The 57,671-nt window shown below is 38.2% G+C and carries 47 protein-coding genes (2 of these 47 cut by a window edge); 18 read left to right on the forward strand and 29 right to left on the reverse strand.

The annotated features are described in order from the left end of the window. Both AAEZ22_RS02415 and AAEZ22_RS02420 read left to right on the forward strand, forming a co-directional pair. A protein-coding gene (locus AAEZ22_RS02415; protein ID WP_352296041.1) for an alpha/beta hydrolase family protein crosses the window boundary here: on the forward strand, positions 1-2,248 show its 3' portion. The gene continues 221 nt to the left of window position 1, outside the view; only the last 2,248 of its 2,469 coding nucleotides appear in the window; its start codon lies beyond the left edge, outside the window; it ends in the stop codon at positions 2,246-2,248. A gap of 443 nt (positions 2,249-2,691) precedes the next feature. After that, positions 2,692-3,309: a LysE family translocator gene (locus tag AAEZ22_RS02420; protein ID WP_011329872.1), complete on the forward strand. Its 618-nt coding sequence runs from the start codon at positions 2,692-2,694 to the stop codon at positions 3,307-3,309. Between the two features lie 53 nt (positions 3,310-3,362). Here the strand turns inward: AAEZ22_RS02420 and AAEZ22_RS02425 are convergent, their stop codons facing one another. The 5 genes from AAEZ22_RS02425 to AAEZ22_RS02445 are packed head-to-tail and all read right to left on the reverse strand — an operon-like array spanning position 3,363 to position 7,954. After that, positions 3,363-3,926, reverse strand: coding sequence for a hypothetical protein (locus AAEZ22_RS02425; protein WP_011329873.1), 564 nt, complete (start codon positions 3,924-3,926; stop codon positions 3,363-3,365). After that, positions 3,916-5,190, reverse strand: a complete 1,275-nt coding sequence (locus AAEZ22_RS02430; RefSeq protein WP_011329874.1) for a transglycosylase SLT domain-containing protein — start codon at positions 5,188-5,190, stop codon at positions 3,916-3,918. Before AAEZ22_RS02430 ends, AAEZ22_RS02425 begins: the two co-directional genes overlap by 11 nt. An 8-nt stretch (positions 5,191-5,198) precedes the next feature. Next, on the reverse strand, positions 5,199-5,987 hold the full coding sequence (locus AAEZ22_RS02435) for an ETEC_3214 domain-containing protein (protein WP_182678908.1): 789 nt from the start codon (positions 5,985-5,987) through the stop codon (positions 5,199-5,201). Positions 5,988-6,007: 20 nt separating this feature from the next. Continuing rightward, complete coding sequence (locus AAEZ22_RS02440; protein WP_352296045.1) at positions 6,008-6,841, reverse strand: TonB-dependent receptor; 834 nt, start codon at positions 6,839-6,841, stop codon at positions 6,008-6,010. A gap of 42 nt (positions 6,842-6,883) precedes the next feature. Then, a complete protein-coding gene (locus AAEZ22_RS02445; protein ID WP_011329877.1) occupies positions 6,884-7,954 on the reverse strand; it encodes a CsgG/HfaB family protein in 1,071 nt (356 codons plus the stop codon). A gap of 88 nt (positions 7,955-8,042) precedes the next feature. On the opposite strand from AAEZ22_RS02445, the gene AAEZ22_RS02450 reads away from it, so the two are divergent. Together AAEZ22_RS02450 and AAEZ22_RS02455 are read left to right on the forward strand one after the other, a co-directional pair. Further along, entirely contained in the window at positions 8,043-8,225 is a 183-nt protein-coding gene (locus AAEZ22_RS02450; RefSeq protein WP_011329878.1) for a hypothetical protein, read from the forward strand. Between the two features lie 160 nt (positions 8,226-8,385). Next, the gene (locus AAEZ22_RS02455) at positions 8,386-8,634 is read left to right on the forward strand and encodes a DUF4282 domain-containing protein (RefSeq protein ID WP_011329879.1); all 249 of its coding nucleotides are present in this window, start codon (positions 8,386-8,388) and stop codon (positions 8,632-8,634) included. 230 nt (positions 8,635-8,864) lie between these two features. Here the strand turns inward: AAEZ22_RS02455 and AAEZ22_RS02460 are convergent, their stop codons facing one another. After that, the gene (locus AAEZ22_RS02460; protein ID WP_352296068.1) at positions 8,865-11,129 is read right to left on the reverse strand and encodes a bifunctional diguanylate cyclase/phosphodiesterase; all 2,265 of its coding nucleotides are present in this window, start codon (positions 11,127-11,129) and stop codon (positions 8,865-8,867) included. A gap of 186 nt (positions 11,130-11,315) precedes the next feature. Beyond that, a complete protein-coding gene (locus AAEZ22_RS02465) occupies positions 11,316-12,218 on the reverse strand; it encodes a LysR family transcriptional regulator (protein WP_182683693.1) in 903 nt (300 codons plus the stop codon). Positions 12,219-12,339: 121 nt separating this feature from the next. On the opposite strand from AAEZ22_RS02465, the gene AAEZ22_RS02470 reads away from it, so the two are divergent. Both AAEZ22_RS02470 and AAEZ22_RS02475 read left to right on the forward strand, forming a co-directional pair. Beyond that, positions 12,340-14,319 (forward strand): ligand-gated channel protein, encoded by a 1,980-nt coding sequence (locus AAEZ22_RS02470; RefSeq protein WP_306288324.1) that lies wholly within the window; start codon positions 12,340-12,342, stop codon positions 14,317-14,319. A 357-nt stretch (positions 14,320-14,676) separates the two neighbouring features. Beyond that, on the forward strand, positions 14,677-15,534 hold the full coding sequence (locus AAEZ22_RS02475) for a PA4780 family RIO1-like protein kinase (protein WP_041454909.1): 858 nt from the start codon (positions 14,677-14,679) through the stop codon (positions 15,532-15,534). 164 nt (positions 15,535-15,698) lie between these two features. On the opposite strand, the gene AAEZ22_RS02480 is transcribed toward AAEZ22_RS02475, so the two are convergent. From AAEZ22_RS02480 to AAEZ22_RS02505, 6 genes are all read right to left on the reverse strand, one after another. Next, positions 15,699-17,285, reverse strand: a complete 1,587-nt coding sequence (locus tag AAEZ22_RS02480; RefSeq protein WP_193038770.1) for a tetratricopeptide repeat-containing sulfotransferase family protein — start codon at positions 17,283-17,285, stop codon at positions 15,699-15,701. A gap of 82 nt (positions 17,286-17,367) precedes the next feature. Then, positions 17,368-19,785 carry a TonB-dependent receptor gene (locus tag AAEZ22_RS02485; protein WP_352296050.1) on the reverse strand — a complete coding sequence of 806 codons (2,418 nt, stop codon included), beginning with the start codon at positions 19,783-19,785 and terminating at the stop codon, positions 17,368-17,370. A gap of 688 nt (positions 19,786-20,473) precedes the next feature. Next, on the reverse strand, positions 20,474-21,334 hold the full coding sequence (locus AAEZ22_RS02490; RefSeq protein WP_089369173.1) for an EamA family transporter: 861 nt from the start codon (positions 21,332-21,334) through the stop codon (positions 20,474-20,476). Between the two features lie 244 nt (positions 21,335-21,578). Next, positions 21,579-22,583 carry a Gfo/Idh/MocA family protein gene (locus tag AAEZ22_RS02495; protein ID WP_089369174.1) on the reverse strand — a complete coding sequence of 335 codons (1,005 nt, stop codon included), beginning with the start codon at positions 22,581-22,583 and terminating at the stop codon, positions 21,579-21,581. A 477-nt stretch (positions 22,584-23,060) separates the two neighbouring features. Beyond that, entirely contained in the window at positions 23,061-23,384 is a 324-nt protein-coding gene (locus AAEZ22_RS02500; RefSeq protein ID WP_352296053.1) for a hypothetical protein, read from the reverse strand. Between the two features lie 323 nt (positions 23,385-23,707). After that, on the reverse strand, positions 23,708-24,706 hold the full coding sequence (locus AAEZ22_RS02505) for an AraC family transcriptional regulator (protein ID WP_089369176.1): 999 nt from the start codon (positions 24,704-24,706) through the stop codon (positions 23,708-23,710). A 104-nt stretch (positions 24,707-24,810) separates the two neighbouring features. Here AAEZ22_RS02505 and AAEZ22_RS02510 point away from each other — a divergent pair, with 104 nt between their 5' ends. After that, complete coding sequence (locus AAEZ22_RS02510; protein ID WP_089369177.1) at positions 24,811-26,412, forward strand: GMC family oxidoreductase; 1,602 nt, start codon at positions 24,811-24,813, stop codon at positions 26,410-26,412. 8 nt (positions 26,413-26,420) lie between these two features. On the opposite strand, the gene AAEZ22_RS02515 is transcribed toward AAEZ22_RS02510, so the two are convergent. The 3 genes from AAEZ22_RS02515 to AAEZ22_RS02525 all read right to left on the reverse strand — a co-directional run bounded on the left by AAEZ22_RS02515 (position 26,421) and on the right by AAEZ22_RS02525 (position 28,260). Further along, positions 26,421-27,224, reverse strand: coding sequence for a class I SAM-dependent methyltransferase (locus AAEZ22_RS02515; protein ID WP_089369178.1), 804 nt, complete (start codon positions 27,222-27,224; stop codon positions 26,421-26,423). A 183-nt stretch (positions 27,225-27,407) separates the two neighbouring features. Next, complete coding sequence (locus AAEZ22_RS02520; protein ID WP_011329893.1) at positions 27,408-27,812, reverse strand: hypothetical protein; 405 nt, start codon at positions 27,810-27,812, stop codon at positions 27,408-27,410. Between the two features lie 28 nt (positions 27,813-27,840). Continuing rightward, positions 27,841-28,260 carry a DUF3429 domain-containing protein gene (locus AAEZ22_RS02525; protein WP_011329894.1) on the reverse strand — a complete coding sequence of 140 codons (420 nt, stop codon included), beginning with the start codon at positions 28,258-28,260 and terminating at the stop codon, positions 27,841-27,843. Positions 28,261-28,516: 256 nt separating this feature from the next. On the opposite strand from AAEZ22_RS02525, the gene ahpC reads away from it, so the two are divergent. Then, positions 28,517-29,086, forward strand: coding sequence for an alkyl hydroperoxide reductase subunit C (gene ahpC / locus AAEZ22_RS02530; RefSeq protein ID WP_011329895.1), 570 nt, complete (start codon positions 28,517-28,519; stop codon positions 29,084-29,086). Between the two features lie 150 nt (positions 29,087-29,236). After that, a complete protein-coding gene (ahpF, locus tag AAEZ22_RS02535; RefSeq protein WP_089369179.1) occupies positions 29,237-30,808 on the forward strand; it encodes an alkyl hydroperoxide reductase subunit F in 1,572 nt (523 codons plus the stop codon). Positions 30,809-30,992: 184 nt separating this feature from the next. On the opposite strand, the gene AAEZ22_RS02540 is transcribed toward ahpF, so the two are convergent. The 6 genes from AAEZ22_RS02540 to AAEZ22_RS02565 form a co-directional block, all read right to left on the reverse strand. After that, positions 30,993-31,184: a DUF3185 family protein gene (locus tag AAEZ22_RS02540; RefSeq protein ID WP_011329897.1), complete on the reverse strand. Its 192-nt coding sequence runs from the start codon at positions 31,182-31,184 to the stop codon at positions 30,993-30,995. Positions 31,185-31,277: 93 nt separating this feature from the next. Further along, a complete protein-coding gene (locus AAEZ22_RS02545; protein ID WP_011329898.1) occupies positions 31,278-31,499 on the reverse strand; it encodes a hypothetical protein in 222 nt (73 codons plus the stop codon). Between the two features lie 22 nt (positions 31,500-31,521). Next, positions 31,522-32,292, reverse strand: coding sequence for an undecaprenyl-diphosphate phosphatase (locus AAEZ22_RS02550; protein WP_011329899.1), 771 nt, complete (start codon positions 32,290-32,292; stop codon positions 31,522-31,524). Between the two features lie 198 nt (positions 32,293-32,490). Next, the gene (locus AAEZ22_RS02555) at positions 32,491-33,324 is read right to left on the reverse strand and encodes a patatin-like phospholipase family protein (RefSeq protein ID WP_179807811.1); all 834 of its coding nucleotides are present in this window, start codon (positions 33,322-33,324) and stop codon (positions 32,491-32,493) included. A 171-nt stretch (positions 33,325-33,495) separates the two neighbouring features. Further along, positions 33,496-33,948, reverse strand: a complete 453-nt coding sequence (locus AAEZ22_RS02560) for an NfeD family protein (protein ID WP_011329901.1) — start codon at positions 33,946-33,948, stop codon at positions 33,496-33,498. A 21-nt stretch (positions 33,949-33,969) separates the two neighbouring features. Next, complete coding sequence (locus tag AAEZ22_RS02565; RefSeq protein ID WP_011329902.1) at positions 33,970-34,923, reverse strand: SPFH domain-containing protein; 954 nt, start codon at positions 34,921-34,923, stop codon at positions 33,970-33,972. A gap of 441 nt (positions 34,924-35,364) precedes the next feature. Here AAEZ22_RS02565 and AAEZ22_RS02570 point away from each other — a divergent pair, with 441 nt between their 5' ends. Continuing rightward, positions 35,365-36,402: an IS110 family RNA-guided transposase gene (locus tag AAEZ22_RS02570; RefSeq protein ID WP_096317089.1), complete on the forward strand. Its 1,038-nt coding sequence runs from the start codon at positions 35,365-35,367 to the stop codon at positions 36,400-36,402. 227 nt (positions 36,403-36,629) lie between these two features. On the opposite strand, the gene AAEZ22_RS02575 is transcribed toward AAEZ22_RS02570, so the two are convergent. Next, entirely contained in the window at positions 36,630-38,069 is a 1,440-nt protein-coding gene (locus AAEZ22_RS02575; protein ID WP_089369181.1) for a sensor domain-containing diguanylate cyclase, read from the reverse strand. Between the two features lie 219 nt (positions 38,070-38,288). Here AAEZ22_RS02575 and AAEZ22_RS02580 point away from each other — a divergent pair, with 219 nt between their 5' ends. The 6 genes from AAEZ22_RS02580 (at position 38,289) to AAEZ22_RS02605 (ending at position 47,171) form a co-directional block, all read left to right on the forward strand. Next, entirely contained in the window at positions 38,289-39,179 is an 891-nt protein-coding gene (locus tag AAEZ22_RS02580) for a cation diffusion facilitator family transporter (RefSeq protein WP_011329904.1), read from the forward strand. A gap of 99 nt (positions 39,180-39,278) precedes the next feature. Beyond that, entirely contained in the window at positions 39,279-42,062 is a 2,784-nt protein-coding gene (locus AAEZ22_RS02585) for a response regulator (protein ID WP_089369182.1), read from the forward strand. A 97-nt stretch (positions 42,063-42,159) separates the two neighbouring features. Next, the gene (locus AAEZ22_RS02590) at positions 42,160-42,714 is read left to right on the forward strand and encodes an isochorismatase family protein (protein ID WP_011329906.1); all 555 of its coding nucleotides are present in this window, start codon (positions 42,160-42,162) and stop codon (positions 42,712-42,714) included. Between the two features lie 217 nt (positions 42,715-42,931). Beyond that, a complete protein-coding gene (locus AAEZ22_RS02595) occupies positions 42,932-44,398 on the forward strand; it encodes a methyl-accepting chemotaxis protein (protein WP_089369183.1) in 1,467 nt (488 codons plus the stop codon). Then, positions 44,382-44,903 (forward strand): DUF6436 domain-containing protein, encoded by a 522-nt coding sequence (locus AAEZ22_RS02600; RefSeq protein ID WP_011329908.1) that lies wholly within the window; start codon positions 44,382-44,384, stop codon positions 44,901-44,903. Before AAEZ22_RS02595 ends, AAEZ22_RS02600 begins: the two co-directional genes overlap by 17 nt. A 90-nt stretch (positions 44,904-44,993) precedes the next feature. Further along, entirely contained in the window at positions 44,994-47,171 is a 2,178-nt protein-coding gene (locus AAEZ22_RS02605; RefSeq protein ID WP_089369184.1) for a TonB-dependent siderophore receptor, read from the forward strand. Positions 47,172-47,249: 78 nt separating this feature from the next. On the opposite strand, the gene AAEZ22_RS02610 is transcribed toward AAEZ22_RS02605, so the two are convergent. Continuing rightward, on the reverse strand, positions 47,250-47,807 hold the full coding sequence (locus AAEZ22_RS02610; RefSeq protein ID WP_086994541.1) for a TMEM165/GDT1 family protein: 558 nt from the start codon (positions 47,805-47,807) through the stop codon (positions 47,250-47,252). Between the two features lie 570 nt (positions 47,808-48,377). On the opposite strand from AAEZ22_RS02610, the gene AAEZ22_RS02615 reads away from it, so the two are divergent. Further along, positions 48,378-48,572 carry a (2Fe-2S)-binding protein gene (locus AAEZ22_RS02615; RefSeq protein WP_011329912.1) on the forward strand — a complete coding sequence of 65 codons (195 nt, stop codon included), beginning with the start codon at positions 48,378-48,380 and terminating at the stop codon, positions 48,570-48,572. Positions 48,573-48,652: 80 nt separating this feature from the next. On the opposite strand, the gene bfr (AAEZ22_RS02620) is transcribed toward AAEZ22_RS02615, so the two are convergent. The 5 genes from bfr (AAEZ22_RS02620) to AAEZ22_RS02640 form a co-directional block, all read right to left on the reverse strand. Beyond that, a complete protein-coding gene (bfr, locus tag AAEZ22_RS02620; RefSeq protein ID WP_011329913.1) occupies positions 48,653-49,117 on the reverse strand; it encodes a bacterioferritin in 465 nt (154 codons plus the stop codon). Between the two features lie 14 nt (positions 49,118-49,131). Next, complete coding sequence (gene bfr / locus AAEZ22_RS02625; RefSeq protein ID WP_011329914.1) at positions 49,132-49,602, reverse strand: bacterioferritin; 471 nt, start codon at positions 49,600-49,602, stop codon at positions 49,132-49,134. A 253-nt stretch (positions 49,603-49,855) separates the two neighbouring features. Next, positions 49,856-51,991 (reverse strand): TonB-dependent receptor, encoded by a 2,136-nt coding sequence (locus AAEZ22_RS02630; protein ID WP_089369185.1) that lies wholly within the window; start codon positions 51,989-51,991, stop codon positions 49,856-49,858. A 72-nt stretch (positions 51,992-52,063) separates the two neighbouring features. Next, positions 52,064-53,134 (reverse strand): PepSY-associated TM helix domain-containing protein, encoded by a 1,071-nt coding sequence (locus AAEZ22_RS02635; protein WP_089369330.1) that lies wholly within the window; start codon positions 53,132-53,134, stop codon positions 52,064-52,066. A gap of 92 nt (positions 53,135-53,226) precedes the next feature. Further along, positions 53,227-54,090: a cation diffusion facilitator family transporter gene (locus tag AAEZ22_RS02640; RefSeq protein ID WP_089369186.1), complete on the reverse strand. Its 864-nt coding sequence runs from the start codon at positions 54,088-54,090 to the stop codon at positions 53,227-53,229. Between the two features lie 253 nt (positions 54,091-54,343). Here AAEZ22_RS02640 and AAEZ22_RS02645 point away from each other — a divergent pair, with 253 nt between their 5' ends. Next, positions 54,344-57,671: the 5' portion of a PAS domain-containing protein gene (locus AAEZ22_RS02645; RefSeq protein ID WP_352296062.1), read on the forward strand. The gene runs 1,430 nt beyond the window's last position; only the first 3,328 of its 4,758 coding nucleotides appear in the window; the start codon lies at positions 54,344-54,346; the stop codon falls past the right edge of the window.

The following is a 57,671-nucleotide window of genomic DNA, read 5'->3' on the forward strand; positions in this document are numbered from 1 at the left end:
ACTGGCGGGTATTAAACTCAACCCGGCAAACTTTTCACGCTCACGCGTAAGTGCAAAATACAGTGCGGTGCAAATTAAACACGTACAAAGTGGTACGGTTATTAATATTAATAACTTGCCACAAGGTATTATTCGCGCGCCAAAGTGGTCATCAAATAGTGAGTACTTAGCCTTCGTGGTTGAGCAAAAAAATGATGCGCGTTTATGGTTATACAATGTAAAAACAAAACAAGCTAATGAGCTAAACTCAATTGCGCTAAACTCTGTCCTTACTGCATCCCCCTATGAATGGCTACCCGATAGCAGTGCCTTGGTTGCAAATTTAGCCGTTAATTTAGGAAAAACCAGGTTACAAAATGATAGTCAAAGTACTGTGCCTGTTATTCAGCAAAGTAGCGGCGAAAAAGCCCCTGCACGTACTTATCAAAACTTATTAACCGGTCCGTTTGATGAGGCGCAGTTTAAGTTTTATGGCCAAGGGCAACTCGCCTATATAACGCTTGATGGTCATGCGCAACCGATTGGCCGCCCTGCGTTGCTTAAGTCATTTTCAGTATCACCCGACTCAACCAATATATTAGTGGCAAGCATAAACGAGCCATTTTCGTATCAAGTTCCATACAACCGCTTTGCTACAACATGGCAAATATGGGGAATGCGTGGTTTTTCACTAGTTGAGCTGGCAAAACAACCATTAGCCGATAATATTCCACAAGGCTACGACAGTGTACGTACTGGCAGACGTGACTTTGAGTGGCGAGGCGATCAAGGTGCAGAGGTTATTTGGGCTGAAGCGCAAGATGGTGGTGATATGAAAACCGATGTTGAATATCACGACTTTATTTACAGCTTACGTGCACCGTTTAAGCGCGAGCCTAAACTGTTTGCTAAAGTAGAGCGTCGTTATTCGGGTATAGAATGGGGTAACGATAATATTGCTATGCTCAGCGATTGGCGCTTTAGTGACCGCCAAGTGCGTACTTATATTATTGCCCCACGTGATGCTGATAAAAACCGCATATTATTTTCAGAGCGTAGTTACAACGATGCCTACAAAGACCCTGGTAGAGCACTATATGAGCGCAATGATTTAGGCAGCAAGGTAATAAAAGTGGTTGGCGGACGCTATCTATTTTTACGCGGTAATGGCGCATCAGAGCAAGGTAATGTGCCGTTTTTAGACCAATACGATGTAAAAACTAATAGCAGCAAACGTTTGTGGCAATCAGCGGCACCTTATTATGAGCGTGTTCGTGCGTTACTTGATGACGAAGGTAAGCGTTTTATTACTATTAGAGAGTCTAAAACAGAGCAACCTAACTTTTTTATTCGTGATTTAAATAAACAAAATTTAACTCAAATTACTAATTTTGAGCACCCTTACCCTGCATTTAAAGGCGTAACAAAAGAGCAATTACGTTATACCCGAGATGACGGTGTTGAGCTTTCAGGCACACTTTATTTACCACCAGGTTATGATAAGTCTCAAGGTCCATTACCTGTATTAATGTGGGCATACCCGCTTGAATATAAAGACAAAGCAGTCGCTTCTCAAGTGCGTGAATCGCCTTATGAGTTTACCTCTATTGGTTACTGGGGCCCAATGCCTTACTTAGCTAAAGGTATTGCGGTGTTTGACGATCCTAAAATGCCTATTGTAGGTATTAAGGGCAGTGAACCAAATGATAACTTTAGAAAGCAACTAGTGGCCAGCGCACAAGCTGCCGTAGATGTATTGGTTAAAAAAGGAATTGCTGATAAAAACAATATTGCCATAGCAGGGCATTCATATGGTGCATTTATGGTGGCTAACTTATTAGCGCATAGTGACTTGTTTAAAACCGGTATTGCCCGCAGTGGCGCGTATAATCGCACCTTAACGCCGTTTGGCTTTCAAGGCGAAGAGCGCGACTTTTGGCAAGCCCAAGATGTGTACGCAAACATGTCGCCCTTTTTTCATGCCGAAAAAATTAACGAGCCAATGTTGATGATTCACGGGCAAGAAGATCCGAATTCTGGAACTTTTCCAATGCAAAGTGAGCGTATGTACGCCGCGTTAAAAGGCTTAGGTAAAGAAGCGCGTTTAGTTATGCTACCCCATGAAGCACATGGCTATCGAGCCCGTAAAAGTTTACTGCATGTATTGTGGGAGCAGGAACAGTGGTTAGATAAGTACTTACTTAATGACTCTGCCGAGCCGGTAAAGGTAATAACTGAGCAAGTGGCAGAGCCAACACCGAGCCAGTAGTAAAGTACGTGTTTATGCTGTGAGAGCAAGAAGATCCACTCTAAATCTCACGGCACCTTCCCAATGCAAAGTGAGCGTATGTACGCCGCACTTTAGAGCAACAAAATGTATTTTTGCACTTTATCATCTCAGACTTTTGCCATATATGAGTGTATAAAATTTCCAAATTCAGACGCTTTTTGTTTTTCATAATAAAGGATAAATAACGCGAAAGCCTTGCTGTTCAGGGCTTTCAAGTGGGAAGATGTTTTACTAATAGGTAAAATTTATTTTGGGCTGATACTTTGTTTAAGGGGGAGGTAACCTTACCAAAAATTGGCTCAAGGTGAGCGAGTACAAATGGTCATATTACATATCATTTATCTTTCACCTTAGCTCTTTTTCCTTTACCCTTTCGCCTAGAACCTATTACAACTTTGTCTTTAACCCATTACGAGTTTTAAATGATTGATATAACAGTACTCGCGGTATTTATTCCCACCTTCTTTTTTGTTTCGATCACCCCAGGTATGTGTATGACATTAGCCATGACGCTAGGCATGAGTATTGGCGTGCGGCGCACTTTGTGGATGATGCTTGGCGAGCTACTCGGCGTTGCTAGTGTTGCAGTTGCTGCAGTGCTAGGCGTGGCGAGTATTATGCTTAATTATCCAGAGGCGTTTGCTATTTTAAAGTGGGTAGGCGGTGCATACTTAATTTACATTGGTATAAACATGTGGCGATCTAAAGGAAAAATGTCGGTAAATACCAGCAATGCTACAGCTGTAAGTCGCCAGTCACTGTTTACGCAAGGCTTTGTAACTGCAATTGCCAATCCAAAAGGCTGGGCGTTTATGATCTCATTACTACCACCATTTATAAACATTGAACATGACGTAGCCCCGCAACTTTTAGTGTTGTTAAGTGTAATAATGGTTACCGAATTTTTAAGTATGTTGGCTTATGCAACAGGTGGAAAAAGCTTACGATTATTTTTAACGCGCGGTAATAACATCCAGTGGATGAATCGCATTGCGGGCAGTTTAATGGTCGCCGTTGGTGTATGGCTGGCTTTAGGGTAGTGCTGACATACTGTAGAGTAACTTTACTCTACAGTATTCATTTTAATATGGAGTTAGTTTGCTAAGTTATTTAACTCTTCAGTGGTTTGTTGCAATCTAAATTCACGGTAAAGCATGTCTTCATCATTAGGGCTCAGATTTTTGCCTGACTTTTCAATCAACTTATCGAAAATAGGCTTAGTATTTTCCATAATAACTAATGCACATAGTTGCTTTTGGTTATTTATTTGAGCAAAGCTGACTTCTTTTGCAATACTACCAACAAGGCTTTCTTCGGCTGTTTGGCGGCTTACTTGTGTAAAAGAGCTTTGTGTTTGTACAGAATCTTGCTGCTGCATTTGCTTATTTATTAAGGTATCAAGAACTTGAGCTTTGCTATTAATTTGTGTTGCTAAATCAGCGCGTGCGCTAGCTACGGCCTGTGCTCTACTTGCTGCCATATTACCACTCCAAGGTACACAGCTAGATGAGGCTAACCCTCCTTCAGGTGCGCTTGGCATTAAAACCCAGCTTGGTACAGTATCAGCATTACTAAAGGGGGTTGATTGTGGCTGTTGAGTTGATCCACATGCGCTTAAAAAGAAAATAGTGGCTATTGGTAAAAGTTTATTTTTCATGTTTGATTTCCTTATTATTAAGGTTCCATTGATTAATATTTGCTTGGTACTGCTGTTCAAGCTTGTTTACTTTCTTAAGGTATTTTTTTGTTTCATCATAGGGTAAGTTTGCAATTAAGTGACTGTAAACACTTTCACTATCTAGGTCGTTTATAATAGAAATAGCACGATTAATATTTCGGCTTTTATCAGTATTAAACGCTTTAGCTACATTTCCTGCACCAGTATTGTAAGCTGCAATTGCGCAATATTTACGACTTATTGGATCTTTTATTTTCCGTAAATAACTTTTGTCTAAAATAGAAATGTAAGCAGATCCATAAGTGATATTGGTATCAGGATCAAAAAGCTCCTCTGGTGTTGGCGCTATATCTTTTTTAAAGTGTTTTCTTGCTACATCTAAACCTGCTGAATTAGGTACAATTTGCATTAGCCCAAATGCGGGAATATGCGACTTAGCATTTGGATTAAAAGATGACTCAGCATGCGAAATTGCTAATAACAGAGGTAGTTGTTGTTGCTCGTATTGTAAGTAAAAGTTTAAGTAAGGACTCACTTTTTTATGTAAATATTCGTCAGGGAGTGAAAAAGTACGAGAAGTAATATTTTTATAAGTCACATCATTATCTTTGGTGCTGAGTGATGTGTTTAATTTTTCAATACGCTGCTGTTTTTCTATGGCTAATTGCTGTTTACTTTGTATTGCTTGTTGAGGCTTTAATTGAGTGTTTTTATCAACACTGCTTAGCGACTGTTCATACTGTGTAGTTATTTCTTGTGCTAGCGTTTCTTGGTTCTGTTTTAACTCTTTTTGACTTTTAATTTCACTTTTTGAAATTGCTAAGCTATTTTCTAATTCTTGTTTAGTTGGGCTTATTAATTCTAAAGACGAGGCTAGATTTTTATCAGTTATTAATGTCTCAGCCGCTTGTCCAAGCGTACTGTGAGAATCTAATGTTTCTACAGTAACCGTCATGCTTTGTTCGTCAATAATTATGCGACTTTTTAGGTCTGCACTGTAAACGACCTGCTTTAATGTGCTGCTTTGGATGGGCACAGACCAATGCTTAAGTAATGAATCTCTAAAAGAGTCGTAATCAGCTAAATAAGCTTCTCTAAAATTTGCGTAATCTTGTTTATATTGCTTGCTGAAACTGGTTGCTTCTAAAAGTTGCTGCTTTTTAAACTCAGTAAAAGTGTTCGCACTTATATTTGTTACTGTAAAAGTACAAAGTAGTGGTAAAAACAATGAAAAATGTCGCATTTTGTTCCTTAAAAATAAACGTTAAATTCATATTTAGTAAGTAGTGAATCAGCAATATATTCGCTTGGTAATTCTGAGATTGCGTAAAAAGTTGCTTTATTGGTTGCTAATTTTTTGGTGATAGGTGAAGTAAGCGTTTGCTCGTCACTCATCAAAGTTACTTCATCTAATTTGAATAGATCCTCAGCAACATTTCCCTTTAGCTCAGTATAATCACTAAAGCCACTCGTTAAGTTAAGAAACATACCTTGGGCATTGAGTTGTTTTACTTGCATGTAGTATTTAATGTTATTACTGTCATAAAAAAATTCATTACTATCAGGCACTATTTGTTCAAGACTGTGCTCTTTTAATTTAAAGTTACTAAACGGTACCTTAGGTGAGAAATCGTCAACTAAGCTTTTGTCATAGGATAGGCTATGGACAACAATAGCTACTATGCGAGTTTCTTTATTGATTAAAGTTAGGAGGTATTTATCTTCTTTATAATAACGATATTCGTAACGTTCATCAATTTTTGAAGTTTTAATGACTTGCGGTATACCTATTTGTTTTTGCGCATATGGAAGGTAGTTACCTATGTCTAACTTTGAAATCTTTTTTTCTTCAATTTTATTTGTAAAGTTAGTAATAAATCCATTATATGCTTCTATTGATAGAGCTTTAGTATCTGCCCAGTTACCTAAGCCCATAAGCGCCACCATTAACAAAATAAAATATTCTTTAAGTTTTTTTATAGTTGTTTTTTTTTCTTCAGTAACTTGTTCTGTAGGTGTGCTGTTATTTTCCACGGGCATTTCATTCCTTAAAATATGCGCTAATTAACGGGAGTATCTTTTAGTTTAATAATATCTTCAATTAATAGTGATATGCTGTCTTCATTTGCGATTTGTAGTAATTGCTGCGTTGATCTTTTAGAAAAGCTAATACCTTTACCTTGATAATGATCCTGCCAAAGACGCTTGTTAGTGTGAGTAATTATTTCTAACTGTAACCTAGTAAAAACTTTATTTTGACTACTCTTAACAATTGAGTTTTTTACATGGTAATAAACGTCGCAGGTTGAGTCTGTGATATTAAAGCCATTTTGAATAAACTTAGCGGCTAATAAGCTTTTAACTTCACCTGCTTGCGAGCCAGTACTTTTTATGCAGTTATTCTTAGCGGACAGTTTTGACTGTGCCTCTTGCTTTTTTTGTGCTTGCGCTTTTTGTATATCTGTATGGTTTATTGTTACTCCTGCATAAACCACGCAGTTATTTTTATCTACCCATCGTTCGAATATTTTAGCGTTTTTTAGCAGCTGGTCGCTTGTTATTTTAGCTGTAGAATTAAACTGTAAGTTACTTATGGAATTAGAAGAGAAGAGTTTATTTTCCTCTTTAATTTCTATTTCAGTTTTAAGAAGCTTTGTGAGTGCTTTTCGAGCTTCAAGTGCAGAACGGCGTTCGTCAATTGACTTTAGTCCAGAGCATTGAGAAGAGCCGGAGCTAACATAGAGGGTGTCGGTAACTTTATCTATGCCTATCCAATCAGGGGTTTGAGCTTGTGTTGGGTAGTAATGGGCACAGCTGCAATTAGAGTGTGTTTGTGCCTCTACTGTGAAAGAAAATAAAAGCATAGATATAAAAAGAAGTAATTTCTTATTCATGTTTCAACCAAATAGCCCAGCATTTGCTGGGCAAAGTTTGTTTTATAAACGATTGTGGTTATTATTTTGAGCTAGTTTAGCATTATGTTTGTTACGATCTAACAAACGCTGCTCACCTTCAATAATATACTTTAGCTCATCAACATCCATAGTTAGATTATGAGACTTTTGATAATATGCAAGGGCTAGCTCTAGGTCCGCTGCTCTTTCTGCACAAACAGCATTATTATAATTAATTGCTAGTGATTCAGAATAAATACTTTGAGCTCTACTAAACATCTTACAGGCGTTATCTGGCATATCTTTTTCAGCAAACTCTATTCCCATATCCAGCATTTTTTCAGCATCGTCGGACATATCAGAATCATCCGATTCCATTAATTCAACTAATTTTGTAACGCTATGCGGGGCAACATCTTGAATTAGTTCTTCTGATATCTGAGAAACTGCTTGCCCTAATAGCGCACTATCAGAATTGTGAGGATCATCACCTTCGCAAACTTTACTGCTTACCTGTTGGCTGTATCGTTTTGTGAAAATGATTTCACCAGATTCAACAGATATTGCTTTTGGCTCTAGTATTACTTTAGCTAGTTTTTCAGAGCATCGAACTTTAACATCACGAGAGCGTTTGCATTTATACCATTTGTCACCTTTTTCAACACATTCACTACGCTCTTCGTAATAGGTTGATGTTTCAACATCAGAACCATACAGAGCGGTTACCAAAGTGTCTGCGCCAGTAAGTTTACCTAATCGAGTACGATTATTTGAGTTTGTTAGGTCACCTTCATTAAAGCGCTGTTGAGCAATTACTTTATCAAGCGCTGCTTGATCAACAAAAGTAAAGTATGGCTTGTCATTAACGCGAATAGCTGAAAGGTTACTTTCAATTAAGTTCACTGCATTTGAAGAGCTTCTATCGGTAATAACAGCAATACGTTTTATTTTATCGGTGTTATCTTGATTAGCTGGGCGCATGTAGGTTACAGGTAGTTTTGCTGTTGTTAGTAGATTATTTAAGCCACCAATCATGCCGTTAATTTTACTATCTAAAGCACAACCAGATAACAAAATGCTAGAAATTACAGCAAACTGAATTCCTTTTTTCATTAAATATCCCTATTAAGTTTATATTCATATTTGTTGCTTATTTTTAACAGCTGTTATTAAATGAGTCAATTAAATATAAGTAAAACCTATGGAATTTCATGCTTTTTACTTATTCTTTAGCACTAATAACACACAAGATACCTTTAATAACCTAGTGGCTAAATCGGGAAAACGTTTAGATCCCGGTTCACGCGAAGCGCTTTACGAAGAGTTCAAAGCGCAAAAAGCAATGAAAGACTTAGAAAAAGAACTCGATAATTTAAATAAGTAACTGCGACACCTCATTTTTAATTTAATAGCGTAATTAGCTTTAATTAAATATACAGCCAGTTAGCTTTATTAAGGCTAGCTAGATAATAACTATGAGGGCTAGTAAGCGCTCATTTTTTGTGAAATAAAAATTTACTGACTATTTTAAAAAGGACTAAAAAATGAAAGATATTTTTTTCTTTGAATCTATGCTGACACCTAAAATCATTACTTTTGTATATTGGTTAATGTTACTAGGTGCTGTAATTTCTGGTGTAACCACTATGTTTGTGCAGTACGGTGGTGGTTTTTGGGCTGGGCTTGGTATTATTGTTGGTGGTGTAATTGGCGCTAGAATTTGGTGTGAACTACTTATCGTTTTATTCAAAATTCACGAGAATTTACAAAAAATAGCTAATAAATCAGAATAAAACTTTAACGTGTCACAGTAAGTTTCAGTTAGAAATAAAACCAGACACGTTATTTTATCCAAAAAACTCCGAGAAAACCCATTGTTCGACACTAAGTGGCGTCGATGGGTAGTTTACTTTAACCACTTTGAGGTTCAAAAAGGCTAAAATACATTTGCAAACATAGTTTTAAGTAAATTATTTATAAAGAGGTTAAGGGGGGGCGCTGCGCTTCTTATTCTTTGCTGTTACTAACTGTTAAGCTGTTGTTTTAACCAAGAAATAAACTCAGCTGCGGGCATAGGATAAGCCATATAATAGCCTTGCATACCGGTAATATTAAGTTGTGCGAGTGTTTTAGCTTGCTCTGCGGTTTCAACGCCTTCGGCAATAACATTAAAGCCAAGGTTGTGCGCAAGTGAGATTATAGTACTTACAATGGCAGACCCTCTATTACCTTCATGTATTTTATCAATAAAGCTTTTATCTATTTTTAGCTCATCAACGGGGTAAGTGTGTATATAGGCTAACGATGAATAACCAGTGCCAAAATCATCAATCGAAAACCTAAACCCTTTAGCTTTGAGCTGCTGCATTTGTGCAATATTTTCAGCCATGTCATCTAGTAAAATGCTTTCGGTTATCTCCAGTTTAAATCTTGTAGGAGATATACCAAACGCATCTACAATACTAACAATATTGTTGTATAAGGAATGTGTTATAAATTGGCAGGCGCTAATATTAATAGCAACACAAAATGAATCATGAAGTTGCTGTGTTTGCTCTAGCGTTTTAATTAACATGCAGGCGTCAAACAGTACACTGCTTTGCAATTGATCAATCAGACCAGATTGTTCCGCAACAGGAATAAAGTAGTAGGGTGATATAATGCCTTTTATAGGGTGTATCCAGCGAATTAATGCCTCAGCGGCTATAATATTACCTTGGCAATCAAGTTGCGGCTGAAAGTAAGCCGCAAACTGCTTTTCTTTTATTGCAGTTATAATGTCGCTTTCTAGCTGTAAACGTAAGTCTAATTCGTGTTGCAGTGCCGGATCGTAAAACGCAAAACGATGGCCGCCAAATTTTTTGGCGCTATACATAGCTGTATCGGCCCTCTTTAATACATCGTTGCTTGTTGTGTCTGGGCCTTCAATAAAACTAATGCCAATACTGACGGTAATTTTATAACTACAGTTGTTTATTTTAAAAGGGTTTTTGAAGCAGTCGAGTATTTGGTTGGCACATACTATTGCCTGGCTTTGTGCATTGTTTTTATTACTACTTAGGTGCTTAGGTAAAATTACAAATTCATCGCCACCAATTCGCGCAATAATACCTGCATTTTTAATAACGGTTTTTAACCGCATAGCAACTTCTAGTAAAACCTCGTCACCGATAACATGGCCTAATGAATCATTAATGCGCTTAAAGTCATTTAAATCTAAAAATAATAGAGTGCCAAATGAAAGCTGCTTTTTAGATTCGCTGATCATCAATTCAAGCGTGTCAGTTAGCATGCGGCGATTAGGCAATGTGGTTAATGGGTCGTAAAATACCAACTCTTTAACTTGCTCTTCAGCAAGTTTACGCTCGGTAATGTCGCGTATCATCCATAAAACATGTTTTTTATTTGGCTCATCAAGTAGGTAGTTATTAATAATTGACGTTCTAGCTTCAAAAATATGTCGGTTACCCATACAATTAAGTTCGTACTCGTACAGTTGTACTTGCTCTGTTTTCAGTGTTTTAGTAATGATAGAGATTACTTTATTAGGATCACCTAATGGTAGCGAACTTATGCGTTGCTCATTACTTAAGCTATTACATTGCAACTCGTTGCTAGCACCATAACTTTCAATATACCGCGCTTGTTCATCAAAAATGATTCCTAAATCGGGGATCACCTCAATAAATGCTTTTAATTTATCGTTAGAACGTTGTAGCTCTAAACTAAGTGCTTTTTCTCTTGCGACAGAGCGCGCTTTTTCTATTGCTAGGCCCGATAAATGAGTAAAGCGTTCAATAAGCTTTAAATCTAATGCGGTTGGTGCGTTTGGATGCGTGTAATAAACGGCAAAACTACCGAGCACTTTGTTGTCTGAGGAAAAAATAGGAGTAGACCAACACGCTTGCAAACCATGTGCTAATGCAATAGTTTTATAATTAGCCCAAAGTGGGCTAGTAGCTATGTTACTAACAATAACTTGTTGCTCTGTGTACACTGCAGTGCCACATGAGCCTACATTATCTCCAATTGTAACACCGTCTATTGCTTGGCAATATTCAGGGGGAAGTTTAGGCGCAGCACCGTGGCGAAGTTGGTTGCCCTCTAGAGTTAAAATCGAGCTTTTAGCATTTTTAGAGTCAATTATTGCTTCAATTTGCTCGCAGATATTATGCAGGCACAGGTGTATATCTACACCTGTGCCTGCTCTATAATCTGTTGTTGGGCTGCAAATAATGCTGAATGTTGTGCTGGAGTCACTCAGAAAAGTTCCTAAATAATAGTTAATGTGTCTGAGCGCATAGCGTTAATAAAAACGAGAAATTTATTTTATATTAATTAAGCAGCACCTTATTGATATTGTAAACATTATCTAATTTAACTCAATACTAGAGTCGAATAAAATTTAAACTCTTTTCGTTTTTATTTTTAACTGGTTGTTATCATTTGTTATATATAACAACAATGCTAATTGTTATAAGTGGTGCTTAGTGCCTAAGGTGACTTCAGCGAAGTGCTTTTTTAAAATATCGAGTAACGCATAAGTCTTTGCAGCAATAAAATCTCGTTTTGGCGTTACTGCATACACAGTGTAGTTTGAACGTTGCCAATCTTTATGAAGTTGCTTTAACTCTTTGTTTTTAATGCGTTCGCGCACTTCTGGCTCTGGTAGCATTGCATAACCTAATCCATCGCATACTAATTGAATAACTGATTGCATATTATTTACTTTTATACGCGGAGCATTAAGTGTGTATGGTGCGCTGTTTGGCTTAAATAATTGATAGTTTAAATGGCTGTGAGCTATATGAGCGTGCTGGTTTAATTGTTCAATACATTGATCATTTTTTGCTAAAGGGTGCGTCGCATTAACACAAAGAGCATAAGGCCATTGGGCTAATTTTCGGGCTATTAAATTTGAGTCGTTAAGTGGGCCAATACACAATGCTAAGTCGGCTCCTTCTTTAAGCATATCAACAGGTTCATCTGTCAAAATTAGTTCTATGTTTAATTTTGGGTGTAGCTCTATTAAGCGTTTTAATGGTTCAGAAAGTAACCCAGCGCCAAAGCCAACAGGGGCAACTAATTTAAGTTTGCCACTTGGTATACCGGTTAAATACTGTAGTTTTTGTTTAGTCTGCTCTGCTGTTTGCAGCAGCTTTTTACAGCTTTGATAATAAATATCACCCGCTTCAGTTAAGCTTAATGATCGTGGACTACGATTGAATAAGTTTAACCCAACCTCTTGTTCTAATGTTTTAATTTGCTGACTTACAGCAGAAGTAGTCATGCCTAATTGTTTAGCAGCTAAGCTCATACTGTTTGTTTCTACTATGCGCACAAACATAGTTAACGAGCGTGTTAACTTGATATTCATAGTAATTAAGTTTTCCTTAATTTAATTATTAGCATACTTATATTGCTCGGCAATGCACTTACCCTTAACATCGCAAATGCTAATCATTATCAATTAAGTGATTCTAACACGGGAAACAAGTATGAACACCGCAAGTCGACAATTATTGCCTTTAAGTGCCGCAATTTTATTTACCTTTACAAATTATGCGCAAGCAAATAAAACAAACGATGACATGGAAGTGATGGTAGTCACTGCGTCAGGGTATGAGCAGCTAATTAAAAATGCACCAGCATCTATTAGTGTGATTGATAGAGAAGAGTTAGCGAGTCGTTTTTACCGTGATTTAACCGACGCTATGACAGACGTGCCCGGCGTTATAGTGACTGGCGGTGGCGACAGAAAAGATATTAGTTTGCGCGGCATGGCTAATGGCTATACATTAATATTAATAGATGGCCAACGACAAACATCGCGCGAAACACGGCCAAACAGTGACGGTCCAGGTGTTGAGGGGGCATGGACACCGCCTATTGGGGCCATTGAACGTATAGAAGTTATTCGCGGTCCAATGTCATCTTTATATGGCTCTGATGCGATAGGCGGGGTAATCAATATAATTACTCGTAAAACACCTGAGCAGTGGTACGGCGAGGTGCGTTTAGATAGTACGATTCAACAAAGTAATGAGTCTGGGAACATTAACCAAGCTAACTTTTTTACAGCGGGCTCATTAGTTGATGAACTACTTGGAGTACAGCTATACGGGCAATTTACAAAACGCGATGAAGATGACCTAGTCGCCGGTTTTAGAGGCAAAGAGCAAAATAATCTTAAAGCTAAGTTTATAGTAACACCTAATAAAAATCACGAGGTTACATTAGAGCTTGGCCGTGCTGAACAAACGTTAGATGCGACTGTGGGTAAAACAATTGCGCCACTTGCCCCTGAGGATGAGTGTGGTCGCAGTGGTTGTCCTGAATCAACAACTACACAATACGAGCAAAAAACCATCTCGGTAAGCCATAATGGTTATTATGACTTTGGTAGTTCTAATAGCTATATAAAGTACGATGAATATAATAATAAATCACGCGAAATGCTTATTAAAAATACTGATGCACAAACGATGTGGAGTATTCCGCTTGCGAGTGAGCATAATGCGACATTGGGCGCTTCCTATAAAAAAGAAGATTTAACCGATCATACCAGCAACAAATTAAGTGATGTATCGCAAATAGATAACGAGCAATGGTCTATATTTAGCGAAGATGAATGGCGAACCAGCGAGTTGTTTGCATTAACCGGCGGTATTCGATACGACCATGATGGTAACTTTGGCGGCCATATTAGCCCACGTTTATATGGTGTGCTTAATGCGAGCGATAATTTAACCGTCAAAGGAGGTATATCTACCGGTTTTAAAGCACCTAGTTTACGAGCAACTACGCCAGAATGGGGGCAGGTTAGTCGCGGCGGTAATATATATGGTAATGCGAATTTGGCGCCTGAAAAATCAATAAATTATGAAGTAGGTGTTTATTACGATAAAGGTGAAAAGTTCAGTACCTCGGCCACTGTTTTCTATAATCAGTTTGACGATAAAATATCACGTATAGCTTGCCCATTAACTCAATGCACCGACGGTCCAAATGAATTTGGTTCAGACCCAACAACCTACGTAAATGTTGATGAAGCAGTAACACAAGGGTTTGAGCTATCAGCATCGCTTAAACTAAGCAGTAAAGTAAGTGCAAGCGCTAATTATACTTACACCGAATCGGAGCAAAAAACGGGCACTTATGCAGGAAGCCCATTAAATCAGTTACCAACACACTTACTGCAAACCTCTGTTAATTGGGTTTTAAGCGATGCATTTAGTGCATGGGCACGTATGCACTATCGCGGGGAAGAAAGCCAACCTACAACTGGGCCATCGCAAAGTAGCTTAATTGCTCCAAGCTATACCACAGCAGATTTAGGTGCAAACTATCAATTAAGTAACAACATTAAATTAGGCGTGGGGGTTTATAACTTATTTGATAAAGAAATTAGCGAAGTAGAGTATGGTTATGTAGAAGACGGACGTCGTTATTGGGCTTCTTTAGCATGGCAGTTTTAAGTGCTTTAATTAGCTATTTAATGACTTCTTTTTAAAAAATAAATAATGGCTATATACTAAATAGCCATTATTTATTGTAGTTAGGCATAAATTTTATTGCAGTAAATGCAGCCAGTATTAAAGTTTGTTTAAAAAAGCTGAAAAATTATAAAATGCGGTTGGCTTTTACGCTTGAGTCGCTTATTCTAGCCACATATATGTAGCTGCTTAGTTTACACTTAAATGTTATTACTGCTTGCTACTACTCTATAATCGCACTTAATCCGCAAAGGTAACACCTCGTTTGAACCACCTAGACAACCATAACCAAGTTAATAAAATAAACGTTATTAGCGCCTTTTATTTAGCAGAAAATCTGTGAAAATTCCTAAACGCCTACAACCGCTAGTTGATGATGGTTTAATTGATGACGTACTCAGCAGGCTTATGAGCGGTAAAGAAGCTGATGTTTTTGTAGTGCAGTGTGGCGATCATATTCGCTGCGCTAAAGTTTATAAAGAAGCCAGTAAACGTAGTTTTAAAAAAGCCGCACAATATCAAGAAGGCCGTAAAGTTCGTGGTGGGCGCCAAGCGCGTGCTATGGGTAAACGCTCAAGTTATGGTCGCCAATTAGAAGAAGAGATTTGGCAAAATGCCGAAGTTGATGCGCTATCACGTTTAGCGAGTGCCGGTGTACGTGTACCCGACACCTACGGCTGTATTGATGGTGTGTTGCTAATGGAGCTTGTGTGCGATGACAGCGGCGATGTTGCACCGCAGTTAGGTAATGTAGCTCTTAGTGAAGAAGAAGCGATTAGGCAGCATAGCTTAATGATGCATTACATTAAATTAATGTTGTGTGCGGGTATCATCCACGGCGACTTATCAGAATTTAATGTGTTGGTTGACAGCAAAGGCCCGGTAATTATTGACTTACCGCAAGCTGTTAATGCTGCAGCGAATAATAGCGCCGAAGCAATGTTTGCTCGCGATGTTAATAATATGCGCCGTTATTACGGCGAATATGCCCCAGCTTTATTGCAAACTCAATACGCCAAAGAAATGTGGGCATTGTTTTCTGAGGCTAACTTAACGGCTAACTCCACTTTAACAGGTGAATTTGAAGATAACAGTGAAGCCGCAGATGTTGATGCAATACTTGAAGAAATTGAAGCCGCTCGTGAAGAAGAGCTGGAGCGCTTAGACCGTATTCGAGACGTTGACGAAGATGCTTAAACTTAATTAAATTAAGCTGATGTCTAGCGTTTAGTAGCTAGACATCAAACCGTTGCAGTTAAATTCAATAAAACAAAGGTTAACTTAATCGCGGCCTGAGCCCGTATAAAGCAAAATGTTTTTTTGTTTTAACGCTTTCCCTTTCACCTTGAGTAATTTAGCAGTTATTTCACTCCTATTCCCTGCGCTTTAAAGTACTGCTGTATTTCATTTGTATGTGGTTTAAATGCACGCCAGCGGCCAATAGCTTTGTTGTTGAGCGGTTGACGAACCTGCACTTTACTGGCGGTAGAAACCGGCGCTGTATTTAAATGAAAATCAATACACTGCGGTTGCCACGCTAACTCACAAAACTTAACTAAATCTTTAATTTGCACTTCGGGCTGCGCTACTAACTCCTCGTACTGAACTAATTTTATTGTATTTTTATGCAAACTTTGAAAATGCTGCATGAGTTTATAAAAACGGCTATAAAATTTAGCGGTATCAAGTAAATCTAACGAATAAGCGTAATAAGGGTTATTAATACTAAATAGTTGGCGATAGTTACCAATACAGGTGTCCATTGGGTCGCGCAGCAGGCAAATTATTTTTGCATTAGGTAATGCTTTGGTTATTAAATCAATATAAAAAAAGTTAAAGGGGAGTTTATCAATAAAGTGTTTACTATTACCTGTAACTACACGGGTAGCATTTAAGTAATGAGTGCCAAGTTGCTCAAAGTTAATTTGATAGGCGCTACTCAAGGTTTGGTTATCAAGCACGTGCGGCGAGGTGGTTTTGCTTATTTTTTTAACACACAAGCCAAAGTCTTGCAGCTCCCCTGCTGATTGCACGTCGCTGTGGCTTGATAAAATACGCTCTACTAAGGTGGTGCCAGAGCGCGGCATACCTAAAACAAAAATAGGCTCGTTGCTTGGGTTACCTGAGGCGTTTGGCTCGTTATGCTCAAGGCTTAATTTTTTAATATGTGCAAATAAAGCCGCTGATCCCTCGTTATCAAATGGGCTGTTTTTAAGTTTATCGGCTTTACCTTGTTGCAGTGCTAAAAAGGCATCCGAAAATGCGCCAATATCTTGATATTCTTTTGCTAGAGCATGGCCAATATGTAGTTTTGCATCGGGGTGAGTAACCTGTTCAGCAACCGTTTTTAAGCGTTCAATATGGTTAGTTTGCGTACTTGCCTTAGTTAAATCGCTCAATGCAAAGTGGCTTTGGTGGTGTAATGGTTTTAGAGTAATAGCATTTTCAAACGCATTTTGAGCTTGCTCAAAAAGGCCTAAAAACTTAGCGCAAACACCAAAGTTATAAAAGAACTGTGCTTGCGGAGTTTGTTTGTTATTTGCCAGTGTTAACGCGTATTCAAAGTAATTTATCGCTTGTTCGTGTAAACCCGCTTGTGTGAGTGCAACGCCTAAAGTGTCTGCATCCAGCGCTTTGGTTATTTTGCTAAGTGCAACACTTAATGCGGTTGCTTTGGCTTTTTGTAGTTGTCCTGTAAGTGCGTAACATTTTGCCAGTTGCGCTGTGTATTCAACATTTTCTTGCAAACCTTGCGCTTTTTCAATCAGCTGAATGGCTTTGTAAATTTGCCCCACTTGTAGGTTTACCATAGCTAGTAAAAAATAGCCGTCTGCAAAGTCTGGTTTTTGGGTAACAAGTTCAACTAAAGTTTTATGTGCTTGTTTCACATCACCTTGGTTTAAGTAATTTATGGCGCTTTGATGTAACTGTTTTAGGCTAGGGGGCATAGTTAGCTCGTATAAATAAAAAGGCTCAAATAAATTTGAGCCTTTATGACATAGATTAAGTACAGTTTAAATGTAATTTAAATTATATTTCAAACTTGTAGTTAAATTTAATGCCTACCGTAAGAGGGCGGTTAATGTAATGGCCATAGTTACGTTGTATTTCTGCGCCATTAGCACTTGTAATATCGGCATCTGAGCGACGCACCGATGTAACAGCATATTTATTAAACATATTATCAACATACAATGTAGTTGACCACGCATCTGCTGTTAACTTAGCAGAAATATTACTTAGGCTGTAACCTGGTAGTACGTCACCACTATCACGTAAACCAACTTTTGAAATAACGTCGCTTTGCGCAGTTAAGCCGTAGTTTATATCTAATGTTTTGTCGTTAAACACGTCAGTTTGGTAATTAATACCTAATGAAAACTGATGCTCTGGTGAACCAGGTAAACGATCGCCATCTGCAGCGCCATCAGTACCGTCGGCGTTAAATAAAAATGGTGCATCTGATGTTAGCTCCGCTTTAGTGTAAGCGTATGTTGCATAGGCGCTAAATGAGTCTGATAAAATAGCGCGAGTAGCAATTTCAATGCCTTTTGCGTTAGCACTGCCAGCGTTTGAAAGGTAAGGCAGTTGCCCCACTGCGGTTGCCCCAGTAATTTGCGCATTGTCCCAATCTACGTTAAAGAGTGCAGCGTTAAAGTGTAACTGACTTCTAAACCATGTACTTTTAAAGCCAAGCTCGTAATTGGTCGTTATATCGGCATCAAATAGCATTTCATCTGGTTTACCACAGCCTGTTTGTTGATCATCAGGAAGTGGATCAGGGCACGGAACCAAGCCATTTGAACCACCAATTCTAAAGCCTTCACTTACCGTTACATAGCCCATTACGGTGTCATTAAATTGATACTTTGCGTTAAACTTTAACAGATTACCGTTATCACTTGCTGCATTCTCTTCAAAGTTAATAGCGATATCGTTAGGGCCAGCACCATCATATAATGTATTTGCTAACGGAAAGTCAAAAGCGGCTTTAGACTTTACATCGTATTCGTAAAAGCGCACACCAAGCGTTATATCTAGTTTGTCGGTTATTTGATAACCCACTTCACCAAAAAGAGCCGACTCTGTTACTTTGCTGCTCGTTATTTCTAGGTACTCTAGTGCATCAGGTCTAAGTTGAGTTGCGCCAAAGTTATCAACCGCAAACTGATCAAAACCTGGTGTAAATTCTCTACTTGATGCATCTGTGTCTTTTTTATTATAAAAACCACCTACTATCCAACTAAAATCGCTATCACTTTGTGATACTAAACGCAGCTCTTGGGTAAAAGTATCTACTTCATCAATTTCGCGGGTAAATGTTGAAAATGCTGGAAATTCTTCGTAGCCATAATCAAGACGGATCAGTAAATCTGTTTGGTCGCGTTGACCTTCAGCTTCAAAGCTTGATATACCGGTAGCCGATACTAACTCTGCAAAGCCTAAGTCTGCTTTGAGTTCTAGGCTAAGTAATTGATCTTCTTTCACGCGTGGCTCTTCGTAACGATACGCTGATTCGTACTTACCAATTATATCGCTTAAGCCATTGTTTGCATTTAAGCTGTTGCTATGAACAATTGAACGACCTTCGCTGTCTTGTTTTTGATAAAAATAGTTAAGCGTACCTTCAAAAGACTCACTCGCTTTATAACGAACTGATATACGCCCTGTAGTGGTTGTTTCGCCGTTGGCATCTTTTACTTGTTTAAGGTTGTTGTTAACGGCATCAGTATTGCTCCAATCAGGATCGCTAAGCGATACTCCCGGCTCACGAACAACATAATTGTAATCTACAAAACCCGGATCTTTATATAGGTTTAAGCTAGTACGTATGGCAAGCGTATCTTCAATAATTGGTAAGTTGAAAATAAAGCCGCCTTCACCGCCTACTGAGTCACTTTCTTGGGTTTGAAAAACATCACCGTAAACTTCGCCTGAGGTAAAATCAAGCTCTGGCGCTTTTAGCATGTAACGAATGGCGCCGCCTAATGTACCTGCGCCATATAATGTACCTTGTGGCCCAATAAGTACTTCTACGCGCTCAATATCAACGAGGCGCATATCAACACTTACCGGAATTTCATTAATATATGTTGCTACAGTGCCGCCATCTGACGCTGGACCCGATGAGTTAGTATTTAAACCACGTACAATAATAGGTGAACCTTCGCGGCCACCTTGGTCAGTAATTGTTAAACCAGGAACCCAGCGTGCTACATCGGCAAGTTCACTAATGTTTTGATCTTTCATTACATCAGCGTCAAGCGCGGTTATATTAAGTGGTGCTGCTTGTACAGAGCCGCTGCGTCGTGTTGCCGTAACCTCTATAACTTCAAGTGATTTGTTTTTTGTAACCACTTGTTCTTGAGCTGAAGCGGTATTAGAGAATAAAACCACACTTGAAAGTGTGCTTGAAATAGCCAAGGTTAACAGGCTTGGTTTAAACATAAAAAGTGATCCTAGTGCAATTAGTTATAATGAGTAAGTAAGGGTTTTAGTTTATCAGGGTGGAATACATCTGGGAATAAAAATATGAATTATAATTCACTTTTATAGAATAAATATTATACCTAAGTTTGTTTGGGTTAATAAATAACCACTGGCAACAATTACTTGCTTAAAAAGCATTCAGTAAGCTCTTGCTGCTTAGTTGTTAAAAGCTAAACAGTAGTAAAATTTTATAACAAGATGTGAGTAGCGAGTGACATTACACGGATGAGCAAAACCATTATGCATTTAAATGCAAGCTGAGGGTTAAAGTAACAAGCAGAAATGAGACAAAAAATATGGCCGTTTTCATTAAAAAATTAAAGTCACAAGGGGGTAGGGCGTATTTATCTTTTGAGGTTGAATTTACAGCAGTGCGTTTGTTTTTTAGGCTAGGCAGAGCCTATGTAATGTGGTTATTCCCCAGAAGCAGGCGATAACGACGCATAAATGCCAAACATGTGCTGCCCGAAGGCTTCTATCTAGGGGGAAGTAACTTTTCCTGCATGGATGTAAGCCAGTAAAATAAAGCCGGGGCAGTTATTGAGCCCATTAGATAACAAACTTCGCGCCGGGATTAAATTGCCTCTAAATTGAAAAAATTTTAATCCCTAAGGTTAATACGCCCTAATCGCTTAATGAGGATAGTTTAACTGCTGCTTTGTGGTTTTGAAGTTGAACTGCCAACAGAGGCAATAATTACCAGTAATATTGCCAGCCACTGCCAAATAGACAATAGTTCGCCTAATATGAGTAATCCGGCTAATGCTGCAATTGCGGGCTCTAAACTCATCATAATACTAAAGCCTTGCGACGACATATTACGCAAAGTGATCATTTCTAGGGTATACGGCAGGGCGCTTGAGAGTACTGCAATAGCAATACCTAACGGAATAATATCCCAACTGAATGAAGAGGCTTGCAAAATTCCGCCATAGGGCACAAGTACAATGGCCGAAATAGTCATACCCATAGCCACAGTTGCACCACCAGAGCCTTGATTACCGGTTTTTTTACCAAAAAGAATATAACCTGCCCAACATGCACCAGCGGCAAGCGCCAATATAACGCCAACCGGATCTAGGCTTTCTTGGCCTTTCATATCAGGCAGTAATAATAAAATGCCCGCAATAGCACAGCCTACCCAAAATAGATCACGCTTACGGCGCGATGAAAATAATGCAACTGCTAATGGGCCGGTAAATTCAAGTGCAACGCCAATACCCAGTGGAATACGCTCTATGGCGTAATAAAACAAAATGTTCATACCGCCGAGGCTCAGGCCGTAAATTAAAATAGGAAATCGTTGGCCTGCGGCAGGTAAGTGTTTCCACGGTTTAAAAATCAGGCATAAAATAGTGGCAGAAAAACCTAAACGCAGTGCAGTAGTCCCTTCAGGGCCTACAATAGGGAAGAGTTGCTTGGCAAGCGACGCACCAGATTGAATAGTTACCATAGCGAGCAATATACAAAAAACAGCGAGTAAGAGTTCTTTCGTAGATGAATGCATTATTTTCCTTGTATATCACTATTAAATTTGGCGCATTCTACCTGTTTTTGATACTCGAGGTAAACTTATTCGATAAACAACATATTAAGCAACTTACGCTTTGTTATTGTTAAAGAAAACATATGTTGTTGCGACTGTTAAGCTCGTTGCTTCACAAGCTAAAAAGTAGTTAAAAACGTATGAGCGTTAGCTATTAAACTAACACTCATATTATAAAGCGGCTAATAGGCACTATAGCAAAGGTTTAATTTGTCTCAAACGCTTTATCGTTTGGGTATACAACACCTAATTGCGCGCGAGCGGTATCAAGTACATGCATTACTTCAACACTAAGCTGGTGTGTATTAATATCCGATTGCGGCGCTTTTTGTGTCACCATTTGCATAAAATGATCAACTTCATATTTCATAAAATGCTCGTCAAAAGGCTGCGAAAGTAGTTCACGTTCACCGTTGTTAGCAATAAACTCTACTTTTTTAAGTTGCGACACTGCTTCAATCCGAATGCGGCCAAGTTCGCCTTGTATTTCGGTAATATTATCGCCTTGCGATATTTTTGAGTAGCTGATCACCGCTTGTTTATCGTGATAATTTAAGAGTACATCGCCTGCGCCATCTACACCTGTATCAAGGAGTACACCACTTGCGTGTACACTATTTGGTGCGCCCCACAGTGCTATTAATAAATACAGCGGATAAATGCCTAAATCAACCAAAGCACCATTAGCAAACTGAGGTAAAAAGGTATTTGGGCGCTCGCCATTTTTATATTTATCGTAGCGCGACGAATATTGACTATATTGTCCAATAAACTTACGCGGCGTACCAATTTTTAGCATGGCCTGTTGCAACAGTGCAAAGTTGGGTAAATGCGTGGTCATCATGGCTTCCATGTATAAGCATTGATGCTTTTTAGCGGTTGCTATAATAGCGGCTAGTTCGGCACTATTGGCCGCTGCTGGTTTTTCTCCCAGTACATGTTTACCTGCTGCTAAGCATTGCACTGCATATAACTGATGTAAGCTATTTGGTGCGGCAATATAAACGGCATCTACGTGCTCGTCTTGGCAAACTTGCTCTATTGAGGTAAATATTTTTGCTTGAGTATTTTTTGGGTGTTTAGCTAAAAAGGCTTCGCCGCTCGTTGTTGCGCGCGAGCACACACCATATAAATTAAAATCGATTAAGGTGTTGGCTGCTTTTAATAAGGTATCGCTAATAAAATTAGTACCGACAATAACAAAATTCATGGATATTCCTAAAAAACAATAAAAAGTAGAGGAAAAGTAAAGCTTATCATTTTTTAGTGTGCATATCGCGAGGAGAGAAAGTAAGTATAAAACCACAGGGGGAAAAAGTAATAAAAAGGTTAAACCATCATATTAAAGTAGGTAGGTAAAACCTTTTAACTAATCAAACTATTTAGGACAGTATGTTGATTCAACAGCGTAAGTAACACTATGAGTAACTAGATACTTATTAGAAAGGTAGTTATTCACTGTCTTTTCGCACCATTGTAGTGCATCACCTTGGCTTTCATAACCGTTACCAGAGGCGTTCCAGCATTGCTTTAAGTCATTATCTCTATTTGAGGCAAGTATTGCGTTGGATTGAGTTATCTTACAAGAAGAGTAAGTTGACTTACTTGACCCATCTGAATTTGAGCCACAACCAACAAGAGTTAATGTAAGTGCTAATAATATATACTTTTTCACTTTGATACTCCGTTAGTATTTGTTTTGGTAACGTTCGTTAATTACGACACGGCTTTGACAAGGAACTTCAAAAAAATCATGAACATTATTTTTAAATAATAATTCCGAGCTGTAATAAGAGTTACACTCAAACGAAACACCAGAAGCTGGAAGCACTGTAAATATTTCACCATAAATATCAATTTTAACAGTATCAATAGATAGATTTTGAATTGAGAGATAGTTAGAGTCAGTATGATAAACATCTACATTTTTAATTGGAGATGGTAGATCTCCAGCATTTGCAAGTGCTGAAAACAAAAGCCCTGCAGCTAAGGGGAACTTATAAAGTTTCATAGTCGTCCTTTATGACATTATGGATAATATACTACTAAATCGACATTAGGATGAATGTTGATATTAGAGGCTGTATTGATGTATGGACAGCATATGATAGGAGTATTGATAAGTTACTGCTTTAGCCATCCATAGCATAACAATATCTGTATTATAAATGCAATATAATAAATATCAATAACTAATTGTTTTTATAGATAAAAACTGAACTTAGAAGAAGTTAATTCAGAGTGCTTTTAAACAAATAAAATCATCTGTAATTAGTGCTAATAAATTAGATTAGGGATAGAGAAAATAAAGGGAAACTAAAATGAATTAGCAGATCATTTTTTACTGCGCATTACGCGAGGAGAACAGCCAAACCAGCGTTTAACACTGGTGCTTAATGTGGCTTGCTCTTGATAACCCAATAATTCTGATATGGTTGATATAGTAAGTTGCCCTTGTGTTAGGTAGTGCTGTGCAAGTGCACGGCGCGTGGTATCTTTGAGTTTTACAAAGCTGGTATTATGCTTAGCTAGTTTGCGATGCAAAGTACGTGGATGCATATTAAGCGCCGCAGCAATCGTGTGATTAGAGCACTGATAAATAGGCAGCATGGGGCGCATTAACGCGCTTACTTGAATGGGTAATGGGCTGTTGTATTGACTATTTTTAGCTAAAAAGTTTCGTGCAGCCTCTACGTTTGTCAGCTCCCCTTGTTCAAGTGCTATGCTTAAGTCTTGTTTCGCAATCACAATACCCGCGCTGTTACGGTGCTCTATTACTTTACAGTCAAAATAGCTGTTATAAGCATACTTACTGGTGGTGAGCTTTTGTGGTAAAAAAACCGTGATAGGTTTGCATTGGTTATTACTAAGCTTTTTAATCGCTCCCATTGCTAAGCCAATCGTTAGTTCGGTAGCTTGGTTAATGTTAGGTAGCGGGTTGAGGTTAATTTCGAACGATAAAAATAAGCTTTTATCGTCCTCTAATGGATGAGCCGTAAGCCGAAGAGCAGGGCTGTGCAAATGTAAGTATTTAACCACCCAATCGAGTGCATCACTTAAATAGGTACCGCTTTTAGCGGCAATAGAAATATAACCCAAAATATCAAAACTTTGTCGGCTGGCGAGCTTTAAGCCAAAGCTGGGGCAATTAAATTGTTGTGCGCAGTATTCTAATAATGCTGCATAGCAACGATAGCTTACATATTGGTTTTCGAGCTGAGTAAAATCAACGTTAATATTACACGCTTGCATAATGGCAGTTACATTTGCGCCAAATTCTAAAATTAGCGTATCAATACCTTGTAAAGACGTGGCTCTTATTAAGCTGCTCATAGTTAACCTTTGCTGTTGAGTGTCTAAAAATATCAAGTTTTTATGTTTTTATCTATGCAATATTATGGTTATGGGCAATTTGTGAAAATTATAAAAGGCATGCTATGAATACAACATTTGACTACATTGTAGTAGGCGCGGGCAGTGCAGGGTGTGTTATTGCCTCGCGGCTATCAGAAAATGCCAATGTAAGTGTGTGCTTAATTGAAGCAGGCTCTAGCGATAATACTGCTTTTGTACAAATGCCTGCAGGGGTTGCTGCAAGTGTGCCTTATGGTATTAATAGCTGGCATTACAATACAGTAGCGCAAAAAGAGCTGAATAATCGCTGTGGTTTTATGCCACGAGGTAAGGTATTGGGTGGCTCAAGCTCTATTAATGCCATGGTGTATATTAGAGGCAATAAATACGATTACGATCAGTGGGCGGCCAATGGCAATAGTGGCTGGGATTATGACAGTTTATTACCCTACTTTATAAAAGCCGAAAACAATAAAACATTTACCAATAGTGAGTTACATGGCACACAAGGGCCACTTCACGTACAAGAATTGAATGAGCCAAGCCCAGTAAATCAATGTTTTTTAAATGCCTGCGTTGAGCAAGGGGTGAGTTTAAATAACGATATAAATGCAACCGAGCAGCAAGGTGCTAGGCTTTCACAGGTTACGCAACATAATGGAGAGCGTTGCAGCGCAGCTAAAGCGTACTTAACTCCTCATTTAAAACGTGCAAACTTAACCGTATTAACCAATAGCCATGTAAATAAAGTAATAATAAACAATAATATGGCGCAAGGTGTACAAATTGAACGTAATAAACAGGTGGTTAATTTATACGCCAATAACGAAGTGATCCTCAGTGCCGGGGCAATTAATTCGCCGCAACTATTAATGCTTTCAGGAGTTGGCCCCAGCAACCATTTACACGCACATAATATTAAGGTGATAGTACCATTAGAAGGGGTGGGGGCTAACTTACACGACCACCTTACAGTGGTGCCTTTGTATAGAGCAAAAACCAGTAAAGGCACGTTTGGCTTGAGTATCCTAGGGGCTGCTAGGGTGTTAAAAGGCTGTATAGATTGGTTTAGTAAGCGCCAAGGGTGCTTAACTACTAACTTTGCAGAGTCGCATGCATTTATTAAGTTATTTGATGACTCCCCTGCGCCAGACGTACAGCTAGAGTTTGTGCTGGGTTTAGTGGATGATCACAGCCGAAAATTACACACCGGCCATGGTTACAGTATTCATAGTAGTATTATGCGCCCTAAAAGCCGCGGTGCTGTTAAGTTAGCCGATAGTGATCCGCGCAGCGCGCCGCTAATCGATCCTAATTATTTAAGCCATCCCGACGATATAAAAGTGATGTTACAGGGCCTTAAAAAAACACTACAAATAATGCAAAGCAGTGCATTTGATGCCATTCGTGGTGACATGGTTTACCCGCTTGATATAAATAACGATGAGCAATTGATTGAATTTATTCGTCAAACGGCCGATACCGAATACCATCCAGTAGGCACCTGTAAAATGGGTAATGATCCACTTGCAGTGGTTGACAATGAGCTGCGAGTTTACGCTATACAAGGGCTACGTGTAGTAGACGCCTCAATTATGCCCAGCATAATAACCGGTAACACCAATGCTGCGGTTATTGCTATTGCTGAAAAAGCGGCCGATTTAATTAAGCAGGCTAATCCTTAAATTAAGCGTTAAGCATAAAAGGCATTAAGCCATTGTTGCCAGTCGTGTTCTAGGCGCAGCATTTGCTGATGCTTTTTGGCATTTAAGTGTTTGTTTTCGTCCTCGGTTGCCATATAAGGGCCAACACGACAAAGTGGGCAGTGATTTGGGGTTAAATAATGCGGCAAAGTAAGATGACAGCTTAACTCGCTATGCTGTTTTGGGCTAAATACATAGGTAATACCGCTGGTGTCTTTTACGTGTTTATCACGGTCAACATTGCGAATTTTATAACCAGCAAAGCGGCTAATATCAAACGGCATTTGCCCTAAATACTCAGCGTTTAAATGTGCATTTAAACTGCCTTCTATATTCCACTCCCGATAAGGCTTTACGTCTTTTGAAGTGATATAGCACAGCATTGGGCCATTGGGGTTAAGTGCATACTCGTTAGCGTATTTTATAAATTGGTGCAGTAAAGCACGATTAAATACGTTCATACTGGTTTGTTGAGTATTGTTTTCAAACGCTTCGCGGCCCACAAAGGCAGGAACAAGCGGAAATTGAAAAATAACCACATCAAAGCTATGTAAGTTAACGTTTAGGTTTTGCCAGCAATGGGGTTTTGTAACATCAAAGCTATTAAGTACGGTTACTTTATTGGCTTTTAAAGTGCTTAGTGCATTGTCTTGGTATTTATACTCAATAGTTGCTGCGTCATCAAACGTAGAGGCAACCAACAAACTCGGCTTTAGGTGTTGATGCAGCGCGTTAGAAAACGATAAATCGCCATCGCCCACAGTGAGTATTTTCCATTTGGGATTTAGGTACATAAGTTATTTAATCTGGACTCTGGTTAAGAGATTTACTAACGTATTGAATCATATTTATATTTAATTTTATTTTCTCTAGCCAGAGGTTTTCAGTGAAAACAAGGCGAATTTACGCGTCAATAGCTGGCCTATTGCAAGAAAATTCAACGCAGTTAGCGCTGAAAATAGCTGCTTGAGATCAGGTTATTTAGTATTTTTATCGCTATTTGCAATGATAACGTCGGCGTTATTATTTAGCGCTTGTTGCTCATATAAACGCAGCATGGCTAAACGTGTTTTTAACCCTTCAATGGCCACTTGCTTAAGTATAAGGTTAAAGGTAATTAAAATTGCGAACATAATATGAATAGGGCCATGGGTAAAGCCAGCGTCTATGTCGTAAATAGATAAGCCAAACAAAACAAATAATACCACCATAAGTATTTCAATGAGTTGATTAGAATAAAAGCTCAGACGGCCTTCACTTTTATGATCTTTTTTTATACTAATGGCACAAAAAAATGGAATAACTTTAATTTTAAATACCGCTTTTTTTTCTACGTAGTTTTCGCCAAGCGTATTAAGTTGCTGGCGCAATTGGTCAATCATGGTGTGCCCTTAAGCGCAATAGTTTAAATTAGTTAGGGTAAATGCTCATACCAATAGTAAATATATGGCATACAAACACCACAGAGGTAAGTACAAAACGCATTTTTTGATAATCTTTATGGTAGCTTTGCCATTGCGGTGAGGCTTTTTCAAAAATAAGCACCAACCAAAAGCTTACCGCTAACCATGCAAGCGCCCATTCAACTGGTAAAAATGATAAAAACGGTACAGGTATAACTACAATAACTGCTTTTATAGCATTACTGTAACTTTGCTCACCAGCGCGCCATAAGTTACCCGCCATAAAGGCTAAAATAGCAATGCTGTAAAAAGTAAAAAACTCTAAGTTTACACTGTTACTGCCAAACATTAGTGGCCAACCAACACAGCCTAAAAATGGGAGTAAGCCCAAGTAGCCTAGTTGTATGTGGTTAATAAATTTTTCCATAACAGCACGCCTCGTTTATATGGTGAGTATTTAGCGCGGCTATTGTAACAGTATTACTAATAGCTACCTTAAAAAATTGCGTATAAAAGTAATTTGCCAAGCCACCATCTTAAAAACTGATTGAATCAATCTAAACAATCAATTTTATTTAAATCTTCATTAGCCTTATAGTATTAATCAAGCCAACGCAGAAGGTCGTTTAAAACGATAGCGTTGATTACTTTTTAAATACATTAAACATAAATGAGGAAATACCATGAGCACTTCATTAATCAACACAAAATTACAACCATTCAATGCAACCGCTTACCACAACGGCGACTTTGTAGAATTATCTGAAAAAGACGTACTTGGTAAATGGTCTATTTTCTTCTTTTACCCAGCTGATTTCACTTTTGTATGTCCAACTGAACTTGGCGACATGGCAGATTATTACGCACAATTACAAGAAATGGGCGTAGAAGTTTATTCAGTATCTACCGATACTCATTTTACTCACAAAGCATGGCACGACACGTCAGACACAATAGGTAAAATTACTTACCCTATGATTGGCGACCCAACAGGGCGTATTACACGTAGCTTTGGCGTAATGATCGAAGAAGAAGGCTTAGCACTTCGCGGAACATTTGTAATGAACCCAGAAGGCGAAATTAAAATTATCGAAACTCACGATTTAGGTATTGGCCGTAGCGCTAAAGAACTTGTTCGTAAAGTACAAGCTGCACAATACATTGCAACGCACGACGGTGAAGTTTGCCCTGCATCTTGGCAGCCAGGTGAAGACACACTTGCACCTTCACTAGACCTAGTTGGTAAAATCTAAGTACTCGATTTACCAAGTAAGGGCAGGTAACTGCCCTTAAATCAACGAACATCCGTTTGTTGGTGCCTCCTATATCAATATACTTGTTTAAGCACATGCATTATTTGGCATGGGAGGCTTGCTGTTTAAATTTTCTAAAAGGGTTAAGCCATGTTAGATAACAACATAAAAAATCAATTAAAAAGCCATTTTGAATCGCTTACTCAACCTGTTGAGCTGCTTATCGCCTTGGACGACAGCAAAAAATCAACAGAAGTAGCAAGCTTAGCAAATGATTTAGCCTCACTAAGCGATAAATTTACGGTAATAAACAACCCAGACACAAGCGCGCGTCGTCCGTCAATGGTTGTACATTCACCTATTAAAAACACCCATATTACGTTTGCGGGTGTACCTATGGGCCACGAATTCACTAGTTTAGTGTTAGCGCTATTGCACACTGGCGGACATGCCAGTAAAGCAAAAGCCGAGGACATTGAACAAATAAAGTCGCTCGACCAAGCGCTTAATTTTGAAGTGTATATAAGCTTAAGTTGTCAAACCTGCCCACAAGTAGTGCAGGCTTTAAATACAATGGCAGCAACGAATAATAAAATTAAAGCCACCATGATAGATGGCGCGTTATTTCAAGGCGAAGTAGAAGAGCGCAACATTTTAGCTGTACCGGCTGTTTATTTAAATGGCGAACCATTTAGCCAAGGTGCACTAAGCCTAACCGACATACTCAATAAAGTAGATAGCAAAGGTGCAATGCGCCAAGCTGAGTCGTTAAGTAAAAAAGAAAAGTTTGACGTGTTAGTTATTGGTGGTGGGCCTGCGGGTGCATCGGCTGCTATTTACTCAGCACGAAAAGGGTTAAACACCGGTATTGTTGCAGATAGGTTTGGCGGACAAGTAGCCGATACTTTAGCAATCGAAAACTTTATTTCGATTAAAGCCACCGAAGGGCCAAAACTGGTAGCGCAACTAGAAGAGCACGTAAAAGAATACGATGTAGATGTAATGCATAATCAACGCGCAGCTAGGCTTAGTCGCAATAATAATGGTTACGAAATTACTCTAGAAAACGGCGCGGTACTGAGTGCTAAGTCGCTGGTACTGGCAACAGGTGCACGCTGGCGCGAAATGAACGTGACTGGCGAGCAACAATATCGTGGCCACGGTGTGGCATATTGCCCACATTGCGATGGGCCCTTATTTAAAGGCAAACCAGTTGCGGTAATTGGTGGCGGTAATTCAGGTATAGAAGCCGCGATTGATTTAGCCAATATTGTAGAGCATGTAACGGTACTTGAATTTGCCGATACATTACGTGCCGACGAAGTACTTATTCGCAAAGCTAGCAGTATGGCTAATATTACTATTATTAAAAGTGCACAAACAACCGAAGTACTCGGCGATGGCAAAAAAGTAACCGGTTTAACTTACACCGACCGCGTAAGTGGCGACAGTAAGCAACTCACTCTTGCGGGCATATTTGTACAAATTGGTTTAATACCAAATACAGAATGGCTAAAAGACAGCGAGCTTGAACTGAGCAAATTTGGTGAGATTTTAATTGATGCCAAAGGCGCAACATCACTCCCAGGCGTTTATGGTGCGGGGGATGCAACCAATACGCCATTTAAGCAAATAATAATTGCTATGGGCAGTGGTGCAACAGCCAGTTTAGGTGCGTTTGATTACTTAATTCGCCACAGCGATGAAACAGAGCAAGCTTAATTTAGTTAATCTGCATCAGGTTAGTTAAAAAACGTCTCTTGATATAACAGCAAAAATACACCCATAGCTGTTTGTTCACCCAAGCCGCCCTTCTCCAAAGGCGGCTTTTTTTATATTTAATTTAGGGGTTAAATAAACACTGATTATTTTTGTTTTTTAACATGCAGCGTTTATAAGCTGTATGTTACTTAACCCTGGTAATGCCGACTATTATACACACAGCTCCACCGATCATACCGGCCCATGCTTCTATTGGCGTGTCGCCACTTAGCGCGCGGCTAACTTGTGAGCCAGCTGCTTCATAAACATCATACCCCCAAATAGCCAACGCAACGCCAATAATAATAAGCACAATACCAATCACTTTGTTATTCATAATAGATCCTTACTTTTTAGAGTGTTAGTTAAAAATACTTAGTAAATATACTAGTTAAATAATAGTAAATAAGCTAACGCAATTTATGATTATTTAATAGGTTGAATTTGGTGTGTACTCTGGATTTATATCGCCGCCTACTTCCTCAGGATCTACATCGTTTATGAGAAGTGTTTCGCGCACGGCTTCAATATGATCAAGTACGGTTTGATAACGCTCGCCGTACTCGTATTTAGTCACCTCGATTGCTTTAGGCATGTAGGTAAATGCTATTTTAAGTGCGTGGAGTGCTTCTTGATTTATTTTTTCGTTCATTATTTTCTCTCTTAAATATGTTTTAAACGTAAGCTATGGTTAATAAAATAACACCAAATACAATGCGGTAAATACCAAAACTTACAAAAGTAAAGTTTTCTAAAAAGCGGATAAATAATTTAATTGTAAAATAGGCCACTATAAAAGAGGTAACAAAGCCTACAGCAAGGGCGGTTAAATCGTCAAAAGTAAATAAGTCATAATGCTTTAGCAAATCATACCCAGACGCTGCAGCAAGTACAGGTAAACCAAGTAAAAATGAAAATTCAGCACTGGCTTTGCGGTTTAAGCCACACAACATAGCACCTACAATAGAGCTACCCGCACGGCTTGTACCAGGAATAAGTGCAAATACTTGGGCTATACCAATCCATATTGCTTGCTTATAAGTCACTTGAGTAACATCGGTAGTGGTGCAGTTTTGTTCTTTATAATTGCGCTCTAGCAGTAAAAAAATCACCCCACCAACAATAAACATTACTCCCACAACAGGTACGTTAAATAGTGCTTTTATTACGTCACTAAAAATGAAAGCAATAATGCCTAACGGAATAAATGCGATGGCTACTTTTATCCATAAGTTAAGATGTTTTGGAGTGAACTTATCTTTATAGTTGGCTAGTACCGCTAAAATGGCGGCTAATTGAATAATTACGCCGAATGCTTGATTAGTAGCCGTTGCTTCTATACCCAACCATTGCGCTGCTACAATAATATGCCCGGTTGACGAAATAGGTAAAAACTCAGTAATACCTTCAATAATACCTAAAATAATTGCGTTAAAAATGTCCACGTTCAATGTGTTCCTAAATACTTAATAAAAAATACAATGGGAGTTGCTAATGCTCATAATATTTCATGAGAAACAATACATAACTCACTTATCAAAATTCCGCCATAGGATAAGAGCTTATTAACAATATCTAAAGTGTTTTAATGTTTATTTAAAATAAAGGGCAGTAATTTTAAATAATACAAAGTTAGTTTTGAATTAAGCTAAAAATGCTTTTGCGGCGTCTACACCCATTTGGTAGCCAGTGTTAAGGGTTGCAAGCTTTTTAGTGGTACGGCCCACTTTAAAATTAACTGGTGGCGCTATAATATTTACCCGGCAATCAGCGGGTGGGTTATTAATAAAATCAATACTGTGGTTATAAACATCGGCTCTGGTGAGGGTTGTGTTAATAAGTGCCGGGTAGTTTTTATATATTTGTTTAGTTAACCATGGTGCTTTACTTGGCCTTTTACGATAACCCAAAGGCTGAGATAAAATAACGGTTATTTCACGTGCACCCATTTCATACGCTTTTATAACGGGAATAGAGTCGGCTACGCCGCCATCGGTCATGGCTATATTATTAATTATTGGATAGTCGCGATACGCAATAGGAATAGCACAAGACGCTTTTAATTGCTCGACCATATCGGTGCTGGTGGCTTTTAAGTAATGGGCTTTACCCGATTCGATAGCCGTAGTAACAATATAAAAGTCTGCCGGGTTTTGCGCAAACACTTCGGTGTTTAGCCGTATTTCACGAATGGTTTCTTGCCATAGCCAGTCTAAATCAAATAAATGGCCACCCTTTATAAAGCGCGCAAGATTAATAAACTCAGGACGACATGAATAGTCGGTGATCACTTTGTAATTGCGCATTGGTTGCTTGCATAAATAGGCGGCTACATTTGTAGCCCCTGCAGATACGCCAAAATAACGTGCAAATGGTTGATAGTTTTGTTTTAAAAACTCATCAAGTACACCGGCTGCAAAAATACCGCGCATTGCACCCCCTTCAACAACCAAAGTGTGTTTATGTTGATTTGTCATAACGATATATTCCTTACATCATTTTTTAATGCTATCAACTTAGTTAGCAAAGTGCGAGGGAGGAGGTAGGCGATTATTTATTATAAATACTCAACAAAATAAATGGGCAGTGTTTAATTGCCCGTTTATTGTTATTTTAACTGTTTAGAAAAATATAATTGCTGTAGGTTTTTAAATGCTTTGAACCCACATTACACCAACTTCTTTTTTAGTTACTTTAACTTGCGTACCGGCGCTAATGGGCTGTTTGCTTTTAAGTTGCCAGCTAATGCCAGAATACTGATGAGTACTTAACCCTTCAATAGTCACATCTTGGTTAAGTACAAAAGTCAGCTCTGCAAAGTCGCTATTAACTGGTTTACGCTCAACATTATTTTGCATCCGCTTTAGGGGCTTCCAAAGCAATATAGAAATTGCAGCTGTTATTAGAGTATTACTCCAAAGCGCAGTGGTCATAGAGTCGGCTAATATTCCCATACTCATGAGCAGCCCGGTTATAAATAACGATAAGCCAAAAAATAACAATATAAAGGTAGAGAGCCCCAATACGGCTACTTCTATGATCAGCGCAAGAACCCCAAGTACCATTAAGGTTTGTGGTAAATTTTGGGTAATAAATTCCATACCGACTCCTTTATTTAGTTATTAGCCTTGATGCTTTTTATTTAAGCTATTAATAATGGCCATACCTTGTGCAACCATTGAGCTTGCATCGGTGGCATTATCAGGAAGCAATACAATTGATGACTCTCTGGCAATGGCTTCTTTTGCAGCTATTGCTTTAGTTGCTAAATCAAGCTGAATTGCTTTTTGACCTTGCTCTGTATCGGCAGCTTCACCCACTTTACGCAGGGCTTCGGCTTGTGCTTCGGCAACTGCAATAATTGCTTTTGCTTCACCTTCTGCGCGTAAAATTTGTTCTGCCTTTTCACCTTCAGCACCTAATACCTGTGCTTGTTTACGCCCTTCGGCCACATTGATATTGGCTTGACGGTCACCTTCAGATTCAAGTATTTGTGCGCGTTTAACTCGCTCTGCTTTCATCTGTGCTTCCATCGCTTCCATTACAGATTGTGGTGGCACAATATCTTTTATTTCGTAACGTAATACTTGAATGCCCCAAGGCTCTGCCGCTTGGTTGATAGAAGTTACAATATTAGTGTTCAGTACGTCACGCTCTTCAAAAGTTTTATCTAATTCCATTTTACCAAGCTCAGAACGCATGGTTGTTTGCGAAAGCTGAGTTACAGCAAATATGTAATCATCAACGCCGTAGGTTGCTTTATATGGGTCAAGCACACGGAAATACAAAACACCATCTACAGTAAGCGAAATATTATCTTTAGTGATTGCCGACTGTGAAGGCACGTCTTGTGCTTGTTCTTTTAAACTGCGATCTGCAGCAATACGATCAATAAATGGGATGATAAAGTTTAGACCTGCTTCTTTAGTTGATTGATACTTACCAAAGCGTTCTATTAACCAAGCGCGGTTTTGTGGTACAAATTTGACACTACTTTTTAGCAGTACTAAAACAAAAATGAGTAAAAATGCTTCAACGGTAAATATTGTATTGAGCACTTGTGCAATCGGGTCCATGTAAATATTCCTTCTAATAATAAAGAGTTAACAAGTTGAATTGTTAGTGTTGTTTATAATTTCAACGTTGCTAGAGTAACATTACTGATGTGGTTTCACTATAAAATAGTCAGGGTCTGTTGATCTTTCAAGGTTAAATTTACAGCAGTGTGTTTGGTATTTAGGCAAGGCAGAGCCTATGTGGTGTGGTTATTCCCCATAAATAGGCGATAACGTAGCATCAATGCCAAACATGCGCTGCCCGAAGGGTTCTGCCTAGGGGCGATTGACTCTTTGTTACTCGGTTTTCACTTAGCCCACTAGGTTACAAACCTCGCGCCGTGATTAAATCGCCCCTAGTTTGAACAAATTTTAATCCGCAAGGGTCAACAGATGTATGGACTCCCACTTCCATCAGAAGTAACGTAATAAGTGTTCAAACTTTTACTAAGGAGCCCATACATGTTGAATTGTAATGTGATAGCGATTGATTTAGCAAAAAATTTATTTCAAGTTTGCAAAACGCAAAGCAATGGCAAAGTTATTTATAACAAAACAATAAGCAGAGCCAAGCTTAAAGAGTTATTAATTAAAGAACAGCAATCTTTAGTTGCTATGGAATCATGTGGTGGAACGCATTATTGGGCGCAATTTGCTAAACAGGCAGGGCACCAGATCAAAGCGATCAACGCGCGACAGGTAAAAGCGTTTCGTCAAGGGCAGAAAACCGATGCAAATGATGCGCTGGCTATTTCAGTTGCAGCGAGACAGCCTCATATAAAAGGAAGTCGTTTACTTTCAGTGCAAGAGCAATGCTTACAAGGCATTGAATGTATGCGTGATTTATTAGTCAAACAAAAAGTCAGCTTAGGTAATCAACTAAGAGCTTTATTGTTAGAGTTTGGTTATCCAATTGCTCAAGGGGATACGAAGTTGACCCAAGCGATACCTGAGATATTAGAAGATGCTGAAAACAGCCTAACAGGCGCTTTTCGCTTCACAATTAACCGAGTTTATCAGCGTTTTACTGAGGCGGTCGAAGAGGTGAAGCTGATTGAAAAGCAATTGCATGAAGTAATTAAAGAAGATCAAACCTGTATACGCTTGCAAGCATTAGAAGGCGTGGGACCGGTCTGTGCAATACTGATTAAAATAGCACTAGGTAATACAACCCATTTTAAAAATGGTCGAGAAGCTGCGGCCTGCTTTGGTCTAACACCAGTACAGCATAGTAGCGGGGGAAAACAAAAGATAGGCTCGATATCTAAAGTAATAGGAAATAAGAAGCTGCGTAGTGCTTTGTATAAAGGCGCATTAGCTGTTGTTTCACAACTAGAAAAAAGAGAAGTTCGTAGCCAAAAAGATATATGGTTAAAAGAATTAAGTGTACGTCGAGGCAAAAAAGTAGCCGCAATAGCGTTAGCAAATAAAACAATCAGAACGGCTTTTGCAATGCAAAAGCATAACAAAGATTATCAGCCACAATTACTTGTGGCTTAAAAACTTGTCAGAAAGATCGATTGAAATAGGTAAGACCGACCTTCAATAGACTGTTAGGGTCTGAAGTTTGAAAAACTGCTCAACAGAAAAGTCATGAAGGTGCGAATACATTTGAGGCCAGGGGTAGCTCCTCAATTTGAGCCCGTATATAAGCTAGCATCTAATTTATTTCAATTTTATTTTTGACATTAATAGGGAGTCCATATAAGACCCTAGTAAGGTGATATTCAATTACTTTCAAAAAACTGACAAATTTTATTACGGCCCGTTTCTTTAGCTTCATATAAGGCTGCATCAGCATTATTAATAATTGTTTCGGGGCGGGTGTTTTTAGTTGGATATGTACTATAAAAGCCCACGCTAAGTGTGAGTGTTTTTGCAACACTAGAGTCGCTATGTACTATGTTTAGCAGCGCTATTTTTTGTTGTAATAATAATGCAAATTGATGGCACTCTGCTGCGTTAAGCGAAGGCAAAATAATTGCAAATTCCTCCCCACCATAACGCGCAGCTAAATCACCTTCGCGCCTGCAAAGTTTATTTAGTGTTTTAGCAACTTGCTTAAGTGCGTCATCGCCTTTTTGGTGGCCATAATTGTCGTTATAGCGTTTAAAAAAGTCTATATCGCACATAATTAAGCTAAGTGAATGCTTATTACGAGCACAACGTTGTATTTCACTTTTAAGTGTTTCATCAAAACAGCGGCGATTGGCAATATTAGTTAAACCATCGGTATTAACTAATAAACTTAATTTTTGATTAGCAGTAATAAGTTGTTGCTGGGCTAGTTGCAGCTTTTTTTTGTAATCTATATTTTTTAATGCGTTGGCAATTATTTCGCCCACTAATTTTATTCTGATCAGATCAATGTGTGTCCATGCGCGCTTAAAATTAACACAGTCACAGCCTATAAAACCAATAAGCTCTTTATCAAAAAGGAGCCCTATGCATAAAACAGATTGTATTTTTTGTATCTGAAACTCAACTTTTTCAGCGTTTGCTGCTTGAGGTAATTTTAAAACATCGTTTACCTGAAACAAATGCGTAGCGTTCATTACTTCAAAAAAGTAGGGTAGCTCGGTTTTTGGCACATTTTGTAATCTTTGTTTGAAAGCTTCAATGCCTTCATTCACCCATTCGTGGGTGTTAGTAATGGTTTCGTTGTCGGTATTAAATTCAAATAAATAACTACGATCGGCAGCAAATGCAGTGCCAATGGCTTTTAACGCAAAATTAATATGCAAATCTATATCATCATTTTGTATGTCGATTAAGTCTGTTGATATTTCAGAAATAACTCGATCAAAATTATAGAGCTCAATTACATCGCTTTTTAAAGGCTCTAAACACAACATAGAAACAGAATCAGATAATTGGGTAAGGGCGATATTTAACGGTATGCTTTGTTGTTGTTTTTTTAGCTGTATATTAGTGCTAGTTTTTGAATCGAATAATGACTCAATAGCAATATGTTTATTATTATGCACGCTCAGGAGGGTGACAGCATTAAATGCAGTGCTATCTAAATTGTCGCAATGCTTTAAATCAAATAAAATTTGCGCCGCAGTATTAACACAATAAGTATTATTTTTATTGTCGTATAATAAAATAGCTAAACTGAGTTTATTTAAAACCTGCCACAATTTTAGTATTGAGTCATCACTCACTTGTTTCTCCAAGCTAAACATTAAACGTTATTATTTTTATAATATATTGTTATTTTTATACCTTTTTAAATACTTTTAGTACAGAAGTTTCTATTTTCCCAATTTTTTAGTGCGTTTATTAGGTTTACGTATTATAATTGATACTGTATATCATTACGTATTCCCCGTTGAGCTTTTTCGAAGCTTACTTTGTTTTAAGTATAGGTACTTAAGTATTTCATGACCGAAATAACGACACATAAAGCTTCCCGTCGCCGTTTATTAATTGCTTTGGCGATCACCTGCTCTTTTATGGTTATTCAATTAATAGGCGCATATTACGCCAACTCACTAGCAGTATTAGCCGATGCAGGGCACTTGTTTGTTCATAACAGCTCTTTATTTATTGCTTTAATTGCCTCGAGCTTGGCGATTCACTTTGCTAAAACCTATAACGATGGCTATCAGCGTGCTGAGTTAGTAGGAGGCCTTATAAATGGCTTTTTATATTTAGCAATTAGCTTGGTTATATTGTATGAAGGTGGCGAGCGTTTTATGCACCATCATGAAGGCAACGAACTTGAAATAAATAGCTTTTTAATGTCGGCCATTGCCGCGCTTGGTTTTTTGTTTCATGGTGCCGCTGCTTGGGTGTTATATAAAGGCCGTAAAGCGAGTATTAATGTATATGCGGTGTTTTTACACTCGTTTTTTGACATTATATCTACTATTTCTACTTTTATAGCCGGAGTGTTAATTTACCTGACTGGTTGGGATATTATCGATATTTTATCGAGCATGTTAATTGCTTCATTCGTTTTATTCACCGGTATTAAGGTTATTATAAGTTGCGTTAAAGGGCTGTACATAAATAAAGATAAACTCCCTAAAGTAGCTAAAGTTGAGCAAGCAATTACCACAATTCAGCATGTAAAAAATGTGCATAATGTAACTGTAGTACGAAAAGATAAAACGGTAATAGTGGGTGCGCATATAGTGCTAAAAAAACACTGCACCATTGAAAAACACGATAAAGCATGTCGCTTAAAGGTCGAAAACCTGTTGCGTTCAAAATTTAATGTAACAAATAGTGTGTTACAAATTGAAAGTAGTTGCAGTAGTGTTAATTAAACTTGGCAAATTGCAGCATATGGCTTAGTTTAAGCTATATGTAAATAATAGCTGTTGTAGGAACAAATTGAATCAACAGCAATTTATTGGAATCTAATTATGCCTTTACTAGCAAGTAAGCATCACTACTTTAACTTTATTGTGTCGTGTTTATTTGGTATTACCGCTGCTTTTGTAAATACCCTACCAATCTTATTTATTAATAGTTCTGAGTTTTTATTAGGGCAATTTTTTGTTCTTTTAAGCTTATTATTATTTGGCTGGCGCTATTCGTTAGTTGTGTTTACTTTAAGCACCCTAGGCATATTTTATCGTTGGGGGCATGCTTGGCCTTCAATCGTTTTTGGTTTAGAAATACTATGGGTGTACTTTTTTTGTCTGCGCTATTCTAGGCCTTTATTTTTTAGAGGAATGTTGTTTTGGCTTGTAGTAGCAATGCCATTACTGTGGGGGTTTGGGCATTACTTTCTTAATATTAGCTTTTTACCTTTGGTTACTGCGCTTGCTAAATATTGTTTAAATGCCGCCATTTATTTATGCGTAATTGATTTATTTAGTTTCTTTTTTAATCGCCATTCTTGGTCTCGCCATTATGGTTCTTTGTATAAAATCCTTAATTATATTGTAACTTTGCTCGTTATTTTAGTGGTAGTGCTTACTTCAATTGTGCTTATTAATAACCATTACTCTAGGGTTGAATACGAAATAAACGCACAACTAAACGAAAAGTCCCAACAAATAGCGCAAAGCCTAGATTTATATTTAGAAAACCATCGCAAAGCAGTAATACTGACCGCACAAAATATTAGCGTAGGGCATAGCCCACAAAGTGCTATTGAGCTTTTAGGGAAGTTATATCCTGGGTTTATAACTGCTATAAGTACCGATGAACTTGCCAACGTAAATTACTTTTATCCCACAACGTCAAAAACACAGCAGTTAAAAGGTAAGGCTGTTGCTAATGTTGCTGATCGCGATTATTTTTACCAAGCAATTGATTCTCAAAATGGATTTATTTCTGGTATTTTTAAAGGAAGAGGGTTTGGACAGCAATCAATAGTGGCAATATCGGCCCCTGTTTATAATAACCAGCAATTTAAGGGGATAGTAGAAGGCTCATTGTTATTTGAAAACTTTAGTGATTTACAACCTACCTTATTTAAGCGCCAAGCCGACTTAATTATATTAGATAAAAGCAATCAGGTTGTATTTTCAACCTTAAATGACTTTAAGCAGATGCAAACCCTTAGCAAACAAGATGTAGTTGCGCTGCAAAGTCTTAAACAAACAAGCGCATTTACAGCAACAAACGCGCAGCAATATTACTCAAAAGACACTACATCGGCATTAAATCATTGGCGTATTTTCACATTAATGAATAAAAAGTATGCCAATAATGTTGCAGCCCAAGCGTGGGGGCAATCTCTGGTGTTGATCTTATTTATAATTGTACTAACCAGTGTTTTTATTACGCAGCTAAGTAAGTGGTTAGTAACGCCGATAATAAAGTTAACCGAGCAAATAGATAACTTCGAAACCGATGAACAAACAGTAGGGTTAGTTTCGCATACTAATACCTGGTACGAGGTTGAAAAGTTACAACAACAGTTTGCAAGTTTAGCCCTTAAGATGACTAATAACTTTAATAAGTTACGCACCGCAAACAGTAAAAATGAAGCGTTGAATAATCAGCTTAAAAACTTTAATTTAAAGCTTGAGCAACAAGTTAAAGATAAAACAGAAGAGCTAATTAAAGCTGTAGGGGTTGCTAATAAAGCAAATAAAACTAAGTCATTATTTTTGGCCAATATGAGCCACGAAATTCGCACTCCGCTTAATGGTATTTTGGGCATGACTCAGTTGCTAATAAAAAATTCTAAAATTGCTGCCGATGAACAAAATGAGCTGCAAATGATCCAACAAAGTGCCCATAACTTACTGCTTATTTTAAATGAGATACTCGACTTTTCTAAAATAGAAGCTAATGCGTTAAAGTTAGATGTGCAACCAACTGAAATTAAAAAACTAATACGCCAATTAGCCACTGTTTTTGATAACTCGGGATTAAGCGCTAACGTTACATTTAAGCTAACTATTGCTCCAGAATTACCGCCATTTATAGCGTTAGACTCACTACGCTTTTCTCAAGTTATCAACAATATACTCAGTAATGCGGGTAAATTTACTGACACTGGTTTAATTACTATGGATTGCTTTGTAGAGAATGATTGTTTGTTCATTAAAATTACCGATACTGGTATTGGTATTTCTGCGCTGCAACAACAAAATTTATTTATAGAATTTACACAAGCTGATGTTTCCACTACCCGAAAATATGGCGGCACTGGGCTTGGGCTAACAATTAGTAAACGATTAATTGAGCTGATGGGCGGCTCGCTTACCCTGCGCAGTGAAGAAGGGGTAGGAAGCTGTTTTAAAATAAAAATCCCACTCATTCTAAGCCAGGCTCCAGTTAAGGAGATAGCCGACAGTTCTGTTCCTGATTTAGCGGCAAAACGTATTTTAATCGTAGAGGATAATCCAATTAATCAAATAGTAATCACCAAAATGATGATTGCAACGGGATGCGAGATAAAAACGGCAAACGATGGACTTGAAGCGTTACATTGCTTAGAAAGCTACCCCGCAGATTTGATTTTAATGGATTGCCAAATGCCCAATATGGATGGCTACCAATGCACACAAAAAATACGCCAAATGCCAAATGATTGTAAAAACGTATTAATTTTAGCTATTACTGCCAATGCGTTTGCCGAAGATAAAGAAAAATGCTTAAACGCCGGTATGAATGACTTTATAGCCAAACCCATCAATAAAAATGAGTTGTATCAGTGTATTAATAACTTATTTAAGCCTAGTTGAACAATACTAACAGCGAGCAGAGTAGCTTTGTTTTGGTGTTCGTATTAGAGTGAGCTAGTTACAAGCAGTTAACACTAAACAGGACAGTGGAGGAAGTATGAGCAAAATGAGTAATGTGGATGCTTTACGCAGTGTGTTATTAATTATTGATATACAAACGAAACTTGAGCCAGCCATAGCTGACTTTAGCGCTATTTTAAAGTGCTCATTACAGTTATCGCAAGCCAGCTTAGTGCACAAAATACCGACCCTTATTACAGAGCAATATAAAAAAGGTTTGGGCGCAACCAATCAAACCTTACAGGATGCTTTGCCACAAGCAGATTATTTTCATAAAACCCACTTTAGTGCCTGTGCAGAGCCCGGGTTTTTAGCGCAACTCGCTAAGTATACTCGCCCGCAAGTCGTGGTTATTGGTACCGAAGCGCATGTTTGTGTGTTGCAAACATGCTTAGATTTATTGCAGTACGGCTATGAGGTGATCATTGCAGTTGATGCGATAGGTTCACGTAACGACAACCACAAAATAATTGCTACTGAGCAACTACGCCAAGCAGGTGCGATCATTTCCAGTACCGAGAGCATTATTTTTCAATGGACCAAGCAAGCAGCAACACCTAACTTTAAAAAAATATTACCTATTATTAAATAGCCGGCTTTGCTTGTACATAAACTTATTAGCTTGTTGGGTAAATAACAATTCAATTAGGTCAATATATTTAAATAATGTAATTAACTCGTCTACTTTGTTAAGTTAAGTGTAATATTTCAGCATTTTTTTGCTTGTTAGGGGTAACCGATGAACTTTTTTAAACTTTAATACGTATTACCTCGCTTAATTTTATTAAAAAACTTAATTTAAGGCTACTATGTCTAGTGTTGCGCGTTTATTTACGGTTATTTTTAGCCTTTTATTTATAGAATCAATAGGAGTTGGTTTATATTTTGGCACATTGAGCGAGGCCTTTATTGTTGGCTTACCGCTTTGCTTATTACCAATTTGGTTATTAAAAACCCAACCTAATAATGCTTTAACGCCCCACGTTGTCGCTGCAGCCATTATGATGTTTTCTTTTTTACATATTCAACAAACCTATGGTTTGATTGAAGTGCATTTTGAAATATTTATTTTAATGGCGGTGTTAATTATGTTTGTGCAATGGCGTGTTTTTATAACTGCTATTGTGTTTGTTGCTGTACATCACTTATCGTTTTATTACCTACAAACTCAAAACACAGGTTTTTACGTGTTTGATCCAGATAGGCTTGCCTTTACAACAGTGCTAATACACGCAGGTTATGCCATTGTTGAAGTGTTTGTTGCAGGCTATATTGCTAAAACATTGCAGCGCGAACGTAGTGCTGGGCTATCGTTAAGCTCAGCGACAGAGCAAATAATGCAAGACCCTAATCATATTAAACTTTCTTTACGTGCTGATGATCAAAAAAGCCAAGCGGTAGCCGGCTTTAATACCTTATTAGAGTATTTGTCAGATGTAATTAAACAAGTAAAAACTCAATCAGAGTCATTAAAGGTAAGCTCACAAGAGCTGATCCAAGTGCACGACGAGTTAACCGAAGGTGCAGATCAGCGCACCCAACAAACCGACGATATTGCAAGTTCTGGTGCGCAAGTTGCTCATGGCTTTAAACTTGTTGAGCAAGAAAGTGAAGTATTAAAACACCAAGTAGATAATATTACTCAAGCTGCGACCAATGCCTTGCAAGAAGTGTCACAAACAGACAGTAAAAGCAGAGAGCTATTAACACTACTTAATCATACGGAAGAGCAAATAAATCATCTTGTTGGCGCAGGCGACGTAATATCGGGTTTACTTAATGAAATATCGGGAATAGCAGATCAAACTAACTTACTGGCTTTAAATGCCGCAATTGAAGCCGCTAGAGCCGGAGAGCATGGTCGTGGCTTTGCTGTTGTCGCATCAGAAGTGCGCTCACTTGCTACTAATAGCCAAGCAACTACGGCTAAAATAGCCGCTACCTTAAAAGACTTGGTTAGCAATAGCCGCACATCTACTCAGTCTATGAGCCAATGTGTTGATTTTGTAGTCGACTTAACAAAAATAAGCACCACGATGAAAGAAAACATTTCATCTATGAGTGAACAAATTAAAGCGGTATCAAGCAGTACTAGCTCAGTGGCTCAAGTAGTTGCCGAGCAAGCGGGTAATACGGCGCAAATAGCACTAAGCACAGACAAAATGCGCCAAAACCAATACCAAGACACAAAAATAGTTAAGCAGTTAACAGCTAAAGTACAGTTAATTGACGTAAGTATTGATGTATTAGAGCAAAGTATTGCAAAATTTAAGTAAGTCGAATTACTTTATTGTAGGGGTTGTTGCCGCGTGGTTTATACTGGTTGTGACTGGGCTGGTGTACTTTCAGCTTGGGCAACTAAAGCCGTTTGATGAATCGCAAATGCTAAAGCAACAAAATTGGTTTGAGCAATTTAAACAACAGTTAGTGGTTAGTAATACCGTGGCATCGCTTGTTATTATTACAGAGCAAAATTGCGGTTGTACTAAGCAAGCACAAGCGCACATTACGACGTTGCAAGCATTTGCAAAAAGTAAAGGACTTGCCGTGCAAGAGTTGCAACTTACACAACAACTTAAGCAAGCCATTCCAGCAACCCCTGCTGCTGTAATTATTGATAAAAATGGGGACTTTGTTTATGCCGGGCCGCTATCCGAAGGACTAGCGTGCTCGCAAGGAAGCGGTTTTGTAGAAACTGTAATTAGTAACTTAACAGCTGGGTTTAATTCACAGTTATTAATTGCTGACACTAAAGGCTGCTATTGCGTTACGAGTACATAGGCAAAGCTTTTATTTATATAGAATAATCAATTGCAAATGAGAGTGGTTAGCATTAACATGCGTTCACTGTATTATTGTTAGTTATCTCTCATGAAATTTACTCTTTTATCTATCGCAATCTCATCAATTATATTTAATTCTGCCAGTGTATTTGCCGCCGAAGAAGCTGAACAATCAACAACAGCACCGCCCTCAACAATACCGCTCAATAGCGCAACGGCTCAGAATAATATTGAAAAAATAGAAGTAGTAGGCCGTGCTTTTTCGTTATATAGGCCAACCGAGTCAGCATTTGGTACCCGTACAGATACCCCCTTAGAAAAAATACCTCAATCGATTCAAATATTACCGCAAGCGTTAATTAGTGACCAAGCAGCACGTCAAATTACTGATTTATATAGTAACATTGCAGGCGTTAATGGCTTTAGCTATTCGGGCGTAACATTTAGAGGCTTTCGTCAAGACGAAATTTTATACGATGGTGTAAAAGGTGACCCTTTTAATGGTTTTGCCGTACCGCAGTTATTTAATATTGAGCAAGTAGCAGTGCTTAAAGGCCCAAGTGGCGCGGTTTATGGTAGTGGTAATCCAGGTGGCATTATTAACTACATGACTAAAAAACCACAATATATTGCTAAAACTACAGTAGAACTAGAGCTTGGCAATGATGACTTTTTTAGTGGTGCTTTTGAATCTACAGGCAGTGTAAACAACGAGCAAACACAAGCCTACAGAGTGGGCGTGTATAAAGAAAGCCAAAATCCGTTTAGGTATAACACCGGCGAAGACAACACCATTATCGATTTAGGTTATCGCTTTGACTTTGATAATGCGTCAAATTTAGTGCTGCAATACACTAATATAGATCAAGACTTAGCAGGAGCCCGTTTACGTGGCGTACCTGTAGATGATAACGGCGACTTTATTGCTAATCGTGAGTGGAACCATAACGAAGCAAGCGATTATCAAAAAGTGTCAGCTGATGTGTATCAGGCAACCTATAAAAATGAGTTAAATGATATATTTAGTACAGATGTAACAGCGCGTTACTTTACTAATACCGAACAGCAAAACTATCACGAACCGCGGGGCTTGTTAGATACCGATAATGACGGTGTAGTTGATTGGAGTGAACGTGAATTTAGAGATCAAGCGCGCGAAAACCAAGGTTTGAGTTTAACTGCTAGTTTAATAGCACAAACAACGATTGCGAATATGGAGCATGTGTTTTTAGTAGGCGCAGATTATTATGCTGCTAAATTTGATGCTATATACCGCACCGCCAAACAAGCAAGTAAAGGCGGACCAGTACCTGGACTATCGTTAATCAATCCGCAATATGGTTTAACATCGGGCGCCGATTACGACTTACAAAGTATAACCCCACGATTTGTTAGTACTGAATCTAAAAGGCTCGGGGTTTATTTGCAAGATCAACTAGATATTACCGAAAAGTGGAATATAACAGCGGGGCTACGCTACGATCACTTTGAAGATACTGATCAGATCAGCAATACAGAGTTTTCAGATAGTGATGTTACGGTGCGTATTGGCACCAGTTATAATATTAACGATACGTTTTTTCCATATGCGCTTTATGGTACAGGCTTTTTGCCGCAAGATGCGGCAAGCCAATCTGAGTTAGTAGGTGGGCCATTCTCCCCAGAAAATAGCTATATTACAGAGTTAGGCTTGCGCACTAAATTATTTGATGACTCCTTGGCGATTAATATCGCGACCTATCAAATTGTGCGTAAAAATATTTTGCAAACAAGCTTACTACAAAATGATTCGGGTATTGACCAGCTAGAATCGCTAGGTGAAGTGCAAAGCGATGGCTTTGAGCTAGAGGTGGTTGGCGACATAACCGATAGCTGGGTAGTAACGGCCAGTTACGCGTATAACGATACCCGTATAAACGAGCAAAGCGAAGGCTTTTCAGCGCAAGCTGCTGGTTCTGATAAGTTTGCCAATGCCCCCCAAAATACTGCCGGAGTATGGACTCGCTATGACCTACCCAGCATTAACTCATCTATTGCTGCTGGCCTTGATTATGTTGATCAGCAAGTAAGTTTAGATGGCACCCATGTAAAGCCCTATACTATTTACAATATGGCCTGGAAAACTCAGTTAGAAAACTGGACGTGGCAAGTATCAATTAAAAATGTGTTTGATAAAGAGTACGCATCAAGCGGCTTTATAAATCGCACTGGGCATTTTCCGGGTGAGCCAAGACGTGTTTACTTATCGGCTAAATATCAGTTTTAATACTTAAGCTGATGTGAAATTAAAAGCCCTCGTTTATGGATAATGAGCAGAGGGCTTTTAATAATAAAAGTATTGAGCCTAAATAGTTGCTATGCCATATAGCCCTAACAGCACAAAAACACTGGCTGCAATAATTCGTACTTTATTTAAAGGAATGCGTTTTAGTAGCGCATTACCTGCATAAATAACCGGTACGTTGGCAATTAACATGCCCACAGTTGTACCAATAGTAACCCACAATACTGATTGATATTGTGCGCCAAGTAGCACAGTGGCTATTTGTGTTTTATCGCCAATTTCAGCAATAAAAAACAATACAAAAGCGACTAAAAATGCGCCATAGCGATCGTATTTATGGCTCACGGCTTCATCTTTATCAGGGATCAGCAGCCAAAGGCCAACCACAATAAAACTAATATTCACAACCCAAGGTAGGTACTCAATAGCAAAATTACCACTAAGCCAATCTCCAAACCAAGCAGATAAGCCATGATTAATAATAGTTGCGACTAATACACCTAAAATGAGTGCAATTTTATTATGAAAACGAGCAGCGAGCAGTAACGATAAAAGCTGAGTTTTATCGCCTATTTCCGCAAGGGCAACAGTGACGGTTGAGGTTAAAAATATTTCCATTACAACTACTTACAGGCGGGAGCACTAAACCAAGGCAAATAGCTATCTCCCGCCTTGAGGATAGTTATCTACCTAGGTCTCGCCGATAATGCTTGCTACAACATTACAAACTTACCACGCACGTGAGGTGCAATTATGTTGATAAGTTTACTTGTGACACCAATAATATTAAAGCGTGGTTATTGTAGCGATATACAAGGCTATAATTACTCACTTTTCCAACACGATTGATATTACTAAGCGGGCTACTCCCCTAAGAGACGCGCATTATCCCACAAACCTTTTAGATAGTAAATCTTGAACCATAGATTAAGCGCTATAAGTAATTAAAACGAATAGCTTAAGCGTACAGGTGCTCAGTGGTTGTTTTAAAAATTGAATACAGGGCCTCAACGGACATACAATTTTGGAACATATACTTTTTTAAACAGTCGCTGATTATTTTAACCTGTGTAGCACTGCTTAAAATAAGATCAAAAAAAAACATAATTAACTGCAAAAGTGTTTGATAACCATTACCATTTAGATTAGTATGCACCTACTAAATGTAATTGAGAGTGGTTTGTATTCATGTATATTTGTCTATGTCACGGTGTGACCGATAAAAAAATTGAACAAACAATTGACGATGGTGCAACAACCATGCGTGAGTTAACTAAAGAGCTTAAAGTGGGCAGCCAATGCGGTAAGTGTTGTGGTTGTACTAAAAAGATCCTTAATCGTAAGCTTATTCAAATTGCCGATATAACGGATCAAGTGGCTTAATTTAGTTAAAAATTACATTACAAAATTTAGATATAAAAAAAGCAGCTTTAAGCTGCTTTTTTTATGCGTGTTAATTACTATTACAGCTGCGACTGTAGGTAGTTTTCTAAGCCGGTATTTTCAATCAGTAATTGCTGAGTTTCTAACCAATCAATTTGCTCTTCTTGTTCATTTAAAATGTGATCAAGGGCTTCACGAGTAATATAATCTTTTTTACTTTCAGCCAGTTTAACTGCGCTACGTAACTCATCAATTGTATCAAGTTCAAAGCTCATATTGGCAGCAATCATTTCTTCGCTGTTTTCACCAATACGTAAACGGCCTAGGTCTTGAAGATTTGGTAAGCCTTCTAAAAACAAAATACGTTCAATTAAACGATCCGCGTTTTTCATTTTTTGAATTGATACTTTGTAGTCTGCTTTATCTAATTTACTAAAGCCAAAATCTTTAAACATACGTGCGTGTAAAAAGTATTGGTTAATACCAACAAGCTCGTTAGCGAGTACTTTATTTAGTGCTGCAATAACGTCTTTATCGCCTTTCATACTATATACTCCTACTAAGCCATTTGTGCTTGATGATAATTTTGCGTTCCAATCTTATCAATTAAACCAAGTTGCTGTTCTAACCAGTAAACATGATCTTCTTCGGTATCAAATAATAGTTTTTCTAAAATGGCACGAGATTGATAGTCTTGTTGTTCTTCGCATATTGCGATTACGTCTTTTACGCTAGCTACTACTTCAAGCTCAAGTGTTAAGTCGTTTTGCATCATGCTTTTAACATCGGTGCCAATTAATAAATCACGACGTTTAGTCATGTTAGGCACACCTTCTAAAAATAGAATGCGTTTTATTAACCAGTCACAATGATCTTTCTCTTCTTCCATTTCGTGGTTAAGGCGCTCATAAAGTTTAGCTAATCCCCAGTCATCGTACATGCGCGAATGAATAAAATACTGGTCAATTGCTGCTAATTCGTTGGCTAGCAATGTATTAAATGCGTCGATTACTTTTTGATTACCTTTCATGATAGATCACCTTAACAAGTTCAATTGCGACCAGTGTAGTGCAAACTGCAGCTATTGCAAGTTTTTTCTATAAAAATCATAATGTTACTATTGGTTTTGATTCTTATTTAAGTTTGCGTTATTACTTGGTTTGTAAGCAGTTTTTAATTTTTATAATAGGTATTGTTAATTGAGCGAGATGAGAGTTAATACACATATTTTAATATAATTTAAAAAGGCATGCTTAACATGCCTTTAAAGTTACTTAAATCAGTTAGAATTGATATTTAGCACCGAGAGTTGCCGTAGTGCCTAGCCCTTTAATATTGTAGCCACCATAAGTATATGATTGCGCACGAGCAGGGTAGTAGTCGCTGTTAAATAAATTTTCGACCCCAAAATAGCTGCTCCATTGTGGAGTAATTTGATATTGACCACTCAAATTAACTATATCGTAACTACTTACAGGACCTTGATCGCCAACGTATTGGCCTTGTTCGTTTTTATCAAAGCGCTTTCTATCGCCAACGTATAAATAGCTAAATGTAAGAGCTATGTCGTCGCTGGCCTGCCACGCTAAATTGGCTGTCGCTTTTGGTGGGCTAATTTGTTTAGCACCTAAGTATTCATCGGCTTGGGTATCTTTACCTTCAACGTAGCTATATGTGGCAACTAATTTAAGTTGTGGGGTAATGGCATAATTTACTAAGCCTTCAAAGCCCCATATTTTTTGCGGCGCGCGTATTGGCTCATAAACGCCTGTTACATCGTTAAATTTATTGCTGGTTCCTAGCTCAGACGTGCTTTTATATGCTGCTAGTTCAAAGCGCAGGTCATCAAATTGTGAGGTGAAACCTACTTCGTAGTTATCTATAATTGATGCTTGTGTTTGAATAAGCGCTATATCGTTTACAGTAGCTGCGCGCAATAGTATGCCTATGTCTGATATATCAGAGCCCTGCGAGTAACTAAAAAATGGGCTAAAGGCAGGGCTTAAATTATATTTAATGCCAGCATTGTAAGTTGTTGCATCGTAATTTATGGTATCGCCGCGCACACTAAGTGGTACTGAACATTGCGTAGCGGTTCTGCATAGCTTTAATGTTTGATAGTCGGCTACCGTTAAATCTATGCTTTCTTTTCTTACACCGGCTTTTAAAATAATATCGTCGTTAATTACCCACTTTGTTTGTAAAAAACCAGCAACACTATCCATGTCCATTTCAGGAACCCATATACGGCCATCAACTAAAGGTTGTGAGGTTTTATCGTTTAGGGCATCAATACCATATATTAAGGTGGTTGTTAGATTATCAAAGTCAAATTGGCTATTAAATGTGGCTCTTGCGCCTAGTTTATCTGACTTTATAACAGATTGACCACCGCTATAACCATCATCAAGATTGGCTAAATTAGTTGAAAAGAAAAATACATTTTCTATATTTTGCTTGTACAGATCTAAGGTCATTTGGGTGTTATCGAATAAGGCGTAATCTAGGTATTTAAGAGTAATATTTACATTGCCTTCGGGGCCTTGCGGTTTACCTTGTTTTTGCAGCTCTTTGGGTACGTGAATCGCATAGGTTTTTTCACCTATGTTACCGTCGCCAGTAACATCCCCTAAATCAGTTTTTTGCTGTGAGCTATAAAAGTTATAACTAAACTCTAGTTGCTTATCATCATCAAAATCGTAGCTTAGTTTAGTAAAGTAGTTTTGTGTTTCTGAGTCTGACAAACCATATTGCAAGCCTAAAATATCACCCTCTGAATCACGTTGTACACCGTTTTGCTCGTAACTGGCGCTTATTAAATAGCTAAACTTATCTAAGCCACCATTTACAGCTGCCGATATTCTTGCACCGGCACTTTCATCAAGCTTAACAGCACTAAAGCGGCTAGAAATACTAATTTCGCCCTCAGGCTGGCCGTCACTTTTCGCTTGTTTTGTTATGTAGTTAATTATGCCGCCAGCAGCGCCATTACCATAAATAGAGGTTGCTCCTTTAATAACCTCTATGCGTGCAATGGCACTGGCATCTAGCGTTTTTATGCCCAATGAACCGTTACGCAGTGGAGTTGACTGTGGTACGCCGTCAATCATAACTAAAGGTGCGCGACCACGCAGTGTTTGGCCTGAGTTACTGGAGCTGCCGGTGCTAGGAGCCAATCCTGGTACCATTTGTGCGAGTAAGCTGCTTAGTTCTGGGTTTACTTTTAAGTGTTGTTGAATTTGCTGCTGATTTATAACAGTAATTGAAGCAGGAACTTCATCAATACTTTCAAATATACGACTACCCGACACAATAACGTGTTCTAACTGATCAGCAGAATATTTGTTTTTACTATTTTCATCGGCAATTGCGCAAGCACTAACAGCGACGCTAAGTAAGCAAAGTGAGGTTTTTAACATGGTAACTCAGATAAATAATTAATTTTGGTAATGATAACTATTAACAATAGCAGTCACAAGTGTTAATGATAATTATTTTCGATTGCGTCTTTTTAACCAAAAGTAAACACCCGTTACAATAAAAAAGCTCAGTGATAGGGTTATTAGTAGCCATAAAAACTGTACAACTGGCCCAGCAAAATTACCAATATGAAAGGCATATTTAAAGTTCCATGCTTGCGTGGTGAAATTGGTGCTATTTGCATCGAACGAGTTGACTACTTTTGCAGTATAAGGATTGACCCATACCCAGCTATAGGCATGGCTTTCTCCTGGGTTTTGTATTCTTAAAGCAATCGCGTCATCCGCTTTTTTAGGTAGGTATACCCTATATGGCTCACCTTTAGGAAATATGGCTTGAGCATTATTAATTGCTAAATTGTATTGTAATTCGGTTTTTTTAAGTACAGGTATTTTGGGAGGCGCAGGTCTGTTTGTTACTTTATTTTGTGTTACCAATTCTAAAACAGACTGCGTTTGCGTTTTCCAATTAAACGCCATACCCGTAAAGGCAATCAGTATTAATGGCACAAAAAAGTAAACTCCCAACACAGTATGCAGCTGATACAGCAGTACTCTTAGTTTTGCTTTAGGTTTTATAGCTAAACGTTTTATCCGGTTTTTAGGTTTTACCCATAAATAAAAGCCTATTAATACGTTTATTAACAGCAGTAATGCACATACCGACATCCAATTTTTAAATGGTTTATTACCGTCACTGCTCTCAAATAATAACCAGCGATGCAAAGCAAGCGTAAAACCATAAATTGTATCTGTACTTTGGTAAGTATAAATAACATTGCTGGTGTAGGGGTTTACGCTCGCGTAGTGATTATTAGCTAATCTAAACTGCCATGCCATAGTAGGGTTTTGTTCAGGCATTAAAAAAACAGTTTTTTGTTGGGTTTGAGTTTGCACACTATTTATTAAAGTGTCGAAATTTAGCGGTTTTTCTGCAGGCGTTACTAGCCATTTTTCGGGCTGGGTAAGGTGTTGTAGATCTTTTGCGTAAATTAACACCGCTCCGCTGAGGCTCACTATTAATAAAAACAACCCGCTGAGTAGGGCAAGTGTTAAATGAATTTTACGTAACCAAAGTTTCAAAAACGGCATCTCAATTGTGAGCTAAGAACCCTAATTGTAAATGATAATGAGAGCAGTTTTCAATTGAAAGTTTGTTTATAAAGCTATTTTTATTATAAATTATTGTGCTTTTCTATTATGCAGTTTTCAATATTAAAATTATGCTGTAAAAAGTGTTTAACGGCTGCTAAATCAAGTGAGTTATGAGCGTTAATCAGCAGTTCGCAATGACTGGTTTTATCATCTAATTGCCATACTTTTATAGCTATTACTTGCTCTATATTAAAGTTTTTGGTGAGAGCGCATGTAACAGCTTGGGTATCAAAGTTATTAGGCGCAGCTTGCATTAAAATGCGACAGCTTTGTTTAAGCAGTAACACGCCATGGTAAATAACATAAAAAGAAATTAAAATTGTCGCAATTAAATCAACTATATACCACTGGTACAAAATAATTAAAGTACCTGCAACAATAACCACAACAGACGCCATCGCATCAGATACATTATGAATAAAAGCAGCTCTTATATTCATACTGCTATTTGCGCCAGCTCGGTAAGTTAAAAGTGCAGTGATTAAATCTATTAGCAGGGCAAATGCAGCCACCCACACTATGATCCAACCATCAATTGGCTGCGGGTTTAAATAACTGCTCATAGCTTCAAAAATTAAATACACACCTATCAGTATTAATGTACTGCTATTGAACAAAGTAGCTAAAATTTCAGCGCGCTTGTAGCCAAAGTGATGTGTGTTATCGGCAGGTTTGTTACCAATTTTACGCGCAACAAGGGCAATAAATATAGCGGCTGCATCACTAAGATTATGCAGTGCGTCTGCCATGAGTGACAAACTGCCAGAAAATATTCCGCCAATAACTTGCGCAACAGTAAGCAGAACATTAATGGCAACAGCTAGCGCGAGTTGCTTGTTACTTTGGCTGTCGTCTACATGGCTGTGTGCATGGTCATGACCCATAATATCCCCAAGTAACTACTTATATTAAGATTGTTATATCACGAGCAGCTAAAAACAGCTACACGGGGCTTGATGAAACTTAGCTAACTCATTGTGTATACTTAGGCGTATATCTAGTTAAAATCCAGGTAGCAGTACTGTTTGTAAAACACATAAAAATTCATGGGCTTATTAGCGCAAAACTTGCGTCTTAGGCTTTTTAATGCATTAATACATAGTATTAAAATGGGTAAAATTACTAGGTAATTCAGGTATGAATAAAGGTTTGAGCTTCACAAAGCTAGCAGGTAAAGGACAGTCTGTACAAAGTAAGCTAACTATAGCCTTTGTAGTTATTGCATTAATACCTTTGTGTTTGTTTTCTTGGCTGAGCTTTAAGCGAATAAATAATACATCAGAACAACACGCCCAAACTGAATTACAACAGGTAACAAATATTGCTCAGCAGTTTAGTCGCTTTTGGCTGGCTGATTATATTAAAGATTTTAAGTTACTTAAAAACCAGTTAACGACTAACTCTGTGCAACAACAAAGTGCAATAACTGAGTTTGTTAACGTATACGAATTTGTAAATAATGTAGAGCTAATAGATAGCGCAGCTTTGCTTGCTACACCTACATCTTCTTTTATTAGCAAAATAGCTCCTCAATCGTTAACTAATATCCATACTAGCTTGAGTGAGCATGCAACGCCTTCATTTCAATCATTTTTAATTGAAAAACAACCACATTTTATTATTGCGCTTGGTATATATAATACGGAGCAACAATTAAGCCGTATTCTTTTAGCCGATATAAACCCCCAGTGGCTAATGAATCAATTAAATGCAATGTATACTAAAAACAGCGAGCTTAGTTTTAGTTTATTGCCAAGTAATAGTTTGCCTTTATTAAACCAACAGCCATCAACAGAGCAAACATTATTAAATAAAACACAATTAATGCAAAAAACGTTTACCTATAACAACGAAAATAATGATGTAATGTATGGCTTTGTTAGTCAGCTGAATTTTTTGGGTGATCAAAGCTGGCTGCTATTAGTGTCTAAGCCGAATGTTCAGGGGCTAACAAATACTTATTCTATTAAGTATTTTGCTTTGGCAACACTGCTTATGTTGTTGGCTGTTTTAGCGTGCTCTTGGTGGTTTGGTCGAGTATTGTTTCATCCATTAAGGCGCTTAACAGCCCTTGTTGATAAAATTACCAAGGGGAAAAGCACCCAAGTACCTATTTTACCCGACAGCCAAGAGTTTAATTTGTTATCGAGTAAGCTGTGTAAATTGGCCGAAAATAAACAGCAACAACTAACAGAGTTTTATAAACAAGGGACTGAACTACAGGTTGTGCTAAGGCACTTAGCAGAGCAAAAAAGTGCACTTGATGAGCACACGATTGTGGCTGCAACAGATTTAAAAGGCACTATCACTTTTGTTAATAAAAAGTTTTGTGAAATAAGTGGTTATGACGAACACGAGTTAATAGGTAAAAACCACCGTATTCTTAATTCGGGCACTCACCCAAAACAGTTTTTTAAAGAAATGTACCAAACCCTAAAACAGGGAAAAGTATGGCATGGGAAAATATGTAATAAAGCCAAGCAAGGTAATTTATATTGGGTAGATACCACCATAGCGCCATTTTTAGATGAAAATGCTAAGCCACAAAGCTATATAGCCATTCGAACAGATTTAACCGCATTAAAGTTACAAGAAATAGAGCTAGAAGAGCATAAAGCACAACTACAGTTGGTAATAGATACTACCGCTGTGGGAATTTGGGATTGGTACATTGACACAGGTAAAGTCACTTTTAATCACCGTTGGGCTGAAATAATTGGCTATACCTTAGATGAGTTAGGCCCAGCAGTAATAGGCACTTGGTATAAGTATACCCACCCAGACGATTTAATCGTTTCGGAGCAAAAATTAAACGCTCATTTTTCTGGTGAAACAGACTATTACGTTAATGAAGCACGTATGAAACATAAACAAGGTCATTGGGTATGGATACTAGACACTGCAAAAGTGGTTGAATGGAATGATGATGGCTCACCAAAGCGGATGATAGGTACCCATTTGGATATTACAGAACAAAAAGCAACAGAGCTAGAATTACAAAATAGTCGTGACCAATTTGCCTCGTTAGTAGGCAATATTCCAGGCATTATTTACCGCTGTAAGTACGATAAAGTGTGGACTATGCTTTATATGAGTAAGCAAACTAAAGAGCTTACGGGTTATGACGCTGAGGCAATATTAGAGAATAAGCAGTTAAGTTATTTAGAAATAATTTACTCGGACGATCGTGACGATATTGAAAAAACGATTATTAAGTGCATTGACGAGCACACGCCTTGGTCTGTTGAATACCGGATCATAACGCAAGGTAATGAAGTACGTTGGGTAAATGAAAAAGGCCAAGCCATTTATGACACTGACGGAAACGTATTATATTTAGATGGTTTTATACTCGATATTACAGAGCGTTATCAGGCGCAATTAAAAATAACACGTCAGCAAAGCCTGCTTGAATCTATGAGTAAACAGGGGCAAATAGGTGCGTGGGAAATAGACTTAAAAGCGCAAACGCTTTATTGGTCAGACGAAGTACGCGCAATTCACGAAGTGCCACAGAGTTACTCTCCAGATATAGCCACCGCAATAAATCATTATAAAGAAGGCTATCACAGAGATAAAATTAATGCCCTTTTTGAAAGTGCAATAAGTAGTGGGAAAAGCTGGAATATTGAGCTTATTATTGTTACTTACACTGGCCAAGAACGTTGGGTTAAGTCAATAGGGCAAAGTGAGTTTGAAAACGGCCAGTGCATTCGTGTTTTTGGCTCTTTTCAAAGTATTGATGCGCATAAGCGACTTGAACTCGAAAGCGAAAAAGCCAATCGTTATAACAAAAGCTTAGCCATGCTTACTGTTGCACCTGAAGTGCAAAGCAGTGATGTGGCAGAGGTAAAAAAATTAGCCGTTAAGTCTATGTGTGAAGTGCTTGATGTACAGCGCGCTTCTATTTGGATTTTTAACGAACAACGCGATTTAATGATTTGCCATAGTTTAAATATACAAGGGCAAGGTGTTGATTGCTGTAATGCACAGCTCAGTGCAGAGGATTACCCTGCCTACTACGAAGCTATTTATAAACAAAACTTAATAGCTATTGACGATGTTTATAATCATCCCGCTACCGTTGATTTTATTGAGCATTATGCAAAACCTAATAATATAAAATCTATGCTAGATGCCGTTATTACAACCGGTGACGGAAATTTAGGTATTTTATGCGCAGAAACCGTTGGGGAGTTTCGCCAATGGACGCAAAGTGAAGAAACCTACTTACGCTCTTTAGCAACTTTAGTAGGCAGTACCTTAGTGTCACAACGCCGTAAACAAACCGCTGAGGAATTAAAAATAGCTTTGGTTTTGGCAAAAGAAGCCGGTGTAGCAAAAAGTCAGTTTTTAGCAACTATGAGCCATGAAATACGTACGCCAATGAATGGTGTTTTAGGCATGCTTGAGCTTATTCAGTTAGAGCAACTGCCCAAGCCTATTGAAACTAAAGTAGCAATTG

Source organism: Pseudoalteromonas sp. 20-MNA-CIBAN-0454 (genome assembly GCF_040308685.1).
Taxonomy (GTDB): domain Bacteria; phylum Pseudomonadota; class Gammaproteobacteria; order Enterobacterales; family Alteromonadaceae; genus Pseudoalteromonas; species Pseudoalteromonas nigrifaciens.

What these genes read in the sequence shown, in the direction of transcription:
- bfr (WP_011329914.1), bottom strand. Translation starts at nt 49,602, where the DNA reads ATGAAAGGTAATCAAAAAGTAATCGACGCATTTAATACATTGCTAGCC.
- AAEZ22_RS02570 (WP_096317089.1), top strand. Translation starts at nt 35,365, where the DNA reads ATGTTGAATTGTAATGTGATAGCGATTGATTTAGCAAAAAATTTATTT.
- AAEZ22_RS02590 (WP_011329906.1), top strand. Translation starts at nt 42,160, where the DNA reads ATGAGCAAAATGAGTAATGTGGATGCTTTACGCAGTGTGTTATTAATT.
- AAEZ22_RS02630 (WP_089369185.1), bottom strand. Translation starts at nt 51,991, where the DNA reads ATGTTAAAAACCTCACTTTGCTTACTTAGCGTCGCTGTTAGTGCTTGC.
- AAEZ22_RS02565 (WP_011329902.1), bottom strand. Translation starts at nt 34,923, where the DNA reads ATGGACCCGATTGCACAAGTGCTCAATACAATATTTACCGTTGAAGCA.
- AAEZ22_RS02605 (WP_089369184.1), top strand. Translation starts at nt 44,994, where the DNA reads ATGAAATTTACTCTTTTATCTATCGCAATCTCATCAATTATATTTAAT.
- AAEZ22_RS02640 (WP_089369186.1), bottom strand. Translation starts at nt 54,090, where the DNA reads ATGGGTCATGACCATGCACACAGCCATGTAGACGACAGCCAAAGTAAC.
- AAEZ22_RS02510 (WP_089369177.1), top strand. Translation starts at nt 24,811, where the DNA reads ATGAATACAACATTTGACTACATTGTAGTAGGCGCGGGCAGTGCAGGG.
- AAEZ22_RS02480 (WP_193038770.1), bottom strand. Translation starts at nt 17,285, where the DNA reads ATGCCCCCTAGCCTAAAACAGTTACATCAAAGCGCCATAAATTACTTA.
- AAEZ22_RS02615 (WP_011329912.1), top strand. Translation starts at nt 48,378, where the DNA reads ATGTATATTTGTCTATGTCACGGTGTGACCGATAAAAAAATTGAACAA.
- AAEZ22_RS02455 (WP_011329879.1), top strand. Translation starts at nt 8,386, where the DNA reads ATGAAAGATATTTTTTTCTTTGAATCTATGCTGACACCTAAAATCATT.
- AAEZ22_RS02490 (WP_089369173.1), bottom strand. Translation starts at nt 21,334, where the DNA reads ATGCATTCATCTACGAAAGAACTCTTACTCGCTGTTTTTTGTATATTG.
- AAEZ22_RS02420 (WP_011329872.1), top strand. Translation starts at nt 2,692, where the DNA reads ATGATTGATATAACAGTACTCGCGGTATTTATTCCCACCTTCTTTTTT.
- ahpF (WP_089369179.1), top strand. Translation starts at nt 29,237, where the DNA reads ATGTTAGATAACAACATAAAAAATCAATTAAAAAGCCATTTTGAATCG.
- AAEZ22_RS02545 (WP_011329898.1), bottom strand. Translation starts at nt 31,499, where the DNA reads ATGAACGAAAAAATAAATCAAGAAGCACTCCACGCACTTAAAATAGCA.
- AAEZ22_RS02430 (WP_011329874.1), bottom strand. Translation starts at nt 5,190, where the DNA reads ATGCGACATTTTTCATTGTTTTTACCACTACTTTGTACTTTTACAGTA.
- AAEZ22_RS02440 (WP_352296045.1), bottom strand. Translation starts at nt 6,841, where the DNA reads ATGAATAAGAAATTACTTCTTTTTATATCTATGCTTTTATTTTCTTTC.
- AAEZ22_RS02525 (WP_011329894.1), bottom strand. Translation starts at nt 28,260, where the DNA reads ATGGAAAAATTTATTAACCACATACAACTAGGCTACTTGGGCTTACTC.
- bfr (WP_011329913.1), bottom strand. Translation starts at nt 49,117, where the DNA reads ATGAAAGGCGATAAAGACGTTATTGCAGCACTAAATAAAGTACTCGCT.
- ahpC (WP_011329895.1), top strand. Translation starts at nt 28,517, where the DNA reads ATGAGCACTTCATTAATCAACACAAAATTACAACCATTCAATGCAACC.
- AAEZ22_RS02445 (WP_011329877.1), bottom strand. Translation starts at nt 7,954, where the DNA reads ATGAAAAAAGGAATTCAGTTTGCTGTAATTTCTAGCATTTTGTTATCT.
- AAEZ22_RS02425 (WP_011329873.1), bottom strand. Translation starts at nt 3,926, where the DNA reads ATGAAAAATAAACTTTTACCAATAGCCACTATTTTCTTTTTAAGCGCA.
- AAEZ22_RS02470 (WP_306288324.1), top strand. Translation starts at nt 12,340, where the DNA reads ATGAACACCGCAAGTCGACAATTATTGCCTTTAAGTGCCGCAATTTTA.
- AAEZ22_RS02610 (WP_086994541.1), bottom strand. Translation starts at nt 47,807, where the DNA reads ATGGAAATATTTTTAACCTCAACCGTCACTGTTGCCCTTGCGGAAATA.
- AAEZ22_RS02515 (WP_089369178.1), bottom strand. Translation starts at nt 27,224, where the DNA reads ATGTACCTAAATCCCAAATGGAAAATACTCACTGTGGGCGATGGCGAT.
- AAEZ22_RS02580 (WP_011329904.1), top strand. Translation starts at nt 38,289, where the DNA reads ATGACCGAAATAACGACACATAAAGCTTCCCGTCGCCGTTTATTAATT.
- AAEZ22_RS02450 (WP_011329878.1), top strand. Translation starts at nt 8,043, where the DNA reads ATGGAATTTCATGCTTTTTACTTATTCTTTAGCACTAATAACACACAA.
- AAEZ22_RS02505 (WP_089369176.1), bottom strand. Translation starts at nt 24,706, where the DNA reads ATGAGCAGCTTAATAAGAGCCACGTCTTTACAAGGTATTGATACGCTA.
- AAEZ22_RS02540 (WP_011329897.1), bottom strand. Translation starts at nt 31,184, where the DNA reads ATGAATAACAAAGTGATTGGTATTGTGCTTATTATTATTGGCGTTGCG.
- AAEZ22_RS02555 (WP_179807811.1), bottom strand. Translation starts at nt 33,324, where the DNA reads ATGACAAATCAACATAAACACACTTTGGTTGTTGAAGGGGGTGCAATG.
- AAEZ22_RS02485 (WP_352296050.1), bottom strand. Translation starts at nt 19,785, where the DNA reads ATGTTTAAACCAAGCCTGTTAACCTTGGCTATTTCAAGCACACTTTCA.
- AAEZ22_RS02435 (WP_182678908.1), bottom strand. Translation starts at nt 5,987, where the DNA reads ATGCCCGTGGAAAATAACAGCACACCTACAGAACAAGTTACTGAAGAA.
- AAEZ22_RS02585 (WP_089369182.1), top strand. Translation starts at nt 39,279, where the DNA reads ATGCCTTTACTAGCAAGTAAGCATCACTACTTTAACTTTATTGTGTCG.
- AAEZ22_RS02560 (WP_011329901.1), bottom strand. Translation starts at nt 33,948, where the DNA reads ATGGAATTTATTACCCAAAATTTACCACAAACCTTAATGGTACTTGGG.
- AAEZ22_RS02520 (WP_011329893.1), bottom strand. Translation starts at nt 27,812, where the DNA reads ATGATTGACCAATTGCGCCAGCAACTTAATACGCTTGGCGAAAACTAC.
- AAEZ22_RS02495 (WP_089369174.1), bottom strand. Translation starts at nt 22,583, where the DNA reads ATGAATTTTGTTATTGTCGGTACTAATTTTATTAGCGATACCTTATTA.
- AAEZ22_RS02595 (WP_089369183.1), top strand. Translation starts at nt 42,932, where the DNA reads ATGTCTAGTGTTGCGCGTTTATTTACGGTTATTTTTAGCCTTTTATTT.
- AAEZ22_RS02500 (WP_352296053.1), bottom strand. Translation starts at nt 23,384, where the DNA reads ATGAAACTTTATAAGTTCCCCTTAGCTGCAGGGCTTTTGTTTTCAGCA.
- AAEZ22_RS02465 (WP_182683693.1), bottom strand. Translation starts at nt 12,218, where the DNA reads ATGAATATCAAGTTAACACGCTCGTTAACTATGTTTGTGCGCATAGTA.